Below are 57,671 nucleotides of genomic sequence, written 5' to 3'. Positions count from 1 at the left end.
CCCGCCCATGGCAAAAACTGCTAAAATAGAGATAGAAACAATTTGCAAATCGAATTAGCCTTTGTTGCTAAGACATAAATGATGAGCTGGAAAAGGACGGACAATTATGGAAAAAGTAAGATTGATTCTTGATTCAAGTTCCAATACCCTCAGCGACCCAGCCCGCAACCTGGTCGTGGTGCCGCTGACTTTGACTTTTGGCGAGGAGAACATGCTTGATGACGAGAAGCTGGATATCAGCGAGTTCCTGGCCAAGATGGAAGCCAACAATGAGGCGGGAAAGACCGCGGCGCCAAGCATTCAGCGCTGGCTGGACGCCTTGGAGGGGAGCGAGAACGCGATAATCGTCACGTTGACCAGTGGCTTGTCAGGTACCTATTCTTCAGCTCTGCAAGCCAAAGACATCTATCTGGAGCAGCATCCTCACGCCAATGTGATCGTGGTTGACTCCCGGTCAGCCGGCCCGGAGCTGGAGGTCGTTCTGGAAGGAGTTGAGGCGCTGATTAAAGACGACAAGCTGCGCTTTGCCGATTTGGAGGCCAAGATTGCTGAGTTCAGGACGCGGACTCACCTGCTGTTCGTGCTGCAGTCATTGCGGAACCTTTCATTAAATGGGCGGGTTTCGCCAGCGGTAGCCAAGATCGCGGGCGTCTTGAAGATCAATTTGATCGGCACGGCCAGCGTTGACGGGGAGCTGCAGCCTTTGACCAATGCCAGAGGCATGAAGAAGGCCTTAAGAGAAATCGTCAAGCAAATGGAAGGGATGAAGTACCAGGGTGGCCGGGTCGTCATTGATGAGTGTGAGAACGCGACCGACGCGGAAAAGCTGAAAGAGGCAATTCTGGCTTCCTACCCAAGCGCCGAGGTGACGATTCGCCCAATGCGTGGCCTGTGTTCTTTCTATGCCGAACGCGGCGGGCTGATGATCGGCTTTCACGAATAGAAGAATGTCAATAAAGAAGAAAAAGGTACGAACCTAGTGGTTCGTACCTTTTGCATTTTCAAGCAGTTAGAGATGTTAGCCTTCCAGGAACAAGGCCGCGTAGATGGTCTGCATCACCGTAAAACAGAAGACGGACAAGGCGACAGCTCCTAAGACATCTGAAGGGTAGTGCGCCCGCAGATTCAAGCGGGAAATAACAACGAAAGCCCAGTAGATAAGCAGGATCAGCGGCAGGTAGCTGGTAGTGATCCGGCGCAAGAGCGTGTAGAGAATAAGGCACATGGTCGTGGCCCCAATCACGTGGCCGCTGGGGAAGGAATAGCCTTCTTCTTCAGACAGGTGCGAGCGCGGCCGGTTGCGCTTGACCAAGTGCTTGATGACGTAGCCGGCTCCATCGGTCACGCCTAGGGTCAATAGGGTCCACAGCCCCAATTTGTAATCGCCCTCGTTGATCAGAATGCCGGCAATCAGGACGTCCCAGACGATGACCAGCTTTGGTTCGTTAATAAAAGCGATGATTTTCCAAAAAATGTTCTTTTGCGTCTTGACCAGCCGCTGGTGCAGGCGCTGATCGAAGCGGTTGAAGGCAGGCGAATAAAGGATGCCCAAGACCAAGAGGATCAGAACGATCCCGGAAATACTCAGTGAAATTACGTCTATTTGCAAATTGCTTGTTCCTTTATATCAAAGTTCGCAAACCAACTGTTTCAGAAAAGTTGGACGATAGATTGTTAACGTACAATAGATTTTAACGAAAGATATTTTACACGACTATTAGGAACAATTCAACAGCTGGAAAGTAAGCGAATACATTGGTGAGATCGAAGCTTCCTAATCCAGTGTTGGATATTTGTTCGAATAACCAGTCGAAGGACACTATGGTGAAGGAACTGAACAAGTTCATGTAACTATCGTAAGAAGCGAGACAGGTCGTGATATTTTGAAGTATAATAGCGATAAAAAAGAAGTGGTATTCGCTAGAAACACAAAGTTTAAAGTGTCGAATATCAATCTAGGCGATGATGGTATATGGATTGGAATGAAATAGTTGAATGATAGTAAAGGAATTCCGCCTTTAAAGGAACTAAGAGGGGAAAACTACGTTCTTTTTTCAGATAAACGCTGGCGAGATACTGATCCAGAAGAAGTACTAAGAGGATTAGAGATTGATAATAGCCACGTAACCGAGGAAGCAGAACGCAAGCATGCAGAATTAATGAAACGTGCTGCTGAAATTAGAAAGGCACAACGTGAAAAAGCAGAAAGAGAACGGAAAGGCGATTAGCGAAAGCTGACCGCTTTTTGTTTGCCCTCAGCATGGCGTAAAAAGGCTCTGTAATCCTGTCGGTGCACTACGATACCTTACAGACCGGATCTGTCACCTCTGGAGACACGCTGGGAGCGTGACCCAAAGACAGGCAAGGGCAGAATTACTAACTACCAAACCTACGATCAGTGGCAGGCAAGACTGGCGCTCCGAAAGTATTCAATCCAGCCAAAGTGTCTACTTTCGCCAAGAAGGATAGTACTGGCGTTTCTGCTGGATTTACGTCTAACGGCTTTGTAGCTGGTCCTGTTCTAGGAGGTGGAGATGGAACCAATGGCACAGATCTGACGTATGATGAGGAAAGAGCTATGAGGGATTATGTGTCTCCTGCCGCCTATGAATTAAATGATAACCTTAGAAATGATTATCCATTAATTGAACAACAGCAAGTAATGGTGGCTAATTTGGACAAAACGTTAAACGAACTGCCATTTTATACTGATGAAGAGCCATTAAATAGATCTTTAACTTTTAGATATCCAGAAGACGAAGACAAATTTCTTGAAGATGCCCAAAGAAACGGTTATATCCAAGAGAAGAGCTATGCATCAGCGACTCAGCATGGTGTGTATGATCCAGACGACCGTGTTAGAATAGTAATAAAGAAGAACCATTCTGCTAGAGATTTAAGTAACTTTACTCTGCCGGGCGAAAATGAAGTACTTTTCAAGCGGAACACTAAATTGATATGTATAAGAAGGACGGAAAATGTTTATCGAGGTTGTAGAAGATGAAGACCAATGAGAACAATGCCAGAGAAAAGATTCCCATTACTGCTGAAAATTTACATGAGTTGGTAGCTAGCATTCCAAAAGAACAGTTTGAGAAAGGTAGGGCTAAACTAGATAAATTGATGGCAGAAAGTCATAAATTCTGGGAAGAAAGAGAGCAAGAAAGCAGAAAGAGCGAAGACACAAGCGATTAGCGAAAGCTGACCGCTTTTTGTTTGCTCTCAGCATGGCGTAAAAAGGCTCTGTAATCATCCTGTCGAGGCCGCACCTCGTAATATCAAGCGTTAGGAGACTGTAAACAATGAAGAGAAATCAACTAAAAGACTTGCAGCTGACCGATGAGCAGATCGAGCAGATCATGAAGCTGAACGGCCATGACATTGAGAAGGCCAAGGGGAACTTTGAAACCTTGCAGGCTGAGAACGAAGCCTTGAAGAAACAGACTGCTGACTATGAAGCATCACTCAAGAGCTTCAAGAAGTCTGCCAAGGATAACGAAGAACTGACAGCTCAGATTGAAGAGTTGCAGAACCAGAGCAAGAAGCAGAAAGATGAGTTCGAAGCCACTGTGCACGGGCTGAAGCTTAACTCTGCCGTCAAGGATGCTCTGGCCAGTGCTCATGTTAAGCAGTCAAATGACTGCTGGACATGGACAAGGTTGGCTGGAAGGTGCGCTTGCTGTCAAAAGACGGCCACTACACTGACGGCTACGTCCCACAGGGGTCAAGCTGAATCAAGGCATGGACTGCTACCTGATTGGCAAAGCCCTTTGGCTTCCGGCCAAATACGTCAAAATCACAAAATAGAAATAAGCCTAGCCCCTATCGAAGGGGGGCAGGCTTATTTTCATCTGTTCGTGACTTATGCGAGTTTTTACTTTTTAAGTGCTGTCATATCGATGGCTGAGCACTATATTTTAAGTAGCGTACAGGCTAGATCTGCCGCCTTTAGAGACACGCTGGGAGCGTGACCCGGGTAGGATTGTCAACTATCAAACCTACGATCAGTGGGCAGGCAAGACTGCTGCTACGAAGACATTCAACCCAGCTAAAAGTGTCTATCTTTGCCAAGAAGGCAAGTGCTGATGTTTCTGCTGGATTTGTGTCTAGCGGCTTTGTTGCTGGACCTATTCCAGGAAGCGGAGACGACTCACAAGAAGAATCGCAAGGTTCAGTATTTCCAGAATTATCAAAGGACGAAGAAATGGCGATCAGTAAATACACTAGCTCTGACTCGTACAAAATCAATGCGGCATTGCGTCACGGAGAAGAGCTTGATGATGACATGAAAAATCTGCAATACTATTTAGACAGTGCACTGACGAAGTTGCCTAAATATGACGGTGATAAGCCGCTACAAAGAGATTACTTCTTCACTCCGGACGGAGCTATGGAATTTATGCAACAGTTTACTGATGGCGACGAATTTATGGATAAAGCGTATATATCTTCGTCTAAGGGACACTATGGGGAAGGAACTGAACAAGTTCATGTAACAATCGTAAAAAGCGAGACTGGGCGTGATATTTCGAAGTATAATAGTGATGAAAAAGAAGTATTGTTCGCCAGAAACACGAAGTTCAGAGTATCAAATATTAAACTAGGTGATGATGACATTTGGTATATGGATTGGAGTGAAATAGTTGAATGACCACAAGAGAGTCCCATCATTAAAGGAATTAAGAGGAAAGGATTACGTTCCTTTTTCCGACAAACGCTGGAGAGAAACTGACCCAAAAGAAGTATTGGCCGGGTTAGTGTTCGATCATAGTCATGTAACCGAAGAAGCTAAACGAAAGCATGATGAATTAATGAAACGTGCCGCTGAAATCAGAAAAGCACAACGTAAAAAAACAGAAAGAGAACGGAAAAGCGATTAGCGAAAGCTGACCGCTTTTTGTTTGCCCTCAGCATGGCGTAAAAAGTCTCTGTAATCATCCTGTCGAGGCCGCACCTCGTAATATCAAGCGTTAGGAGACTGTAAACAATGAAGAGAGATCAACTAAAAGACTTGCAGCTGACCGATGAGCAGATTGAACAGATCATGAAGTTGAACGGCCATGACATTGAGAAGGCCAATGGGAACTTTGAAACCTTGCAGGCTGAGAACGAAGCCTTGAAGAAACAGACTGCTGACTATGAAGCATCGCTCAAGAGCTTCAAGAAGTCTGCCAAGGATAACGAAGAGCTGACAGCTCAGATTGAAGAGCTGCAGAAACAGAGCAAGAAGCAAAAAGACGAGTTTAAAGCCACTGTGCACGGTCTAAAGCTTAACTCTGCCGTCAAGGATGCTCTGGCCAGTGAATGCTAAAGCGGTAAAATGTCTGCTGGGCATAGACAAGGTTGGCTGGAAGGTGCGCTTGTTGTCAAAAAGCGGCTATTACACTGACGGCTACGTCCCACAGGGGTCAAGCTGAAAGACTGCAAAGTCCATGACGATCAAAGGCATGGACTGCTATCTAATCGACAAAGATCTTTGGCTCCCGGCAAAATACGTTGAAATTACGAAATAATCATGCAAAATAAGGGCTCTATAATATTTCTTACTGATGGATGTCAAGTAATACATCAGTCGGTAAGATTTTTTGTTTAAAATAAAAATAAGCCCAGCGAAAAGCTGGGCTATTTGTATGGCTTGGTTCATACCAGCTTTTACTAGGATGAGTTAAATCATGGTAGTATAAAACTATAAACGTTCCTCAATTTGTGTGGGGGTGATCCGGAGGGTCCTGTAACACTACCGGATAATTATGACTGCTCCTCACGTAAGTGGGGGAAGCGGATCCTTCGGGGTTCGCTTTTTTTGATGGGAAAACACACTGGCCCATCTATTAACTAGCTCTTTCTAGTTGTTTTCTAGTTAAAAACAAAAATAATCCCCGAGAATGTTGATTTCTCGGGGATTATTGATTTTATTAAGGAGCGTACAGGATTTGAACCTGCGCGCCAATTCAACATTGGTTCGGCGGATTTCGAGTCCGCTGCATTACCACTCTGCCAACGCTCCATAACAGTAACCATTATACTGAAAAGTTCGATAAAAGTAAAAGGGGTAATCGAAAAAATCTGGCGATAAATTCTTAAAATGCATAAAGAGCAATCAAAACTTCCTATGGTATACTCTAGTTAGCTCCTCATGCAGATGAGGATGACTCTGATGATTCTGTGAGTCGGGTAAAGGGTAATCATACTGAAGAACTGTTCAGAGCGATTGGTGAAAGCTGACCGCTTTTTTGTTTGGTTAAAATCATGTAGCTCTATGCTCGCCATGTAAATGGAGATATCATAAGTTTCGATTAAAAAGCAAGAAAACTTCATGACTCTCTGATACAGTGGAAGTAGAAATGAGGAAAATATATGAGTATTTACGGTAACTACGCATCATATCTGCCACAAATCTTGGAAGATACTTTGGCGCAGATCCGAGAAATCGGTCAAGCATATCAGAAGCAAAATGGTCAGAAGCTCTACGAGCACCTTGAAGGGCGGGTAAAGAGCGAAGCAAGCATGACACAAAAGTGCCAAAAGAAGAACTTGCCGCTCACCCCGGAAAGTGCCCTGCTTGAAAACCGGGATGCAATTGGTCTGAGAATCGTCTGCAATTTTATCGACGACATTTACACCTGTATCGATCTGCTTAAGCAGCAGCCGAATTTCAAGATCGTCAAAGAGAAAGACTACATTACTGATGCCAAGCCCAATGGCTATCGGTCCTACCACTTGATCATGGTGGTGGAAACGCCATTTGAAGACGTACGTGGCAATAAACCAGGCAAGTACTATGTGGAGATTCAGCTGCGGACCATTGCGATGGATACTTGGGCCAGCTTGGAACATGAAATGAAGTATAAGCATGATATCAAGAATCCTGAACGTATCAGCAAGGAGCTCAAGCGCGTTGCTGATGAGCTGGCATCTTGTGATGTCAGTTTGCAGACGATTCGTCAACTAATTAAGGAAGGATAGATTCAATGAAAATTCTTTTAGCTGAAGATGAAGCCCAATTGAACCGGGTCGTGACGGTTGCCATGCAGAAGAGCGGCTATGAAGTCGATTCAGTCTTTAATGGAAAAGAAGCGGTCGACAAGGTTAAAGAAAATGCCTATGACGTGATCATCATGGATATCATGATGCCAGTGATGGACGGACTTGAAGCAGTCAAAGAAATTCGGGCCATGGGCGACAAGACCTTCATCGTGATGCTGACAGCTAAGTCAGAAATCGATGACAAGGTAACTGGCCTGGACGTTGGTGCTGACGACTACTTGACCAAACCCTTTTCTTTAAAGGAGCTTTTAGCTCGTTTGCGGTCTAGAGAGCGCAGAAGCGAAGACTATAATGGCAATCAAGAGCTCAGCTACAACGATCTCAAGCTGGACCTTAGTGCTCAGGAATTGTCGAGCAACAACTCAATCAGCTTGTCCAAGCAGGAAACCAGCTTGATGCGCTACTTTCTGCTTAATCCGGGCAAGGATTTGTCGACTAAGGAACTCTTCAACCACGTCTGGAAGGATGACGATGAAACCGAGGACGTCGTTTGGGTGTACGTGTCGTACTTGCGCTCCAAGCTGCAGTCAATCGGGGCGCACGTGAAGATCGCTGGTGAAAGGGGCGGCAGCTTTAGTTTGACGAGGGGGTAGACCAATGATTAAAACGATCCGCCGCCGCTTCATGTGGCTGGCTACCACGTCGCTTTTCCTGGTCATGATCATCTCTTTTGCCAGCTTGATTGGCATTTCGTATTTCAGGTCCAGCTCAGAAGCCGATGAAATCTTGACGGTCATTGTTAAGAACAATGGTCGTTTGGACATTAAGGAAGCCAAAAATCGCCTTGGCGATCAGTACAGCCGCGAAGGCATGTTCAAGTATCGCTATTTTACGGGGATGCTGGATACTTCTAAAAGAAAGACCTCGGTTATCGATTCTGGCCATATCATCGCTGATTCTTTGAATTCCGTGCTGAGCAAGGATGAGGAAGTGGCGAAGGCCGTTAAGAATGGTGAATTGCGCGGCACCCTGCGTTCCAGCCATATGCGCTTTCGCTATCTAGCCAAGAAAATTGCGAAGAATAAATACTTCATTTGCTATATTGATTTGGCGCCCTTGATGCAGTCAACCATGCTCCTGGCCAAATATGCCATGATTTTTACTCTTGGCGGGATTTTGATCTTTTTGGCAATTATGAGTCTGCTTGCCGGCAAAGCGGTTCAGCCGATCAAAGATGCATATGATAAGCAAAGACGCTTTATTACCAATGCTGGCCATGAGCTTAAGACGCCGCTGGCCGTGATTAGTGCCAATGCGGAAATGGAAGAGCTGCTGGGCAATGACGATGAGTGGAACCAAAGCACGATTGAGCAGGTTCAGAGAATGACGCGCTTGATCGATGAACTGATTACGGTTACCCGAATGAGCGAACCGGAAGAGCTGGTCCTTTCGCCAGTCAACTTCTCTGAGAAAGTCGAAGAAGCAGCCAAGTCATTCAAGTCAGTTCTGGCCAAGGATGGCAAGGACTACGAGGTGAAGGTCGAACCTAATCTCTACGTCAATGCCGAATCCAGAAGCTTGCTGGAAGTAGTCAACATCTTGATCGACAACGCGCAGAAGTACTGTGATGATCACGGCAAGGTCCTGGTAGTCTTGGCCAAGAGCCGCCTTAATCAAAACGCGGTTCTGACCGTTTCAAATTCTTATCAGAATGGAAAGAATGTTGATACCAAGCGTTTCTTTGAAAGATTTTACAGAGAAGATGAATCTCACCATCACGATGAGCAGAAGAAGTCCGGTTTTGGAATTGGCCTTTCCATGGCGCAAGACTTGGTTTATACTTTTGGTGGAAAAATTAGCGCTCATTGGGAAGACGGCGTGATGACCTTTGTGGTTACCTTGAAACGAATTACGCCAAAGAAGCTTGCCGCCAGCGAAAATAATGACTAGCAAAAGGCATACGCTTGGTTGAATATATAATTAAAGATCATAATAGTTAGGAAGAGCCATTACCTAATCCTTACACGTCCTCGTACTTCTTAGAGGGCGTGTTTTTTTATCCAGCTGCCTCGCACTATTTGTGCTATTTATGCTCACACATAGTATTAATTCGTTAATGCTGGCAACCGTATTTTGGGTATTATGGAACTTTCTAATTTCTTTGTAATGAACTCAAGGACAATAGTATAATAAAATGTAAGTGCTATTTTACAAGAAAAAGGGGAAAGAAGGAGAAAAAATGGCGAAACCTAAAAATTATACGATCGGTCTAGATATTGGGACCAATTCTGTCGGTTGGACTGTAACCGATGATCAGAACAACATTTTGCGGATAAAGAGCAGGAAGGCGATTGGCGCCAGACTGTTTGAAGAAGGCAAGGTCGCAGCGGAAAGAAGAAGCTTCAGAACTACCAGACGTCGGCTTTCTAGAAGAAAATGGCGCATCAAGCTGCTTGAAGAACTGTTTGACGAAGAAATTTCCAAGGTGGATCCTAATTTCTTTGCTAGAAGTCATGAATCTTGGATTTCTCCAAAAGACAAGCGGAAGCGCTATTCTGCGATCGTGTTCCCTACTCCTGAAGAAGACAAAAAATTCCATGATGAATATCCAACTATTTACCATCTGCGTGATAGGTTGATGAAGGATGATCAAAAGCATGATATCCGGGAAATCTATGTTGCCATTCATCATATAATGAAGTACCGTGGCAATTTTTTGCATGATGAGTCTATAGAAACCTATCGTTCAGGCATGAGCTCACTGGGCGGCGGCGACGAGAGAACTATCTTGAGCACAAAGATTTTGGACGATTTGAACAATGCATTTGCTGATAACTTGGCAACGCAAGGCATTAGCGTAAATTCTGCCTCTGCTGATCAAATCAATGAGATCGTTATCAGCGGGCACTTGAATGCTGATAGCCAAAAGGCAATTGCAAAATTGCTATTGCCGACCACCCTCTCAAGTGACGACAAGAAGCAGGAAAAGAAAACTAAGAAACTAGTCACAGATGCAGCTAAGAATGTGGCAAGTGCTTGGTTGGGCTACAAGGCTAATTTCGCGGCAATTCTGAATATTCAAGAAGTGGACAAGGACAAGAAGAAAGTCTACAATTTTGCTTTACAAGGTGCAGACGAAGAAGGAAAGGTTGAAACCTTAGAATCAATATTGTCACAGGATCAAATTGAAATCGTTGATCAGATTATTCGCATCCGCCATGCAATTGTCTTGAGCGAAATTATCCCTGTTGGCCTGACTTTGTCTGAAGCAATGATTGAAAAGTATGACCAGCACGCGAAGGATTTGAAGAATTTAAAGACGGTTATTCGAAACCTGAAAGATCGAAAAAATGCGATCAAGCTGCAGGCAATTTATGATCTGTATGTCAATAATCGTCATGCTGACGCGGCTAAAGCAATGAAGTTGGCGGGAGTGAAAAAACGCACTGAATTGCTTGAACCGGAAGAATTTAACAAGTCAATCGAAAAATTATTGGATGATTCTCCTGTGTCAGCTGAAATTAAGAAAAGAATTGCCGAAAAAGATTTTCTGCCTTTGCAAAGATCCAACAGCAATGGCGTAATTCCAAACCAGCTTCATCAGATTGAACTCGATGAAATTATTAAGAAGCAAAGCGAGTACTATCCATTCTTGGCCGAGACCAATGAACACGCATCTGTGGATGTGGCACGAAAGGCTCCAACTAAATTAGATCAGTTGCTGACTTTCCGCGTTCCATATTATGTTGGTCCGCTGATCACCAAGGAAGAGCAGGAAAAACAAAATGGTCATAGTTTTGCTTGGATGATTCGAAAGAATCCAAAAGACCACGAGAAGATCACTCCATGGAACTTTGATGAAAAAGTTGACCGAATGGCATCAGCTACGCAATTCATCAAGAGAATGACGACCAAGGACACCTATCTTCTGGGTGAGGATGTTCTGCCTTCATCCAGCTTGAAGTACCAATTGTTTACGGTGCTGAATGAGCTAAACAATCTACGGATCAACCATAAGAAGCTGACCCGTGATGAGAAGGAGCAAGTAATTGAAGACTTGTTCAAGAAGTACAAGACTGTCAAAACGGACAAGTTTAAGAATTACTGGCAAAAGGGACATGCTGGCTTAGATGTGAAAATTCAGGGGATGGCAGACCCAGAAAAGTTCAATTCCACGATGTCAACGTATATTGACTTGCGGAGGATTTTTGGCGATCAACTCAATGATGATCAGCGCCAGAATGACTTTGAAAAGATTATTGAATACTCAACGATTTTTGAAGATCGTAAGATCCTTGGTGAAAAGTTGCGTGCTGATTTCACTTGGCTGAGCGAAGAGCAGATCAAGCAGCTTTGCCGCCTCCGTTTGCAAGGCTGGGGACGGTTATCCTTAAAGCTGTTGACTCGTTTGACAGATGCTGATGGTCAGAATGTCCTTGAACGACTTTTAAACAGCAATGACAACTTTATGCAGATTGTCAAGGATCCAGTCATTAAAGCCAAGATTGAGCAAAAAAACCAGAAGCTATTGCGTGCTGATCAGTCTGAGAATGCAACCGAGAGCATTCTGGATGAGGCGTATACTTCACCTCAGAACAAGAAAGCGATCCGTCAGGTAATGCGGGTCGTTCACGATATCGTCAAAGCCTGCGGTGGCAATCTTCCAGCAAAATTTGCAATTGAATTTGCCCGGTCACAAGACGATGATCCTAAGCGAACAGTTGCCAGAGCTGACAGATTGCAGAAGATTTATGCTCAAATCAGTGATGAAGTTGTCAGTCAAGGCGTTAAGGATCAGCTGAATGGAATGAAGTCGCTTAAAGACCGTTACTACCTGTACTTCATGCAGGGAGGGAGAGATGCCTACACTGGAGAGCCACTGAACATTGACCGTTTGTCAGACTATGATATTGACCACATCATGCCACAGTCCTTTATCAAAGATGATTCTTTGGACAACAGGGTCTTAGTCACTAGAGCCGTGAATAATCAAAAATCTGACAATGTCCCAGTATTGCTGTATGGCAATCATTTAGTTGCTGACTTGGGGATTACCATTCGTGAGATGTGGGACAGATGGCAGAAGAGCGGCATGATCTCCAAGAGAAAGCTGGCAAATCTGCTTACCGATCCAGCAACGCTCTCGGAGTACCGTGCTGAAGGGTTCATCAATCGTCAGCTGGTGGAAACCAGTCAAGTTATCAAGCTGACGGCTACCATTTTGCAAAGTGAATTCCCAGACAGCAAGATTATCGAAGTTCCAGCAAAATATAATTCGATTCTGCGTAAGCAATTTGATTTGTACAAGAGCCGTGAGGTTAATGACTACCACCATGCAATTGATGCCTACCTGAGTACAATTGTTGGCAACTATCTCTATCAAGTATATCCAAATCTACGCCGGTTATTCGTCTATGGTGAATTCAAGAAGTTTAGTCACGGTGAAGAAGAATCGAGTCACCAGGCAGTTAGACGCGCCAAGTCAATGAACTTCTTGGATGATCTGCTCCGTGGCAAGCATGGTGATGATATCTACTGCAGAAGTACCGGTGAGATCGTATTCAGTCGGAAAGACATCATTTCAAAGCTGAAGCAGGCATACTCTTTCAAGCAGATGCTGGTAACGCAAGAAGTATTTACGAAGAAATCCGCATTGTTTGATCAAACCGTTTACCCATCTCCAGCTAGAGATTCTAAGACTAGATCTGGCTTGATTCCACGAAAGCAGGGAATGGACACTGAATTATATGGTGGGTACAGCGGCAATAAAGATGCTTTCTTTGCTTTGGTGGATGTTGAGAAGAAAAAAGGACATACGTTAAGAATAGTTGGCATTCCTGTCCGTGATTTTGAGTCTTTGAAAAATGCTTCAAATTATTCAGAAAAACTTATGGAAATAATAAAGTCTCAAGTACTGTTCGACAGGAATACAGGGAAATCTATAAGAGGAATATTAAATGTCAAGATTATAATTGACAAAATTTTGTATCGGCAGCCTATTTTGGAAGATGATTCCTATTACATGTTAGGTAGCTCAAAGTATAGATACAGCCTTAAGCAGATTTCTTTGAGTCAAAGGTCTATGAAATATATTCTTGACTATATTGATGATCCTGATTTTAATAAACACGTTGCGGTGCATATTGAACAACAGGATGAAAAGCAATGCTTACTGTCAGTTTATGATGAAATACTGGAAAAGATGGATAAATATCTTCCGTTATTTGATATTAGAAGTTTTAGACAGAAGCTGCACGATGGACGAGAAGCGTTTATTGCACTGTCTTCCACTGAAGAAGCTTTAGCAATTAATAAGATATTGAGAGGTCTTCATGCAAATGCAGAAATTTCGAAACTTCCTGAACTTGGCTTTGGTCAAGCTGCCTTAGGTGCTTTAGTATCTACAAGTGGAATTAAGATCTCAGACGATGCTGTATTTATATATCAATCGCCAACTGGACTATTTGAAAGAAGAGTGAAGGTCTCTGATTTATTAAAATAAGCAGACTATAAAAGTAAAGCAGGGAGCTACATGGTTGATGTAACTCCCTGTTTTATTGCATAAAAAAAGCCCACAATACGTGGGACAAATGTCTAAACTCCGTTCCGAAGAACTTTGCATGATTTTAAATCAGATAGTCTATTCAATAAGGTCTAACGTTGGGAGCTACCCAACAATTAAATTATAACATTGAGATAGAAATAATCAAGGGAGATAAATTATGGGATGGCGAAATGTGATCATTACTCAGCATTCAAAATTGTCATACTCATCTAATATGATGGTTGTTCAGACTAGGGATGGGATAAATCAGATTCCAGTCAGTGATATCAATTTGTTGCTTGTGCTGACGACCCAAGCTGTTATCACTAGTTCTTTGATTGCTGAACTGGCTAAAAAACAAACCAAAGTAATTTTCGTTGATGAAAAACAAGAACCAATTTGCGAGACTGAAAATTACTATTCTACAAACTGTCATACCGAGAAGCTACTTAAGCAGTTTAGTTGGAAAAAAGAACGGAAGGAAATTTTATGGACAAAAATTGTGGCTGCTAAGATTCAGAATCAAATTAATGTATTGCGCTTATATGGCTTGCCAACTGATGAAATTGAAAATGATTTTCTAGAATTGGAATACAATGATGAATCCAATCGCGAGGCGACAACGGCGCGGAAATATTTTGCTGAATTGTTTGGAAAGGAATTCAAACGAAGAGAAGGTTCAGATGCTGTCAATGCTGCTCTCAACTATGGATATTCGATTCTGTTGTCGGCGGTCAACAGAAAGATTACGATGGATGGCAACAGAACCTATATGGGCATACATCACTCATCAGAGAACAATCCTTTCAATTTGGGATCTGACTTGATGGAACCCTTTAGGCCTTTTGTTGATTACTGGATTTATGATCATAAGGATATAAAAGAATTTACGCCTGATATTAAATATGGCCTGGTTGAATTGCTGAGCCTCAAGGTTATCTATAATGGGGATCGAATGATTTTGGGAAATGCCATCAATCAGTATGTTCATGATTGTTTGAGATATTTAGATGGGTATTTGTTTGAAATTGACATTGAGCTGGGGGTTGACAATGAGGTACCAAATGATGCGATTAATGATAATGTTTGATTTGCCTGTTGACACTGCGACGGATAGAAAGCAGTACCGACAATTTAGAAAAGATCTAATAAATGAAGGGTTTGTGATGATTCAATACTCGGTTTACGTGAGAGTATGTGCTTCCAAAAAGGCTGCACAGCTTCTAGAAAAAAGGATCAAAGGTTATGTTCCAGAATATGGTGTTGTTCAAAGCTTGATGCTTACCGAAAAGCAGTACAATGATATGCATTTCTTATTGGGTGAACCAGTTAAAGACGTTAGAAACACCTCAGATAGGACGGTGATCTTGTGATCATAACATATGTGGCGCATAAATCGTTTGAAATTGAAAATGGTAGAATCAATGTCATCGCTACATCCAGTCCAATTGTATATTGTGACCTTATTGAGGGGATGCAACAGAAGAACGAACTTATAGCTTCGATGAGTGAAGACTATGAGACGATTCCTTTGAATAAAGCATTAGACTGGCTTGGTGACCCCGTAATTAGCGAATCCTTGTTTCAAAAGTACATGACTAAAGTAACTAACTATGTGGTAGAAGACCTTAGTGAAGATGGACGAAATAGAATTATTACGCTCTATCGTGACCTGCTGAATGCAGTTCAGGACGAACTCTTTATGGAGGATCTTCCATTGGCAATAAATTTTGATACAGACTTGAAGAAACTGATCAAATTTGGAGGAATTCATTTTGATAAATCTCTGGCTACAAATCCATATGGTATAATTGAAACGGTACTTAGGATACATGATAGATTAGGTCTTAAGTCCATAGTTGCTTTTAGTAATGTAGCTCATTACTTGGATAAGCAACAGTTGAATGAACTTTCTAAATTATGTCAAGAATTAAATAAAGCAGTCATTTTGATCGAATTTTGTAGCCAGCATGATCAATCAGTATATCGGGATGCAAAGTTCAATTATATTGACGAGGACCTTGTTGACTGGTATTAACTCAGATTAAAACCTTGTTAAAAAATAACGGTTTTAGAAGGTAGTCTATTCAATAAGGTTTAACGCTGCAACTGGTCGCTTTGTGCGGCCACTTTTGTTTTAGAAGGTAGTCTATTCAATAAGGTTTAACGCATTTCCGGATCGTACATGATGGGGGAAGAGGTTTTAGAAGGTAGTCTATTCAATAAGGTTTAACGCTGGTGATCGGTCATTTTCTTCTATCCTTCCGTTTTAGAAGGTAGTCTATTCAATAAGGTTTAACGCAACCAAGCGGCACCCGTTGGCACACCGTTCGTTTTAGAAGGTAGTCTATTCAATAAGGTTTAACGCAATCCGAAGTCCAAGCTTTACAGACACACGGTTTTAGAAGGTAGTCTATTCAATAAGGTTTAACGCAAAGAGCATGACGACGTAATGGACGCTGTTGTTTTAGAAGGTAGTCTATTCAATAAGGTTTAACGCCGCATATCCTTCAGCGTCAATGGTTCACGTGTTTTAGAAGGTAGTCTATTCAATAAGGTTTAACGCAATGGCCGCTTGTGTAGCACTGCCAGTCTTGGTTTTAGAAGGTAGTCTATTCAATAAGGTTTAACGCCGTGTCTGATGGCAAAGGCGGTCTCACGGTTGTTTTAGAAGGTAGTCTATTCAATAAGGTTTAACGCCTGTAATTGGCTGATCTGCACGGATTGGCTGTTTTAGAAGGTAGTCTATTCAATAAGGTTTAACGCATGGCCCTATGTGAGTTTGCGGACCGGTTTGTTTTAGAAGGTAGTCTATTCAATAAGGTTTAACGCTTTTCACCTGTCCCGTTGGTCCAAACGGTCGTTTTAGAAGGTAGTCTATTCAATAAGGTTTAACGCGCAGATAGCAGATGAATGCTAGCAGATAGCGTTTTAGAAGGTAGTCTATTCAATAAGGTTTAACGCGTCCAGTCCTGCCCGAAAGCTTCGCTTTCAGTTTTAGAAGGTAGTCTATTCAATAAGGTTTAACGCGGCCAGTCAAATTGCCCTTGCTGTCGAAGCGTTTTAGAAGGTAGTCTATTCAATAAGGTTTAACGCAGGACCCGCTCAGCTTACTTAGTTATCGTTGTTTTAGAAGGTAGTCTATTCAATAAGGTTTAACGCAAGGAAGACGACCACACGGTTGACGCGTTTGTTTTAGAAGGTAGTCTATTCAATAAGGTTTAACGCAGACAAGCGCTTGAACACACTGCGGCAAGAGTTTTAGAAGGTAGTCTATTCAATAAGGTTTAACGCGTTTTGCTGTTCTTATTGGCCAGGTCTTGGGTTTTAGAAGGTAGTCTATTCAATAAGGTTTAACGCTACGGCCCTCAACGGCACCAGTCATAGACAGTTTTAGAAGGTAGTCTATTCAATAAGGTTTAACGCTTCGCCAACACGGCTTCCATCACAAAACCAGTTTTAGAAGGTAGTCTATTCAATAAGGTTTAACGCTTAAAAGAGTAATAACAAAGGCTTGCTATTGTTTTAGAAGGTAGTCTATTCAATAAGGTTTAACGCGAAGGCGCTTTGGACAATCAGTATTACTCGGTTTTAGAAGGTAGTCTATTCAATAAGGTTTAACGCCAAGCCATTGCAAGCTCCCCGATGCCTGAGGTTTTAGAAGGTAGTCTATTCAATAAGGTTTAACGCGCGAACTGGGCGTAAGCTCCCAGATCCATAGTTTTAGAAGGTAGTCTATTCAATAAGGTTTAACGCTCATCGGTGGTCAGGCCGCCGTGCGCTACGGTTTTAGAAGGTAGTCTATTCAATAAGGTTTAACGCAACAGTCTCTTGTAGTTCTGCATCCACGAAGTTTTAGAAGGTAGTCTATTCAATAAGGTTTAACGCGGAGTCGACGACATTTGCAAAGGCACTTGAGTTTTAGAAGGTAGTCTATTCAATAAGGTTTAACGCTGGTGTTGAGTTCAAAAAGATCTTCCCGTTGTTTTAGAAGGTAGTCTATTCAATAAGGTTTAACGCACTGCTCGTGTTACTGTTTACATGCGGATTGTTTTAGAAGGTAGTCTATTCAATAAGGTTTAACGCTTAACCCACATTTCGCCGTGGATTTCGTCGGTTTTAGAAGGTAGTCTATTCAATAAGGTTTAACGCAGTCCATCTTGTCATCTGAGCTGATCAGGTGTTTTAGAAGGTAGTCTATTCAATAAGGTTTAACGCTGAAATTGTTAAAAAGATTGCCCAGCCCAAAGTTTTAGAAGGTAGTCTATTCAATAAGGTTTAACGCAGACTAAGGAGGCTACTAATGGCAAGTAAGGTTTTAGAAGGTAGTCTATTCAATAAGGTTTAACGCGTCCCCGTCAGCGCACTGACAAAGCTTGCAGTTTTAGAAGGTGGTCTATTCAATAAGGTTTAACGCCTTCTTCTTTGCCTACCAGAGCTGGGATGCGTTTTAGAAGGTAGTCTATTCAATAAAATCTAGTTTGTTGTTCAGTGTGTCGTGGATGTTACCTGATTCACTTTTGAGTTCTCCCACCTGAGTGGGGGTGATCGTTTTAGAAGGTAGTCTATTTAAAACGTCAAGTACTTTTCACAATGTGAGAAGTACTTTTTTACTTGTTTAATTTTTGCTAAAGCAATCGCTATCGCGCGCATCAGGAAAAAGATTATAGTAAACTATAATAGTTTAAAACAGATATTAACTATTGCTGTTTTGATTATTATTTAAAAAAAATCCCCAAAATGGATGACTTATTGAGGAGAGTTAGTTAATAATGCAAGAGATATATGTTGTTGCCGCAAAGAGAACCCCATTTGGCCGCTACCACAAGCAGCTGGCCGACTTTTCCGCCGTTGAACTTGGCGAAATCGCTCTAGAAGGGGCACTGCAAGAAGCAGGTCTGGATGCCGAGGCTCTGGATGCCCTCTTTATGGGCAATGTCCTGTCAGCTGGCCTGGGTCAAAACATGGCCCGGCAAGTGGCCTTGAACACTGGAATGTGTCAGGATTCTGTAGCAACCAGCATCAATGAAGTTTGTGGATCAAGCTTGAAGGCCGTTCGCCTGGCTCAAGCCCAAATGGCCATTGGCGACCTTGGCTTGGTCGCGGTCGGTGGCAGCGAATCCATGACCAACCTGCCTAAAGACTTGATGATGAAAGACGGTTTGATTGATGCTTTCAGCAAGAAGCCAATGGGCATCACTGCCGAAAACGTGGCTAAGCGCGATCACATTACCCGCCATGACCAGGACGCCTTCAGCCTGGCTTCGCACCAGAAGGCCACCAAGGCTTGGCAGGAAGGCAAGTTTGCTGATGAAGTGATTACGATCATGGATGATGAACATGAAATCACCCATGACGAAAGCGTCCGCCCAGACACCAGCATGGAAGCCTTGGCCAACTTGAAGACCAGCTTCATGGAAGATGGCACGGTCACGGCGGGCAATGCATCCCCCGTTACCGATGGCGCCAGCATGATCATCCTGGCTACGGGTGACAAGGTTAAGGAGTATGATCTCAAGCCTTTGGCCAAGCTGGGTGCCTACTCAGAAATCGGCTATGACCCGGAATTCATGGGTTATGGGCCATACTATGCAATTCGCCGTTTGTTTGAAAAGACTGGCCGCGGTCAAGCTGACTATGACTTCTTCGAAATCAACGAAGCGTTCGCGGCAACTACTTTGGCCGTGATCCGCGACTTGGACCTGCCAATGGACAAGGTCAACCCACAAGGCGGCGCGATCGCGCTGGGTCACCCGCTTGGCGCTTCTGGCACCAGATTGTTGGGTACGGCGGTGCGCCAGCTGCAAAGAGGCGGCGAGCGGGCAGTTGTTTCCCTGTGCATTGGCGGGGGCTTGGCCATCGCCTTTGAGGTTGAGAAAGCATAAATGAAGTTTTACCAAATGTCGCCCCAGGAGCGCCGGGAGGAACTGGATAAGCAGGGTGCTTCTCTTGAGCCTGTTGCCGCTGATAAGCTGGACCGGCTCAATGACCTGAGCGAAAACGTGATCGGGGAGCTGGAGCTGCCTCTAAGCTGCTTGACCGGCGTCTTGGTCAACAATCAGGAATGGCGAATCCCGATGTCCACGGAAGAGGCTTCAGTAGTAGCGGCGGCCAATCACGGCTTCTCCGTTTTCGCCAAGAATGGCGGCGTCATTGCCCAAAGCCGCCGTGACGGGATTTACGGGCAGATCGTCTTGCAGGTTGGCAGTGACTTTGACCTGCCTTCTTTTACCGAGCAGATGCCAGCTTACATTGATTTGGCCAATGAGGAATTCTCCTCGCTGGTCAGACATGGCGGCGGGGTGCGGCAGATAGCCGCTCGCCAAGAAGATGACCTGGTCTACCTGCTGGCCTTGATTGACCCGGCTGAAGCGATGGGGGCCAACAAAGCCAATGCCATCTTGGAATTTCTGGCTGGCAAGATGCAGAATGAGCCTGGAGTTAAGGATCAGCTGTTCGCCATCCTGTCCAACTATCCCAGTCAGTTGACCCGAGCTGAAGTCACGATCGACTTTGCTACGCTGACTAAGGACCATGATTCAGTCAAGGGCGAAGCGATCGCCAAGAAGATGGCCCTCTTAAGCCGGATCGGGCAGAAGGACGTCTACCGCGCGGTGACCAATAACAAGGGGATCATGAACGGGGTAGACGCGGTCTTGGCGGCAACGGGAAATGATACCCGGGCAGTTGAGGCGGCCAGTCATGCCTATGCCGTAAGAGATGGCAGATACCAGAGCCTTAGCTCATGGGAGATCAAAGACGGGGCCTTAAAGGGCAAAGTGGTCCTGCCTTTGGCCTTGGGGGTGGTTGGCGGATCCATTTCCAGCCGGCCGGATATTAGACAAAGCTACTCAATATTAGGTAAAATAAAAGCCAGAGACTTGGCGAACCTGGTAGCGAGCGTGGCTTTGGCCAATAATTTCGCGGCCATCAACGCCATCTCGACCAAGGGGATTCAAGAAGGCCACATGCGCCTGCAGACCAGGAACGTGGTGGACCTGCTTGAAGCCACGCCAGCAGAAAAGAAGGCGGTCTTTGAAATGATGACCAGCCAGCATCAATATGGCGAAACTGCCGCCAAAGTTTTTTTGAAAGAATTGCGAGGACGATAATTACATGGAAATTGGTATTGATCAGATAGGTTTTTTCACGCCGAACAAGTTTGTCGACATGGTTGACTTGGCCCACGCTAGAGGCGAGGATCCCAACAAGTTCCTGATTGGGATCGGCCAAGACAGAATGGCTGTTGCCGACCAAACCCAAGATGCGGTTTCTATGGGGATCAACGCCACGGCAGAGTACCTGGACCAGGTTGACCTGGACCATCTGGGTCTGCTCATCTTTGCGACGGAAAGCGGGATCGACCAGTCCAAGTCGGCTTCTCTCTTTGTTAAGGAAGCCTTGGGGCTGCCTGCTAAAATCCGGACTTTTGAAATTAAAGAGGCCTGCTTTGCTTTGACGGCCAGCTTGCAGGTTGCCCGCGACTACGTTCGGGCTCACCCGCACCACAGCGCCATGATCATCGGCAGCGATATCGCCAGATATGGCCTGTCAACGCCGGGCGAAGTCACCCAAGGGGCCGGCGCAATCAGCATGCTGATCAAGGAAGACCCGGCCATCATCGCTTTGGAAGATGGCCACACTTCTTATTCCGAGAACATCAATGATTTCTGGCGGCCAAACAACTTCCAGACGGCCTTGGTGGACGGCCACTACAGCCGGGATGTCTACTTGGACTTCTTCAGACATACTTTCGCTCCTTATTTGGAAGAAAAGGGGCTGGAAGTCAAGGACTTCGCCGGCATCTGCTACCACCTGCCATATACCAAGATGGGCTTCAAGGCTCACAGCATTGCCATTGAAGGGCAAGATGACGCGGTCAAGCAGCGCTTGAGCGACAACTTCCAGCTGTCAGCCAAATACAGCCGTGAGGTCGGCAATATCTACACGGCCAGCCTCTATATGTCAGTCTTGAGCCTGCTGGAAAAGGGCAACTTGCAACCTGGCGACCGCGTGGGCTTCTTCTCCTACGGGTCAGGGGCCATGGCAGAATTCTTCTCGGGCAAGATTGTGGAGGGCTATGAAAGACGCCTGCGACCAGCCATGCACAAGCGGATGCTGCAGGAAAGAATCCGCCTGGGCGTTGGCCAATACGAGGAGACCTTTACTGAAGCCATGCAGACTTTGCCAGAAAACGTCGAATTCACCAGCGATGCCAACCGGGGCACCTGGTATTTGGCTGGGCAGAAGGGCTACGTGCGTCAGTACCGGCAAAAATAACGCGAGCAACAAAAGAGAGCAGGAGCTCTCTTTTTTTATGCCGTTTTGGAATAGCAGGGAGAAGAAAACCAAGGCAAGGACGTTGACTTCTTTCTGCCTTGGGGCATCCCTCACGCGGGCGGCTATGACCTGCCGGAGCTTTTTGCCTGGATTGACCGCATTGCTAAATAAGCCATATTTAAAGCATGGCCCTGCACGCTGCAGGGCCTTTTCGTCGACTGTTACAAAAAGGGCTTCTGCCTTTACCAAGCCGGGTATCAGCGGGTAGAATAGGTTAGTAAAGAAAGATTGGGAGAGATAAAATGAAGACAAGAATCAGCAATATTCTGAAAATCATCCCCCTCCTCCTGGCTGCCTTGCTTTTGACCAGTTGCCAGAAGCCGCTGCCGAAAAGTGTCAAGACCCGCCAGTCCAAAGAAACGGTGACTTTTTTCTTCCACGGCTACGGGTCCAGCATCAATGCGGAAAAGCACATGGCTGAGGCGGCGAGAAAGGCGGGCAAGACCAATGAAGTCTTGACGGCGACGGTTGGCTGGGGCGGAAGCGTCAAATTGCGGGGAAAGATCCAAGACAAGCCCAAGAATCCGGTCATCCTGGTCGGTTTTCAAGACAACGATAACCCCGACTACCACCGGGACGGCTGGTATGCCTACAAGGCGGTCAAGACCGTCCAGAAGAAGCTGGGCTTCGAAAAGATGAACCTAGTGGGCCACTCCATGGGCAACATGGCGATCTGTTACATGATCATGGATGACGGGGGCAAAAAGAACTTCCCGGTCATCGAGAAGCAGGTCAGCATCGCCGGCCACTACAACGGGATCAAGGGCTACAGCGCGAATTCTGATTCGCCGCTGACCGCGTCTGGCAAGCCAGAGCACATGGACGCGACCTATAAAGACCTCCTGTATTTGCGGCAAGTCTATCCTAAGGGAGTCGCGGTGCTCAATATTTACGGCGATACCGGCAATGGCTCAGATGAGCGCGTCTACAACAACTCTTCCAGGTCTTTGAAATACCTGCTGGTCAACGCCAAGAGCTATCAGGAATTGCGTATCAAGGGCCAGGGCGGCCAGCACAGCCAGCTGCATGAAAACGCGCGCGTTGACCGGGCCCTGCAGAAGTTTTTGTGGAATTAAGAATTAGCAGCGGAAATCGAGGATTAAAGCATGATTAGAAAATTTCAAGCAGCTGATTTGGACGCAGTCGCGCGGATTTGGCTGCAGACGAACCGGGAGGCCCACGGCTTCGTGCCTGACCACTTCTGGCAGGACCAGCTTGCGGACGTGAAGAGGGAATTCTTGGCAGCTGACCTTTACGTGGCCGAAGAAGACGGGAAGATTGCCGGCTTCATTGGCCTTGAAGGGGACGAAGTCGCCGGCCTGTTCGTCGCGGCATCCTGCCAGTCGCGCGGTCTTGGCAAGCAGCTGCTGGACCAGGCCAAAAGCGAGCGCCCACAGCTGTACCTGCGGGTTTATGAGCAGAATCCACGGGCTTTGGAATTCTATGAACGGGAAGACTTCAAGTTTCAAGGCGAAGAAACGGACCCTTATACCGGGGAGCCGGAATACGCCCTTTTTTGGCAGCGGGACTGCTAAAGAGGATACGGAAAAGACAAGCGAAAACGTTCCTGGAGTGATCCGGCCTCAGGAACGTTTTTGAATTTGAAATTTGAAAAGGAGCAATTATGGAACAAAGACCAGCCTGCATTAAGGTCCGCGGCGGCCGCGTGCACAACTTGAAAAATATCGACGTCGATCTGCCCTTAAACAAGATCGTGGCGATTGCCGGCGTCTCGGGCTCTGGCAAGTCCAGCCTGGCCTTGGGCATCCTGTATGCCGAAGGGTCAAGGCGCTACTTGGAATCGCTGTCGGCTTACACCAGGCGGCGGATGACCCAGGCAGAGAAGCCGCTGGTCGATGAGGTCTTATACGTGCCAGCGGCCTTGGCTTTGCGCCAGCGCCCTGGCGTGCCTGGCATCCGCAGCACTTTTGGCACGGGAACGGAGCTGCTCAACAGCCTGCGCCTGATGTTTTCCCGCCTTTCCAGCCACCGTTGCCCGAATGGCCACTATTTGGCCCCGTCTTTAAGAACCGCGGCCGGTCTGCCCTTGAAGTGCCCGGAATGCGGGTGTGAATTCTATGCTCCTTCAGCCGAGCAGCTGTCTTTTAACAGCCAAGGGGCCTGCCCAGACTGCCAAGGGACTGGCATTGCCCGCACGGTTGATGAATCGACGCTGATTCCGGATAAGGACCTGACCATTGATGAAGGGGCGGTTTTGCCTTGGAAGACGCTGATGTGGTCCTTGATGAAGGACGTTGCCCGGGAGATGGGCGTGCGCACCGATGTGCCTTACAAAGACCTGACGGACCAGGAAAAGGAAATCGTCCTGCATGGTCCGGCCGAAAAAAAGCATATTCTCTACCTTGACAAGAAGGGTCAGTCGACTGAGCTGGACTTTACCTACTATTCAGCCGTCCGGACGGTTGAAAATGCCCTGGCCAAGGTCAAGAATGAAAAGGGAATGAAACGGGTGGCGCGTTTTCTGAAAGAAGGCACCTGCCCGCGCTGCCACGGCAGCCGCTTGAGCGAAGAAGCCCGGGCGCCCCGGCTGTGCGGGCGCTCATTGGCTGACGTCTGCCGGCTGACTTTGGCTGAATGCCAAAAGTGGGTGGATGAGGTGCCAGCGGCCTTGCCCAAGGAGATGCGGCCAATGGCCGAGAGCATCGCGGCTTCTTTTGACCTGTCGGCCAAGCGCCTGCTTGACTTGGGCTTGTCCTACTTGACCCTGGACCGGCCAGCCGCCACCTTGTCCAATGGCGAGCGCCAGCGGATGCAGCTGGCCCGGGCGGTCCGCAACCGGACGACCGGGGTCTTGTACGTCTTGGATGAGCCGTCAATCGGCCTGCATCCTGCCAACATCGAGGGCTTGAAAGGCGTCATGAAGGATCTGTTCGCGGATGGCAATTCCGTGATCCTGGTTGACCATGACACCCAGGTCTTGAAGGAAGCAGACTGGATGATAGAAATGGGGCCAGCAGCCGGGGAAAAGGGCGGTGCAGTGGTTGCCCAGGGAACGCTGGCGCAGATCGCGCGGAATCCGGCCTCCAAGATTGGGCCTTTTTTGTCTGGCAAGGAGCTGATCGACAAGCGGTCAAAGATTGCCGAGCAGGATTTGTTCAAGCTAGGCCGCATTCATTTGGAAAGCCGGCAGATCCACACGGTCAAGCCACTGAGCGTTGATTTTCCTAAGAGCCGCCTGTCCGTGATCACCGGCGTCTCAGGCTCGGGCAAGACGACCATGCTGCTGGAGACTTTGCTGCCAGGGCTGGTCAGCCAGATGAAGGGCGAGCCGTTGCCAAAAGCCGTCAAGGCCCTGGAAGCGGATGGAATCAAGCAGGCCAAGCTGATCGACGCGACCCCGATTGGGATCAACGTCCGCTCAACCGTCGCGACTTATGCCGGAATTCATGATGAGCTGCGCAAGGTCTATGCCCGGACCCCTGACGCCAAGCGCTTGGGCTATAAAGCCGGAGACTTTTCTTACAATACCGGCCGCTTGCGCTGCCCGACTTGTGACGGGACCGGCGCGATCGTCTTGGACGTCCAGTTTTTGCCGGACGTGGAAGTTGCCTGCCCGGACTGCGGCGGCTCGCGCTACCGCAAAGAAGCTGACTTTGTACGCCGCCAGCCGAAGGCCAAGCAGGGGGAAAAGGCCGTCAAGGCCTATACCCTGCCTGAACTGATGGACATGTCGGTTGACCAGGCACTCGCGGCCACCCGCGACCTGCCGCTGGTGCAAAGACGGCTGCGGGTCTTGCAGGATCTGGGCCTGGGCTACCTGACCCTGGGGGAGGCCACGCCATCTTTGTCAGGCGGTGAAGCCCAGCGGCTGAAGCTGGCCAGCGAGATGGGCAAGGGCCAAGACGATACGGTCTTTATCTTTGACGAGCCAACGATTGGCCTGCATCCCCTGGATGTCGCTTCCCTGCTTGACGTCTTCCAGGGCTTGATCGGGCAAGGGGCCACGGTCTTGGTGATTGAGCACGACCAGGACGTGATTGCCAACGCGGACTACGTGGTCGACCTGGGCCCAGGCGGGGGCAAGGAAGGCGGGCGGATTGTCGTCTCCGGCACGCCCGAAGCCGTCATGGCCTGCCCAAGCAGCCTGACCGGCAAGTACTTGCGCTTAAACCGGAAGAAATAACAAAAAGCGCTGCATGACTCATGCAGCGCTTTTTATATTACTTGTTGACCCGGGCCTTGACCTTGACCCGCGGCGTCCAGTTCAGGGCGATAACCGCGAAGATGATCATGACTGAGGCAACGTAGTCCATCATTTGCGGGTGAAAGTGAAAAACAATGATGGAGCCGATCATGGAGGCCAATGGCTCAAAGGCATCCATAAAGGCGACGGTCATCCCCGAAATATGTCCTAAGGCGTGGTTTTGCCAAAGGGTCGGGATGATCGTCCCCATTACGATCACCACCGTCAAGTTGATGTAGACGGCCGGCACGTTTGGGACGCTGGGCCAGACTGGGTGAATGGCCGTCAGGATCAGGCCGGAGATGAAGAGCCCCCAGCCCGTGACCGAAATCGTCGAGTGTCTGCTCACCAGCGCCTGGGGGATGAGACTGTTGGCGGCCGCCCCGACCGCTGACAAGATCCCGAACAGCAGGGTGATTGGCGCGATCCGCAGGTCATGAACGTTGCCATGGGTTGACAGCAGAAAGACCCCGCCAAAGGCCATCAGGCTGGCAATGACGTCAATGGGCCGCAGAATTTCCTGCTTGGTCAAGGTCAAATAGGCAAGGACGAAAAAAGGACCAATGAACTGAATGACCGTGGCAATTGCCGCGTTGGCCTGGGCCACGACTAAAAAGAAGCAGTACTGAAAAGGCAAAACCCCGATGACGGCATAGGCCAGAAGCTTAAGGGCGCTGCCCTTGTCTTTCCAGACCTGCAAGGGCTGCTGGCCGGTCAGCTGGGCGACGACCAGCAAGATCAAGCCTGAACAGATCTGCCGCATTTGGGTGACCCACATCGGCGTGATGCGGGGGTCCAAGTTGAACAGGCCCTTGGCAAACAGGCCCGAAATGCCCCACAAGATGCAGGCCGCGGCAGCCACGCCCGCCCATTTGGTACTTGACTTCATTCTCTCCCAGATCCTCTCTATTTTTTGCTGAGCTATTTTTAATTAAAACAATCCTTTCCATTCTAACATAAGGGTCGGCAGAATAGCTTAAAAGACCAGCTGTTATCTTTTGCAAATTGAAAATAATTGCTTGATAAATTGAAAAAGATGAAGAAAAAACGTCGGGATCTATGCTAAAATGTGAAAAGTTGCATTGAAAATGATAACCAAAGATTGAAAGAGGGCTTCTCAGGCAGATGAAAACTGAAACGACCGAGCAGGAATACCAGCACCACTTGTCCCAGCACCACCACATGCGGGTTCAGTGGGAGGAATTCTTCAAGAGCGAGGACACGACCAAGATTATGGACGCGACTTTGATTGAAAAGAGTTCCATCATCACCAGGGTCGGGATGATGATCTTGAGCTGCGGAACTGGGGCATGGCGGGTGCGCGATGCCATGGACACGATGGCGCGGACTTTGGACTTGACCTGCAGCACGGACATTGGCTTGGTTTCCTTGGAATGTACCTACTTTGACGTCAACAACCAGTCATACTCCCAAAACATGGCTTTGCCGGCAACTGGCGTCAACATGGCCAAGCTGGACGCGCTGGAGCGGTTCGTGCGGCAGTTTGAAGCCGGCGAAGGCGACTTCACGATCAAGGACGTCCGCCACCGCTTGGGTGAAATCGAGCACATCAAGGGCCAGTACAAGCTCTGGCAGGTCGGCCTGGCAGCTGCTTTAGCCTGCGGCGGCTTCATTTTCCTCCTTGGCGGGGGGATTCCGGAAGTTATCTGTGCCTTCCTGGGCGCGGGCGTGGGCCAATTATGCCGGGGCGAGCTTGGCAAGCGCGGGATCACTTTCTCAGCGACGACCGCGGTTGGGGTCTTGGCCGCGTGCTTGACCTACTTCCTGGCTTTTTCGATCGGCTCGCACCTGTTTGCCTGGCCAGGGGCCCACATTCATGGCTACATCGGGGCCATGCTCTTCGTGATTCCGGGCTTTCCATTTATTACTTCCGGTTTGGACATGGCCAAGCTGGACCTGCGCTCTGGCCTTGAGCGCCTGGCCTACGCCTTGCTGATCATCTGCATCGCGACCGCGGTCGGCTGGATTTCGGCCACGGTTTTGGGCATTCGGCCCGGGACCATGCCGGACTTGAGTCTGGAAGTCTGGCAGATGGCGCTTTTGCGGCTTTTGGCCAGCTTCTGCGGGGTCTTTGGCTTCTCAATCATGTTCAACTCCCACGTGAAGATGGCCGCGATTGCCGGCTGCGTTGGGGCGATCGCCAATACGCTGCGCTTGTCCATGGTTGACTACGGGCATGTGCCGGGACCGCTGGCAGCTTACCTGGCGGCTTTGTTGGCTGGGATTCTGGCCAGCTATGTTCGCGAGCGAGTTGGCTACCCGAGAATTTCTTTGACGGTGCCATCTATCGTCATCATGGTTCCAGGCCTTTACATGTACCGGGCCATCTACCTGTTGGCCAATGTTCATGTTGGTGCTGGGGCAACCTGGATGACTGAGGCCTTGATGCTGGTTTTTGCCTTGCCAATGGGCCTGCTCACCGCGAGAATTCTGACCGACAAGAAGTGGCGGCACGTCGGCTAGCATATGATATGAAAAAGAACGGATCACCCGATCCGTTCTTTTTGCTTGTATTGGATTATTGTTTTGCTTGCAGTGCTGCCTTATTCCTGCAGGTCAGCCACGGTGGCTTTGACCAGCTTGATCAGGTCGCTTGGGGCGATCAAGACGCTGCGGCCGACTTCCCCGCTTGAAACCCAGATAGCCTCTGAATCATTGACGCTTTGATCAAGGTAGACTGGGTACTTCTTGGCGTGGTAGATCCCGATTGGGGTATTGGCCCCGTGCACGTAGCCGGTGGTCTTTTCCAGCTTCTTTAAAGGAATCATTTCACACTTCTTGTTGCCGGAAGCCTTGGCGATCTTCTTCATGTCCAAGTGGCCTGAAAGGGGGATGACGCCGACCAATGGGCCGGTCTTGTTGCCTTCCATGGCCAAAGTCTTGTAGACTGGATAGCCGTCCAAAATCGGGTCGCCTTTGGAGACCTGGGCCACCCCGTGGTCTTCTTCAATCTGGCTGGCATGCTGCTTATATGAAATTTTATGTTGGTCGAGAATCTTCTCAACCAGGGTCTTATCTAATGAATCTTTGTTCTTTTTCTTTTTTGACATTTGTTATCACCGCTTAACATGATAACATTCTAAGTGGAGATACAAAAGGAGGAACACATAGTTCATGAAACTACTTGAAGTCAAGATTGAAACTAGCTATGACGTCGAGGACGCCTTGTCCTATTTTGCCCAGGAAGACCTGCAAGCTTTGGGGATTGAGGCCAGACGCCGCAGCGACTTTGAACAGGCCGGCTGGCTGCACGACTCTACTGTCGTTGAAATGGACGACATCAAGGACTTGCCGGCAGAAGTCGAATTTATCGCCTACTTTGACGAAGAGCGCGACCGGGATGAGGTAGTCAAGGCCTTTGAGGACAAGCTCAAGGAATTGGCTGGCTACGGCCTGCGGACTGGCGAAGGGACAATCTCCACCAGCTATATTGCCGACCAGGACTGGAATACCGTCTGGCAAAAGTACTACCACGTCATCAACCTGTCCCGCCACCTGGCTATCGTGCCGGAATGGGAATCATACAAGCCAGCCTTTCCTGACCAGCAGATCATTACCATGGATCCTGGTCTGGCTTTTGGGACAGGGAACCATCAGACGACCCAATTGGCCATGCTGGGCATTGAGCGGGCAATGGTCAAGCCTTTAAGCGTCGTTGACGTGGGGACGGGCTCAGGCATTTTGGCAATTGCCGCCCACAAATTGGGGGCCAAGTCAGTTCTGGGGACTGACATTTCCGACGAGTCAATGACGGCTGCCAAGGAAAATGCCGGCTTGAACGATTTCGCTGATCTTAAGCTGCAAAAGACCAGCCTGCTGGCTGACGTTGAAGGCAAGTTCGACTTGATCGTGGCCAACATCCTGGCTGAAATCCTGCTGGACTTGATTCCTCAGCTGGACAGCCACCTCAATGAAGACGGACAAGTTATCTTCTCAGGGATTGACTACCTGCAGCTGCCAAAGATCGAGCAGGCCTTGAGCGAAAATGGCTTCAAGATTGACATGAAGATGCGGGCCGGCCGCTGGATCGGGCTCTGCATCAGCCGCAAGGAAGATTAGCCAGTAAAACTAGAGACGACTTTCGACACTCATCTGACTTGGATGAGTGTTTTTGCTTTTTTGTTTAATCTGTGCCTGACTGATGATAGAATAACTTGAGATATTTTCTAAAAAAGTTAAAAAGCCTTTGAAAAGATGTAAAATAAGGGCAAGAGAAATTTTCATTTTTTCTTAAAATAGGCATTTGCGGTAGAATAGATGTTACTGGCTAGAATTAAATAGAAATCGGTGATCTGTATGTCAAAATATGTTGAAATGACCCATGAGCAGGTAATGGATGCCTGCAAGAAATACATGACCAAGGACCAGCTGGACTTCGTGGAAAGCGCCTATGAATTTGCGGCCCGGGCCCATGAAGGGCAAACCAGAGCTTCTGGTCAGCCTTACATCGTTCACCCGACCCAGGTAGCGGGGACGCTGGCAACTTTAGGCCTGGACCCAGACACGGTGGCTGCCGGCTTTTTGCATGACACGGTGGAAGATACTCCCGTTACCAACGACGATATCAAGGAAAAGTTTGGTCCAGACGTGGCCTTTATCGTTGACGGGGTCACCAAGCTGAACAAGTACGAATACAAGTCCCACAAAGAATTCCTGGCGGAAAACCACCGCAAGATGCTGATTGCCATGGCCAAGGACCTGCGGGTCATCCTGGTCAAGCTGGCCGACCGCTTGCACAACATGCACACCTTGGAGCACTTGCGCCCAGACAAGCAGCGGCGGATCGCGGCCGAAACCTTGGATATCTATGCCCCACTGGCTGACCGGCTTGGTATCGGGACCATCAAGTGGGAACTGGAAGACATGTCCTTCCGCTACACCAATCCAGATGAATACTATAAGATCGTTTCTTTGATGGATGCCAAGCGTTCAGAGCGTGAAGGCTACATCAGCGACGCGATCGACTACCTGCGCGGAACTCTGGACTCATTAGGCATCAAGTATGAGATCTCCGGACGTCCCAAGCACATTTATTCCATCTACAAGAAGATGGTCAACAAGCACAAGGATTTCAACGAAATCTATGACCTGCTGGCTGTCCGGGTAATCGTGCCGACGGTCAAGGACTGCTACGCGGTCCTGGGCGCGGTCCACACCAAGTGGAAGCCAATGCCAGGGCGCTTTAAGGACTACATTGCCATGCCTAAGGCCAACGGCTACCAGTCCTTGCACACCACCATTATCGGGCCTGGCGGCAAGCCGCTGGAAATCCAGATCCGGACCAAGGCCATGCACCAAGTGGCCGAATACGGTGTCGCTGCCCACTGGGCTTACAAGCGCGGCAACTTTGACGGGGTCAATGCTAAAGACGGCGGGGCCTTGGATATTGGCCGCGAGATTCTGGATCTGCAAAAGGATTCCAAAAACGCGGATGAATTCATGGAAGCCGTCCATACGGACATCTTCTCGGACAAGGTCTACGTCTTCACCCCCCGCGGCGAGGTCTATGAGCTTCCTAAGGGGTCGGTAACCTTGGACTTTGCCTACGCCATCCACACCCAGGTCGGCGACCACGCGATCGGCGCCAAGGTCAACGACAAATTGGTGCCGCTGGACTACAAGCTGAAAAACGGCGACGTGGTCGATATCCTGACCCAAAGCAATGCCAAGCCGTCCAGAGACTGGTCAGACATGGTCAAGACTTCCAGAGCCCGCAACAAGATCCGCCGCTACTTCCGGGAAATCGACCGGGATGAGTCGGTTGAGCGCGGGCGCGAGGAAATCTTGAACCTGCTCCGGGAAAATGAGCTCAAGCCGGCCGAATACCTGACCAAGGACAAGATCGACGAAGTCCTGCGCCACTACAGCTTCAAGACTGAAGACGACATGTGCGCGGCGATTGGCTTTGGCAACATGTCAGCCTTGACGGTCTACAACCGGTTGACTGCCGACCTGCGCCACCAGCAAGAGCAGGCCAAGCAGAAAGAGCTGGAGGAGAAGATCATGACGGCTGGCCAGCAGACCGCGGCCGCGACCGTCATCAAGAAGACCAGCGATGCTGACGACAAGAGCAAGAACAAGAGCAAAAAGGGCAAGGGCAAGAAGTCTGACAGTCTGGTCGTCGTTCAAGGTCTGGAAGACCTGGACCTGCACTTTGCCAAGTGCTGCAACCCGGTTCCCGGCGACCCGATCGTGGGCTACGTAACCAAGGGCCGGGGCGTGACCGTCCACCGGGCGGACTGCCGCAACGTTGCAAGCAGCGATCCCGTCAACCAAGGCCGCCTGATCGACGTGGCCTGGAACAAGATCAGCGATGACAAGCAGGCTGGCTTCAATGCCAACTTCGAGCTTTTTGGCTACAACCGCCAGAAGCTGCTCAGCGATGTCATCAACCGCTTGAACTCCATGACCAAGAACATTACCAACGTTTCGGCCAGCGTCAACGATGACAACATCGCCCACTTCTACATCACGGTTGAAGTCAAGAACGCCGAGCAGCTCAATGACATCATGGCCAAGCTGCGCGACATTCCAGACGTTTACGATACTAAGAGAACGGACAACTAATATGCGAGTAGTAATTCAAAGAGTCAACCATGCCGCCGTAAGAATTGACGGGCAAGTCGTTGGCCAGATCAAGCAGGGGCTTTTGCTCCTGGTCGGCCTGGCTGAAGGGGACGGCTTGGACCAAGTGGTCAAAGCCGCCGACAAGATCGCCAAGATGCGGATTTTTGAAGATGAGCAGGGCAAGACCAACCTGGGCATCAAGGACGTTGGCGGAGAAATCCTGTCCGTCAGCCAGTTTACTCTGCTGGCTGACACCAAGAAGGGCAACCGGCCCAGCTTCGTCCATGCCATGCGGCCGCCAAAGTCCAAGGACTTGTGGGAAGATTTCAACCAGGAACTGGTCAAGCAGGGCCTGCACGTTGAAAAAGGGGAGTTTGGCGCCGACATGAAGGTCGAGCTGGAAAACGACGGCCCCTTCACCATCGTCCTTGACCTGTAAAATGGCTTACAAAGCCTTGATTTATCAAGCAAAACAAGCTACACTAGTAAAGAATTATCAATGACAAAGAATGAAGATAGCAGGGCCTTTTTCAGAGACTGCTCGCCTGGTGAAAGAGCAGAAGGTCGCTAACTGTGACCCTTTAACAGATAATGGTTCGTTTCGTCAGCGTTAATGACAGCAAGCAAAAGGTGGTACCGTGCTATTTTCAAGCGCCCTTGATTCGATTCAAGGGCGCTTTTTATATGTTTTTCTTTGCGTGATGAAAATAAATTTTAGACAAAGGTGATCCAATGAGAGTTCAAAAGCCAAAAGGGACTGTTGACATCCTCCCAGAAACTTCCGGTCAATGGGAAAAGGTGGAGCAGACCGCGCGCGACTTGTTCAAGCGTGCCAACTACCGGGAAATCAGAACCCCAAGTTTTGAAAATTATGAAATCTTCTCCCGCTCATCCGGCGAGACCAGCGACGTCGTGGAAAAGGAAATGTACGACTTCTACGACAAGGGCCAGCGGCACATCGCCCTGCGGCCTGAAGGCACGGCCGGCGTCGTCCGCGCCTACGTTGAAAACAAGCTTTACGGGCCTGAAACCGTCAAGCCGTTCAATGTCTACTACATTGCCCCAATGTACCGCTATGAAAGACCGCAGGCTGGCCGCCAGCGCGAATTCCACCAAATCGGGGTGGAGAGCTTTGGCTCAAACAGCTACCTGGCTGACGTGGAAACCATCATGCTGGGGCATGACCTCTTAGGCGAGCTGGGCGTCAAGAACTACGAGCTGCACATCAACACCTTGGGTGACAGCCAAGTCCGCCAGGCCTACCACGAAGCCCTGGTCAACTATTTCACTCCAGTCAAGGACCAGCTCAGCGAAGACTCAAAGCGGCGCCTGGAAAAGAACCCCCTGCGGATTCTGGACTCTAAGGCTGAAGAAGACAAGCAGTTCTTGCCAGACGCGCCAAAGATCCGCGACTACCTTGACGATGAATCCAAGGAGAACTTCAAGAACATCCTGGCGGCTCTGGACGAACTGGGCGTCAAGTACGTCATTGACGACGACCTGGTTCGCGGCCTTGACTACTACACCGGGGTCATCTTCGAATTCATGGTGGACGATAAGTCCCTCTGGGCCAGCCCTTCAACGGTCTTGGGCGGGGGCCGCTACAACCACCTGGTTGAAGAATTCGATGGGCCGGAAACCCCAGCCGTTGGCTTTGGGATCGGCGAAGAGCGCTTGATGCTGGTTCTGTCCAAGCAAAACCCGGCGCTGTTCGCGGACCAGGGCATCGACTTCTTCATCACCAACATCGGTGAAGGCAGCGCCATGTATGCCGTCAAGACCGCCCGCAAGCTCCGCGGCCTTGGCTTCAGCGCCCAATACGACGTTGACCAGAAGAAGCTGAAGAACCAGTTCAAGAAGGCTGATCGCGTCGGCGCCAGCTACGTCGTGACCCTGGGGGCCAAGGAAATTGCCGCCGGCAAGCTGACCATCAAGCGCTTGAGCGACGGGGAGCAGTTCAGCTTGGAATTCAGTGACTTGGAAGACCGGGAAAAGCTGCTTTCCAAGATCGAAAAATAGGAGATTTTTTGCAAAATGATGAAAATGGATAAAAGAACAGATTATTGTGGCAATATTACCAGCAAGTATCTTGGCCAAGACGTTTTGCTCTACGGCTGGGTACAGCGCGTCCGCAACCTGGGCCAGCTGATCTTCATCGACCTGCGCGACCGGGAAGGGATCGTCCAAGTCGTCGTAAACCATGACTCCGGCAAGGAGCTGATGGACGCGGCTGCTTCCTTAGGCCAGGAATACGTGATTGAAGTCAAGGGCCAGGTTAACGAGCGGGCAAGCAAGAACCCGGACATGAAGACTGGCGACGTGGAAGTGATTGCCAGCGAGATCGATGTCTTGAACAAGGCCAAGACTCCTCCATTTGAAATCAAGGACGACTTGGTAGCCAGCGAACAGACCCGCTTGAAGTACCGCTACCTTGACCTGCGCCGGCCAACCCTGCAAAACGCCTTGATTCTGCGCGCCAAGATCATGACGGCAACCAACGCCTACCTGTCAGGCGAAGGCTTCATCAACATTGAAACTCCTGACCTGGGCAAGTCAACGCCAGAAGGGGCCCGCGACTACCTGGTCCCATCCCGGGTCTACCCAGGCTCCTTCTACGCCTTGCCGCAGTCACCGCAAATTTTCAAACAGCTTTTGATGGGGGCTGGCTTTGACAAGTACTACCAGATCGCCCGCTGCTTCAGAGACGAAGACCTGCGTGGGGACCGGCAGCCAGAATTCACCCAGATCGACCTGGAAACCTCATTCATGGACGAGCAAGGGGTGCAGGACGTGACTGAAGGCCTGTTGGCTAAGGTGATGAAGGACGTCAAGGGCATTGACCTGAAATTGCCGCTGCCACGGATTACCTGGCAAGAGTCAATGGACAAGTACGGCTGCGACAAGCCAGACGTCCGCTACGAAATGCTGATCCATGACCTGGGCGCCATTTTTGCCAACTCCGGCTTCAAGGTCTTCAGCTCTGCTTTGGCAAACGGCGGCTTCGTCCGCGGGATTGCCGTTAAGGGCGGGGCCAAGTTCTACTCCCGCAAGAAGATCGACGCCATGCAGGACTACATCAAGCGCTACCACGCTAAGGGCCTGGCTTGGACCAAGTACGAAGACGGCGAATTCTCAGGCCCAGTTGCCCGCTTCTTGAGCGAGGATGAAAAGCAGGGCTTGATCAAGGAATTCGGCCTTGAAGGCGGGGAACTCCTCCTCTTCATCGCTGACCAATGGAAGGTCTGCTGCGACTCCTTGAACTACCTGCGCCGGCACACGGCCAAGGAAACCGGCATCATTCCTAAGGACACTTACAAGTACCTGTGGGTTGTCGACTGGCCGCTCTTTGAATACGATGAAGGCGACCAGCGCTGGATCGCGGCCCACCACCCATTCACCATGCCAGACGACAAGGGGATTGAGCTCCTGGAAACTGATCCGCACAAGGCCCACGCCCGCAGCTACGACATCGTTTTGAACGGCTACGAACTGGGCGGCGGCTCAATCCGGATCCACAAGCGCGAAATTCAAGAGAAGATGTTCAAGGCCTTGGGCTTCACCAAGGAACGGGCCTACGAGCAATTCGGCTTCTTGATGGATGCCTTGGACATGGGCTTCCCGCCACATGCCGGCTTGGCGATCGGCCTTGACCGCTTCGCCATGCTGCTGGCTGGCAAGGACAACATCCGTGACGTCATTGCTTTCCCTAAGAACGCCAGCGCCAGCGAGCCAATGATGCACGCTCCAAGTCCAGTTGCCGACCAGCAATTGCGCGAGCTGGGCATTGAAGTGGCTGAAGACGCCAAGGAAGGCGTTGAAAAGTACGAAGCTTCATTGGAAAAGGAAGCGGCTGAAGACGTGAAGAGTCACGAAGAATAGCAAGCAAAATAAAAATAGTTCAAGATCTGCTGACAGATCTTGAACTATTTTTTTGCGCTGCATTTTGGTGAATTGCTGCAGGTGGCTTCAATAAAACTTAGTTGTCTTGATCGACGTCCTGGTCATCAACCGTATCAGCTTGGGTGTCATCGGTATCAGCTTGATTGTCGTCATTCTTGTCGCCAGTATCGTAGTCTGCATCCGTATTGTCGCTGTCGTTATCCGTGTCATAGCTGTCATCGTCATTGGTGCTTGAGCTGGACGACTTGGTCGTCGACTTCTTGGAGCTGCTTGGACTGGAGTAGCTGTGCTGGTAGTAAGAGTATGAATAGGAGCTGCCGCTGGAATTGGACCCAGTTGAAGTTGACTTCTTCTTTTTGGAAGCCGACTCAGCTTGGCTGTAGTCTTCGCTGCTTGCGGAGCTGCTTTGGTCATCTTTGCTTGACTGGCTGCTTGACGAAGAGGATTGGCTCATGTCTTCTGAGCTGCTTGAGGAGCTCGCGGATTCTTTCTTGCTCTTCTTCTTGGATTTGGGCTTGGCTTTAGCCTTGTCCTTGTCAGTCTTGTCATCTTTGGCAGAGCTCTTCTCGGCTTTCGGGTAGACCTTGTAGGTTTTGCTGCCGCTTTCGCTCGCCTGGCTGCTCTTGTCTGCCTGACTCTGATGATAGAAAAACGCGGCTCCGACTAAGGCCAGTTCCACGGCAAGGATGCCGGCCAGCATTGGTTTGCGCATCTTGTTTCCTCCCAACGTAATGCAATTCGCCTTCATGTTAATCCATGATAGGTCAGTATAAACATAGTTTACCACGCTTATGCGGGAAAGGCATGATAAAAGCAGGCATTTTGCCAATGAAAGCCGCTTCTTTTTGCATTGCCAGGCAGAAGATTGCTGAATTATAATTAATTTAAGAAAGAATAGCGATTGCATCAGTCCGGAAAGAGGAGGGGATAAAAATGAAGCGCAAGCATTTAGCGCTCCTGGTCTTGCTTTTGGTCACCGGTCTGGCCTGCCTGCTGCCTGAGCGGGTTCTGGCCGACTATGACTTGAAACGCATGCAGGTGACGGCCGAAGTCAACGCCGACGGCTCCTTGTCAATGACGAGAAAGATCGACTACGACTTTGACGATTCCGCCAACGGGGTCTATTACACCCAAAGCCTGGAGCAAGGGCAGAAAGTCAGCCAGCAGCGCGTTGAAATCAAGGACCTGGAAAGCGGGAAGAGCTTCCATCCGGTCTTGAACAACCAGGCTGAAAGCGGCAATGTCTACCACTTCAGCAAGGAGGGCAACTCCTACAAGTTCAAGGTCTACCACCGGGTTGAAGAGGGCAAGGTCCAGGTCGTCTACCGCTACCGGATTTCCGGCGCGGTGGACAGCTACCAGGACGCGTCTGAACTGAACTTCAAGATCATTGGGGCCGGCTGGAAGAAAGAAATCGCCAACGTTACGGCCTCGGTCCGCTTCAAGGGCCAGAATCTGTCCTTTTTAAAGGGCTGGGTTCATGTCAATGCCCCAGGCCACTTGACGGTTGACCCAAAGCGCGGCCTGGTTCAAGCCAAAGTGGCTGCTCTGCCGGAAGCAACTTTCTTGGAGCTGCACCTGCTGTTTCCAAACAGCCTGGTGGTCAAGAACCCCAAGCGCCATTCCGGTAAGATCGCGGCCAAGGTGGTGGCTCAGGAAAAAAGCCTGGCTGAAGCCAGCCAGGCCAAGCAGGCTCGCAAGCGGGTCTATGAGCGAATTGGCCTGGTCCTCTTTGCCTTGGCCCCGCTCCTTTATCTGCCGGTCTTTTTCAAGACCCGCCAGTCTGGCAGCAAAGTCCGCTCGAAGAAGGAATTGGGGCACAATTTCGCCTTGCCGGACTTCAGTCCGACCGTGGCCCAGATGCTGGTCAACAAGAAAGCGCCAGACAGCACGGCCTTGTCCGCGGAAATCGCCATGCGGGCCGGGCAGGGCGAATTGACGATCAAGCCGGAACAGGAAGGGCAGAACTTCCGCTGCGTCAAGACCAGCAAGTACCGGGGCGATCTGCCGCTTTTAAACAAGATCTTCAAAAAGGTGGGAGATGGCAAGAGCTTTACCAGCCAAGAACTGACCAAGTACGGCGACAGCAAGGGAATTACGTCCAGCTACAAGCAGTGGCAGGAAGACAGCCAGGAAGCCCTGATCAAAGAGGGCTACGTCGACAAGCAGCTGCAAGAGCGGGCAGACAAACTGACCTTCTACGCGTACGCGATCATGTTTGTCAGCGTTGCTGCCGGGCTGGCCTGCTTCTTCTTGTATGAAGAAAGCGAGCAGAACTTCTTCTGCCTCTTCTTGACCATGGCCTGGAATCTGGCATTTTTTGCCTTGTCAGTGCTGCGCTTGCACCGCTTCTCATCTTTGACGGAGAAAGGGACCAAGGCAACTGAGCACGCGCTTGCTTTCAAGCAGATGCTGAACGACATTGGCCAGTTCAAGATGCGCGATATCGGCGAGCTGATCCTGTGGGAGCAGATCATGCCTTACGCGATTGCCTTTGGCCTGGCCAAGAAGGTGCTCAAGCAGCTGAAGCTGGAATTCCCAGCGGAAATTGCCGCTGATCCTTACTGGGCCTGCTACTACGTGGGCAGCAGCGGGGGGTTCGCGACCAGCTTTGATGAGGCGATTTCTTCCTCAGCTGGCTCGGGCGGCTCCTTCTCAGGCAGCGATGTCTCAAGCGGCGGCTTTGGCGGCGGCAGCGGCGGCGGAGCCTTTTGATAAGTGAATTTTATAATTGGCCTGGACTTAAGGAAATTGTAAGAGACGGCCTTGTGAAAAAGTGCTTTAATTAAAGGCAAGAGCAGCTAGCAAAAGTAAGGAGAAAAGGATATATTTATGGAAGGCAGTCTTTGGCAAAAATTTATTAAGAATGTCCACTTGCGCCGGACGGTCGTGCTGGTCCTGACCGTCTTGGCTCTTTATTACGTCCGGGCCATGATGAACACGATCCTGCTGACTTTTATTTTTACCTACCTGATCGTCCACCTGGTCCGCTTTGTCCAGGCCCGCTTTAACAAAGTCCATGTCTCAGAGAAGCTGGTCGTCATCTTGACCTACGTCATCCTGCTGGCCCTGCTGTACCTAGGCCTGCGCTACTACGTGCCGGTCCTGATCCGCCAGATCTACAAGATGACCAATTCCGTCATCACCTTCTACCAGTCTGATGACATGGGCTGGCTGATGAGTCAGGTGCACAAGTACGTCCCGCAAAAGGACATGACCACCCAGCTAAAGAACAGCCTGGGCGCCATTACCGGGGCGCTCAAGGGCTTTGGGTCAGTCGCCGTGTCCTTCTTGTTGGCCCTGGTCTTGAGCTTCTTCTACACGATCGAGCTCAAGGAGATGCGGAATTTCTCCAAGTCTTTTCTGACCAGCGAGCTCTTTGGCTGCTTTTTTGAAGATATCTACTATTTTGGCAAGAAATTTACCAACACCTTTGGGGTGGTCCTGGAAGCCCAATTTATGATTGCCCTGTGCAACACGGCCTTGACCATGGTCTGCCTGGCCATCATGAAGATGCCGCAGGTCTTTGCCCTGGGGCTCTTGGTCTTCATCTGCAGCCTGGTGCCGGTGGCCGGGGTGATCATCTCAATGATTCCTTTGTCTATCGTGGCTTATTCCGTCGGGGGCTATCGCTATATCTTGTACATTTTGATCATGATTCTGGTCCTGCACACCCTGGAAACCTATGTGCTCAACCCGAAGTTCATGTCGTCCAAGACTGAGCTGCCCATTTTCTACACCTTCGTGGTCCTGCTATTGGGCGAGCACTTCTTCGGCACCTGGGGGCTAATCGTCTCCGTGCCGATCTTTACCTTCTTCCTGGATATTTTAGGGGTCAAGACGATTGGCAATGATTCTGCCGAAAAAGGCAAGCAGGCGAAGGCAAGAATCCGCGAAATCGCTAAAAATAGAAAAAACTAATAAAGCTGTCGATGAATAGCAAACGATGACTGAAGCCAGGAGCTCGCTCCTGGCTTTTTTCTTTGGCTATTTTTCAGGTGCTTTTTCTAGTCAAAGAAAAAATAAAATGGTCGTGACCACCAGCCGCGGGCACAATCTGGAAGAGCGCCTGGCCAAGCACTTTGGCCAGCCCCAGCCAGGGGGCTACCGCAAGGCCGTAGCCAGTGGCGAAGTTACGAAGGTTGACTTGTGATCTTATCGAAAAAAAGAAGCAATTTTGCCTCTTTTTTACTTTTCTGGGACTTCTGTAAAGAAAATTGAAAAAAGTTGCGAAAAAAGCTTTACTTTCTGAAAAATCTCCGGTAATATAATAAGCGTGATCGGGAACGAGTCACTAAAAAAGAAAGCCCACTTGGCGGAATTGGCAGACGCGCAGCGTTCAGGTCGCTGTTCTGGCAACAGAGTGAAGGTTCGACTCCTTTAGTGGGCATCAGAGTACGAACGAAGCAGGTCTTTGACCTGCTTTTTTCTTTTTGAATTAATCTTTACAAGAAGCAAACAAGAGTCTGGGGAAAAAGGCGTCAGTTGGATACTTTTGAGCTCCAGCAGCTCTCTGCTGTGATTTGAGACACATAAAAAGGCTTCCAGAATTTTTTCCACTTCTAGAAGCCTTTTTTATTTCCAGCCTCTTGATGCTTTATTCCAAGTCGCTTTGCTGCTTGCTGAGCAGCTTGCCGTTTTGGAAGGTGACGTAGAGGCTTGGCCGGCCTTCGCCTTTGAGGCCACTGGTATAGATCCAGAGGATGGTGACCTTGTTGTCATAATCAGATTCTGAGTAGCCGTTGGGCTGGCCCAACAGGGTCTTGACTGCGGCCTGGCTTTGGCCCTTTTTCAGCTTTTGGTAGTCTTTCAGGGTGATGTCCTTTTGCCGGTTCACTTTGAAGCCGCTGATCTGCTTGACCAGGGCCACGCCTTTGGCAAATTCAACCGTCAGGTTGGAGCCGGCCATTCCGCCAGCCACGCCTTGCCAGGTGTAGACCTTGACTTTGACGCCGTTGTTGCTGCTTTTGGAAATCGCGTCCGCCTTGCGCCCCAGGAGCTGGTTGACGTCCTGGAGGGTGCTGCCGGTCTTTTCCACGACCTTGATCTTTTGGTAGTTTTGGTAGTTGATCCGGTTGCTGGTCTGGGTGACCACGTTGGAGCTGGCCAGGGAACTGGCCGCCTTGTTGACGTCCGTGTGCTTGCCAGCGCTTTTTTTGGAGCAGCCAGTCAAGGCTGCCGCGGCCAGGATGGCCGCTAAAATCTTAATGCTTCTCTTCATGAATATGTGGCGCGCGGAAACCTTCGATTTCAATCGAGGGGGGAACACGCCTTTCTCCTTTCTAAATTCTCTAGATAATTAGTATTCCATTGGTCATTGTTCTTGCTGCTTGTCGCTTTCTTTTTGAAAAATGAGGGCTAATCTTCCTTTAAGACTTCGCCGTAGACTTGAACCTGGCCGTCTTCGTCTTCTTGGTAGACGCCCTGGATTTCCGGGTCAAAGCCCGGGAACTTGTGGGCGCAGCCAATCAAGATCTTGAAGTAGTCAATATCGCCCTTTTGCCACTTTTCCCCAGGCGCCACGACGAAGACGCCTGGCGGGTAAGGAAGGGCACCTTCAAGGGCGGTGCGGCCCTCCAAGTCATCCAGCTTGACCAATTCGGATCTTGACTCATTAAAAGCCAGGTCCGCTTGGCTTGGCAGCATTTGGTAGTCCTGGAAGCTTGGCTTTAAGAAGAGCTCTTGCTGGTACTTGAAGATCTGGCTTTGCTTGTAGTATTCATGAATTTCCTGGCAGAGCTGGTCCAAAGTGTAGCCCTGGTAGCGGTCCGCGTGCTGGCGGTAAAGGCGCGGCATGACTTCGCTGAGGGGAGCATGATTTTCATATGCCTTTTCAAAGTCAAGCAGGGCGTCCAGGACGGTCCGCAGGTCCGCTTCGCTTTCGCCTGGGGTGAGCAGGTAGAGGGTGGAGTAGGAGTCGGACTTTTCCGGAATGATCCCGCGCTCGTGGAGGAATTCTTCCACGACTGAGCCCGGGATCCCTTGGTCGGTGAATTCCTCATGCTCCAGGTCGATCCCCGGATTCATGACCGTGACTTTTTCCGGACTGATCAGGGCTTCGCCGTCAGCGATTTTTCTAAAGCCATGCCAAGCGTCATCTGGATGCAGCTGCCAGGCTTCAGGATCGTTGGCCAAAACTTCGGTTGGGACCTCTTCCCACTTTTGCCCATGGAAATACTTAGGAATGAGCGGCTTAAACAGCTTGCTCTCCTTCAGCAAGGCCTTGCGGAACTCAATTCCCAGGCGGGTGGTCTCATCCCACCAGGACCGGCAGGCCGGGCTGGCCGCCATGGCCGCGTTGACGACCAGTGAGGCATAGAGCGGATAAGAATATGAGGTTGTCACGTACTTAAGATAGGCATGGTTGAAGTGCTTGTGGTCGACGTAGCGGGCCTGGCCCTTGATGTGGCGGTCTTTTTTCAAGATTTGGGAGACCTGGGTCATCCCCGCCTGCTGCTTGTGGATGGACTGGGTGACCAGGATGCCGGGATCATCTGGTCCGTATTCCTGGGCCAATGGAGAGGTGCCGTCAAGGACTTTGACGAACTGCTCATAGCCGCCCCAGGCACAGTCAAAGAGAATGTAGTCGCAGAGCTTGCCAAGCTTCTTGAGCAGGAGTCGGGCATCATAGAAGATCCCGTCATAGGTTTCCAGCTGCAGGACGGCCATTCTGAAGGGCCGCTTGGCTTGAGCCCGTGCCGGGTCGACCTTGGCGATTTCCCGGCGGATCCGGTCTTCATCCAAGGCTTCCTTGGTCAAGGGACCGATCAGCCCATCGGCATTGCGGTCGGTTGGCAGGTAGACCGGCTTGGCCCCGGTCATGATCAAGGCACTGTTGTAAAGGGACTTGTGGTTGTTGCGGTCAAACAGGACCAAGTCGCCCTGTTTCAGGAGGGCTTGGGCACAGATGGTGTTGGAACTGGTGGTCCCGTTGGTGCAGAAGTAGACCTTGTCGGCGTTGAAGGCCTTGGCCGCCTGCTTTTGGGCGGTCAGGGGCGTGCCTTCGTGGGTCATCATGTCGCCCAGTTCCGGCAGGGTGTCTGAAACGTCAAACTTGAAGAAGTTGTCGCCCAGGAAGTTGTACAAGGCTGCTCCAGCTGGGTGGCGCTGGTAAAAGTGTCCGTTGTGGTGGCCTGGCGTGGCCAGCATCAAGGCATCCCGCTGGGCAAAGTCGATCAGGTCGGTCAAAAATGGCGGCAAGACCTGATCCGCGTAGCTTTTGGCCTTGGCGACGATCTCAGCGGCAACGGCCTTTTGGTCAGCTTCAGGGTCGATGACGATCAAAGGCAGGGGCAATTGCAGCTGCTTTGCAAAGAGGTGCCACATGCCCTCAGCCCGGCTGTCGCCGCGCTTGATGACGACCGCGGCCAAGTCCGCCGGGTTCATGTTTTCCGTGAGTTCCATAAATGGCCAGTCGTAGGGAATAAAGTTCTTGACTTCAACGCGGCCAGCGATGGCTAAATAGTGCATAATCTCTAAACCTTTCTATCAGCATGTTCTTGTTTCTTTATAAATTCTAGCTCATGTTGGCAAATATTCATATCTCTTATGAAAATTATTAAGATTTTAACGCTTTTTAGCAAATAGGAAATTTCCCTTTGCCTTGAAGCGCTTTACGCGGCTATACTGGAAACATTGCTTTTAGAAAGCAAAGACGAAATAGCAAGCGGTATTGCGCGGAAAGGGGATGCCTGTGTCTTATCAAAAGAACGACCCTCCGCTGGTGATTGGGAGAAAACGAAATGCTTAATCACTAAAGAGGTAATAAATTGATCGAAGAAAAAAAGAACAAAAACTACATGAGCTGGCTGACCCTGGCCATGCTGGACTATGTGACCATCATCGGGTTTGAAGACATCTTCTTCCCCTTCCAGAACCAAGGGCTGTCAGTCGTAATTTCCTGGCTGTTCCTGCTGGCGACCTACATCATTCCTTACGAAATGATCGTAACCCAGCTGGGCTTGACTTTTAAGGAAAATGAGGCCGGCGGTCTGGCCTCCTGGATTCGCCGGGGGACCGGCTCTGATGCCTTGGGCTACGCGACCAGTTGGATGTACTGGGCCCAGACCATTCCATATTTGGTTGACGTTTCCAACTCAGTCATCGTGGCCATCTCCTGGCTGATCCTGGGCAACAACACCTTGAGCCAGCACATGTCGACCTTTACTTTCGGCCTGCTGACCTTCGTGATCATCCTGCTCTTCCTGGTCTTTGAAAATTCCTACCGGAAGGCCCTGGACATCATGTCCTTGATCGGCGGGATCGCCATGTTCAGCATGTCTTTCATCTTTGTCCTGCTGGTTGCCTGGGCTTTGACCCACGGTGCCCACATGGCCACGCCTTTGACCTGGTCAAACCTGAAGCCATCCTTTAGCCTGCACTACTTCTCAACGACCGGTCTGCTGATCTTTGCCATGTCCGGGGCGGAACTGGCCGCGCCGTACGTTTCCCGCCTGAAGCACCCAGTCCGCGACTTCCCTAAGTCAATGTGGGCCCTGGTCTTCATGACGGCCTTTATGACCATCTTCCAGACTTTGGGCCTGGCTGCCTTGTTTGACACCCACAACATTCCAAAGGACTTCAAGATGAACGGGTCCTACTATGCCTTCCAGATCCTGGGCCGGGAAGCCGGCATGGGCAACACCCTGATGTACGTCTTCGCTGCCGTCCAGCTCTTCTTCATGCTGGCTCAGCTGGCAGCCTTGGTTGACGCGGCCAGCCGGGTCTTCGCGTCCGACACGGCCAGTGAGTACATGCCAAAGTGGATCTTGAAGAAGAACAAGTCGGGCCGTCCGGTTCACAGCTACATGCTGACGGCGGGCATTGCCCTCTTCCTGCTGCTTTTGTCAGGGACTTTGCCAGAAATCAACGATATCTTCAACTGGCTGCTGAACTTGAACGGGATCGTTTCCCCATACAAGACTTCCGTAGTCTTTATTGCCTTCCTGGCCATCCGCTACCAGCAGGACAAGTTCAAGTCAGACTTTGTCTTCATCAAGAACAAGAAGGGGGCCCTGGCTGTCGGCTGGTGGTGCTTCCTGTTTACTTTTGCCTGCGCGACGATGGGCTTCTTGCCGCAAGAAGCGCAATTTGGCACCCAAGCCTGGACCAACCAGCTGTGGATGAACATCTTCTCCGTGCTGGTCTTGTTCGGGACTGGCTTCCTGCTGCCATGGCTGCGCAAGCTTGAAATGAAGCGCGAAGCCGACGAAGAGGTCTTGTCTAACTAAGCCAAGGCACGAATTCAAAATCAGCAAAAAAGGCGATCCGTCTGTTGACGGACCGCCTTTTTGCATGCCTGAAATTGCGTGAGTGCCTTTAAGCGTTAAAGACGTACTTGTCCATGCGCTCGAAGGCTTTTTTGATTTGACTGTGCGGGGAGGCCAGGTTGACGCGCAGGCTGCTGGCATCTTGAAAGAGGCGGCCGTCCTGCCAGCCGATCCCGTAGTCCCAGCCCTTCTTCAAAAGTTCTTGCTGGCTCAGGCCGCGCTCTTGCAGCCACTTTGAGCAGTCAAGGAAGAGCATGTAGGTGCCTTCGGCCTTGAAGGCCGTTACGCCGGCAAATTTATGGTCGATATAGTCGCAGGCCAGGTTGACGTTGGCAGACAGGACCGGCAGCAATTGCCCCAGCCAGTTGCTGCCTTCTGGTGAATAAGCGCCAATCAGGGCATGCTCTGAGAAGACGTTCATGGAATTGTAGATCGTCTTGGCACCGATGGCCTCGACCCGCTCTCTGATTGGCTGATTGTAGATGACGTGGTAGCTGCCGATGAGCCCGGCCAGGTTGAAGGTCTTGGATGGCGCGTAGAAGGCCAGGACATGGTCATGAGCCCAGGCGCTGACTGATTGGGCTGGGGTATACTGGTGCCCGTTCAGCAGCAGGTCCGACCAAATCTCATCAGAAATCACCCAGACGTGGTTGCGCTCATAAACCGCCATGGCTTGGGCAATTTCCTCCTTGGTCCAGACGCGCCCGCACGGATTGTGGGGGGTGCAGAAGACGGCCACGTGAATGTGGTTCTCCTGAATTTTCCGCTCCATGTCCTCATAGTCCATCCGCCAAGTGCCGGCGGCATCTCTTTTCAAAGGACTGTGGACGATGTGGAAGCCGTTGTCTTCAAGAGCGTGGGTGAAGCCCATATAGGTTGGCGAGTGCAGCAGGACCGGGTCGCCAGCTGAAGCGAAGACTTTCAAGGCAGAAACGACGCCCCCAAGAACGCCATTTTCATAGCCAATATCTTCTTTCTTAAGGTCCGCGACTCCCTTATGCTCCTTGTGCCAGTTGATGATGGCGTCAAAGTACTTATCGCTGGGCAAAAAGTAGCCAAAGGCTGGATGCTTGGCCCGCGCGATAATTGCATCTTGGATCGACGATGCGGTTGGAAAGTTCATGTCGGCCACCCACATTGGAATGGTGTCAAAGCCTTCCTTGGCCTTGTCCGGGGCGAAGCCGCCCATGCCAATCGCGTCGACTGCCAGGGCATCATGGCCGCGGCGGTCCAGGAGGGTCTCAAAATCGTATTTTTTCATCTGGTTTACCTCGATAATCTGAATTAGTGACTTGGTTTAATAGTACCTTTTTTGATTGGTCTTGTCCTGGCACGCGTCTTGGCCATTTTTTGCTATATGAGAAAGAAAAATAAGTTATACCAAGTTTATTATTAAAAAAGTTCTTTGAAAGCTATCAAAAAGGTTGCTTCTTATTATGAAACCGTCTTGAAAAGCGCTTACATCTGTGCTAATAATATTATTAAGGAATTAAGTTTCAGGAAAATAGGGAGAGAATCAAAATGAACAAGAATACCGCAGAAAAAGCCCTGCCGGTAGTTTGCCTGGTAGGCTTGGGCTATGTGGGGATGCCCCTGGCCCTTGAATTTGCCAAGCAGCTGCCAGTGATCGGCTTTGACATCAACCAGCAGAAGATTGCCAACTATCAAAAAGGGGTGGACCCAACTGGGGAAGTGGGCTCAGCCCGCCTTAAGGCCAGCAAGGTCCATTTTACCAGCGATGAGCGGGAGATCAGCAAGGGCGACTTCGTGATCGTGGCCGTGCCGACCCCGGTCTACCAGGACCACATGCCCGATTTGCGCCCGCTTCGGTCAGCCAGTGAGATCATTGGCCGCAATCTCAAGCCTGGCGCCATCGTGGTCTATGAATCCACCGTTTCGCCAGGCATTACTGAGAACGTCTGCGCGCCCATCCTGGAGAAAAACAGTGGGCTCAAGTGCGGCAGCGGCTTTAAGGTCGGCTATTCGCCTGAGCGGATCAATCCTGGCGATCCGGTCCACAAGGTCGCGTCCATCAAAAAGGTCGTTTCCGGCATGGACGAGGATTCATTGATGAAGATCAAGGGCTTGTATGACCTGATCATCAAAGCGGGGACCTATCCGGTTTCTTCAATTAAAGTAGCTGAGGCGATCAAAGTCACTGAAAACAGTCAAAGAGACGTCAATATTGCCTTTATCAACGAAATGGCGGTAATTTTTGAAAAATTGGGCATCAGCACCAAAGAAGTGGTCGATGGGATGAATACCAAGTGGAACGCCCTCGGCTTTCAGCCTGGGCTGGTCGGCGGCCACTGCATTGGCGTTGATCCTTACTACATTATTGAAGAGGCGGAAGGCTTGGGCTACCATCCCCGGGTCTTGACGGCGACGCGGCAGGTCAACAACCAGGTGGCAGCGTTCATCGGCGGCCGCGTGATCAAGCGCCTGGCCTTGCTGGGCAAGCGGCTCAAGGGGTGCAAGGTGGCGGTTTTGGGCATCACCTTCAAAGAAGACTGCCCGGACATCCGCAACAGCAAGGTGGTTGACATTATTCACAAGCTGCAGGACTACGGCATCGTGGTCGAAGTAGCTGACCCCTGGGCTGACCCGGCCTTGGTCAAGCGGGTTTATGGCCTTGACTTGAAGCCTCTGGCTGAAATTCAGGATGCCGACTGCCTCCTGGTGGCTGTCGCCCACCAGCAATACAAGGACCTGTCAATGGCCGAGCTTGACCAGCACTTCAAGGATATCCCTGAAAAAGATAAGCTGCTGATCGACGTCAAGAGCATCTATGACCCAGCCTTGGTTAAGCAGGCCGGCTTTTCTTACTGGTCTTTGTAAGATTTTGCAAGCGAAGGGATGAGAAAAATGAAGGAGCAAGGAAAAAAGAGTTCAGCCCAAAAATCAGACCACAAGCGCTACCTGCTCCGGCACGGCGAAAAGACCAGCACCGGCATGGGCGTCTTGATCCTGGTGATCGCGGCAGCCATTTGCCTCTTGGGCTGGACCGCCTACCGGGGCGTGCAGATTGCCAGGCTCAGCCGCAAGATCGACGTTCATGTCGATGGAACGACCAGCCTGAAAAAGCAGCCGGTCTCTGGCAAGCTGCTGGCCAAATACGGCAAGAGCGCGCCCAGCGACTTGATCACCAGCAAGCAGGCGACCAAGACGGTCAAAGTTTCCCTGGTATTTGCCGGCATCAATGAAGATGAGGAAATCGATGAACACATCCTCCGCCTGCTCAAGCAATACCGGATTAAGGCGACTTTTGCCGTTCCCGCGGCCCATGCCCGGGAAAACGACGTCCTGCTCAGGGAAATTGCCAAAAATGGGCAAAGGGTGATCGGCAATGGGATTACCGGCAAGGAAAATCTTGGCGCCATGCCGCTGAAAAAAGCCCTCTCTACCCTACAATTGGCCAAACAAACCCTGGAGTCAGAGAGCGAGCGAAAAATCAGCAAAAACTACCTGATGGGGACCAGCTGGGATTCCAGCCTCTTGCAGGCCGCCAAAGCAACTGGCTTTGACCAGGTGGTGGTTCCGGATGAAAGCGACCTGATCGACAGCAAAACCTTCACCAGCCAGCAGGAAGCCCAAAACTACGTCAAGCACCTTGATGGTCACCGGATCGTGGTCGTCAAGCTGGATGGCCTGGCTGACAAGACCCATCAAGAGCCGGCAATCGTGGCCGCGACGCCGGCGTTGGACAAGCAGGCCGATCTGCGCGACCAGGCAGCCAGGAAGCGCAAGAAAGAAGTGGAGATCGACCAGGTCACCAAGTGGCTCTTGGCTGCCTTAGCCAAGCAGAAGATTGCCAATGTCAAGCTGGATGATTTAGGCGTGGAAAAATCCGCGTCCTACATCAAGGCCATGCTGGCTGATCCAAGCCAAGAAGCCGTGATCTACCGCTATTCTTTGACCAATAAAAAGCAGCTGGCCCTCTTGGTCAAGGGAGTCGATACGACCAGTGAATACGAGGCCGTTAAGCATGAACTGACGGCCCACCAGGCCAGCGCTTCCTTCGTCGTCAACGGCACCACGCCCAGCCAGCTGGTCAAGCGAATGACTGCTGACGGCTATGGGATTGAAACTGGCGGCTTAGCCGACAAGGCCAGCTTGACCATTGCCGGGGCATATCAAAACATCGAAAAGGGCAAGGAAGCCCTGACGAAGAATGGCTATCAGCCTATCGCCTACGTCATGCACCAGGGCGACAATGAGACCGCCGTCAAGCGCTCCTGCTGGCAAGTCAGCCTGATCCCGGTCCAGGCCCAAAATCCCGCCAAACTTAGCCGGGGAGCCTACTACCTGTACCAAGCGGACCAGACCAAGGAGATTGGCGAGCTTTTGGCCAAGGCGGACAAGGGCAAGTACAAAGTGGTCAAGTTCAGCACCATCTTAAAGGACTCAGGCACGATTCCCCAGCTGTCACGGTCGAAGATCGCCCAGCTGAAAAAGCAAAATCAAGGCCGGCAGGCTAACTTCTTGAAGTACGTGCCAACTACTGAACAAGCGGTGGTCTTTACTTTCGGCAACCTGTCCAATCAAGCCGTTGACTTGGACGTGGCCCAGCGCTTGAACAAGCGGGGCTACCAAGGCACCTTTTTTGCCAGCTTTGATGAGCTGCGGACCGCTGGGCCGGCAATTAGCCAGTTGCGCCAGCAAGGCCATGAAATCGGCTTGGTCTATGCTCCAAACAACCAGTACAAGGCCGACTTTACCGGGACCTGCGAATATCTGCATGATTCCTTGGCCTACTGCAAGTGGCGCTATGACGATCAGCCTAAGCTGGTCTACCTGACCGGCAAAAATGCCAAGAAGGCCGTTCTGCAGGCCATCCATGCCTATGGGATGCAGGCGGTCGGGACAACGCGGTCGATGATTGCCAGCAAGACCGCGGCAACTGACCAAAGCAGCCTGGGAAAAGCCGCGCGGAAAGTTGCCAAGGTCCGCTTCAGCCGCGGGAGCCTAGACTACTTCAACTTGGGCTATTACCGGCATGACCAGGGGAGCCGGGCGGGGCAGAAGACCATCATGGGCGATATGGTGATGGCCATGATCCGCGAGCACTTGGATTCAATTGCTTACAAGGCTCACGGCTCCAAGGTCACGGCACCAAAAAGCCGCTATCAAATCAAGACGGTCAGCCATTTGCTGGCTTCGCCTTTGGTCTACCGGCTTAATCCGCCAAAGCAGGATAAAGTCACGATGAACAAGGACTTTTTGGCCAATCTGAAAACGCCGGCTGAACGCTTTGGCTATCTGAAGCGGCACTACGTGGGCTCGAATTTCGTGGTTAGCCGCAAGAAGCTGCCCGGCTTTAATGACTCTGAAATTGCCCAGCTTAACAAAATTGGCCGGCTGACCGACAAGAAAGTCCTGTTTTTGACTTTTGACGACTGGGGAAGCGACAACTCGATCAACAAGATCCTGTATGTCTTAAAGAAGCACCACGTCAAGGCAACCTTCTTCATTTTGACCCAGAACGTCCAGTACAACCCGAATCTGTTGCGGGCAATCGCGCTAGACGGGCATGAGATTGCCAGCCACTCCAATTCGCACGATCAGCTGGCCGTTGCCAACAAAAAGCATACGGCCTACCGCAATCTGACCAAGGCTGAGCGGCTAAAGCTGCGCAAGGACCTGGTCAAGTCCTATGAGAAATTGAACAAGTACGTCGGCGACGTCAAGGTTGCCGGCAAGCCGGCTTTGCAGCCGGACTTCCGGCCGCCGACCCTGGAAGTCAGCAAGGCCGGTCTGTTCGAAGCCTTCGACGTGGGCTTTCGCTACGTCATTTCCGGCAACGTCTCAACTGATGACTATGCCCGCAAAGACTATGACAAGTACGTCAAGGAGATGCGTTATGGCTCACCGAAATCCGCAGGTGATTTCAACGTTGCAAGCGGAAGCGTGATTGTTATGCACAGCTTGGAGAATGCCTATCTGACGCCGCAGATGCTCGACAAGATGATTCCAATCTGGAAAAAGGAGGGCTACAAGTTCGCGCGCGTTGATGAATATACCAGCGACTTCTCCGGCAGGGTGATGGGAGGCAGATAAAAATGACAGGGAAAGAATTCAAAGTCAATGGCGAAGTTCTCCTTGATGAGAAAAAGGACCGCCGCCTTTTGCCCAACGTTCCTGATCCAAGCCGCCAGCGCTCCAAAATGGACCGGCGCGGGGACATTACCGCAGACGAGAACCTTTCATCGGTGATGAGCGACTACCGGCTGGGGATCCGCTACGTGAGCGACTTTAAGGTCAAATTGAGCGCCCGCCATCACGCGCATCTGGTTAAGGCTGCCGGAACCTGCGCGGACATCTCTGATACGGGGATGCTGATCAAGTTCAAGGACCAGGATGACTATGAGAAATTTAAGGACGCGGAAAAGCTGCGCCTGAAGTTCAAGGTGCCGGCTGGCGCCATGCCGGAAGGCCATGAGATGCGCTTTCGGACTTCTGCCAAGCTTATCCGCTGCAACGATGCCCAGCAGGCAATCGGGGTCCAGTTTTCTGCCAATCTGGCCAGCTACATGAAGCGGCACAAGGACCGCTTTATCTTGGTTGGCGCTTCCTGGTGCCTGGCATTAGTCGCCTTTTGCGTCGTCTTGATGCGGGCTGAGTCGGTGATCTACTACAAGTACAATGCCATTTTGTATACCTACTCGCTGATCGCGGCCGCCTTCTTGCTGACGCGCTACCTGTTTGGCGCTCTTTACAAGCCAGTCCCGGTCAACCCCGACTTTACCCCGTCGGTGACGATCATTATTCCCTGCTTTAACGAAGAGACCTGGATTCAGACGACCATCTTGTCCTGTCTGGACCAGTACTACCCAGTCGACAAGCTGAAAGTGATCGTCGTTGATGACTGCTCGACTGACCGTTCAGTCGAAAAAATCGAGGAATTGTACCAAAAGCTGCTCAAAAGCGAAGATAAGCGCTACCGGATCAAAGACCGCTTCAAGTACTTCGTTCAGGAAAAGAATGCCGGCAAGCGCGATGCCTTGGTCCGGGGGGTGGAGAATACCGACACTGACCTGGTCATGTTCGTTGACTCGGACTCCTTCTTGGAGCCGGATGCCGTGGTCAACCTGGTTCAGCCTTTCCAAGACCCGAAGATGGGCGGCTGCGCTGGTCGCTGCGACGTGGCCAACACTTACACCAATGCCTTGACAGAGATGCAGTCAGTCCGCTACTACATTGCCTTCCGGATCATGAAGGCAGCCGAAGGAATTTTTGACGCGGTGACCTGCTTAAGCGGGCCTTTGTCCTGCTACCGGCGGGATCTGGTGCTCAAGTACAAGGATGACTGGATCAACCAGCGCTTTTTGGGGCATAAGGCCACTTTTGGCGATGACCGCTCCATGACCAATTTCATCCTCCGCCACAACCGCTGCGGCTACCAGGACACGGCTGTCTGCTCAACCATTGTGCCGCGCAAGCACAAGGTCTTCTTAAAGCAGCAGATGCGCTGGAAGCGGTCATGGCTGCGCGAGTCGCTGCGGGCTGGCCTTTTCATGTGGCGCAAGGAGCCATACGCGGCGATCAACTTCTATATTGGCCTGATCGTGCCGATGCTGGCGCCGGTCGTCGTGGTTTACAACCTGATGTGGGTGCCGCTGACCCAGCACATTTTCCCAACGACTTTCCTGGTTGGGTTGATGCTGATGAGCCTGATGATGACTTTTGCCCAGCTCTTGCTGAGAAAGAGCAGCACCTGGGCCTTTGGCTTCCTCTTCTGCCTCTACTATGAAGTCGTGCTGTTGTGGCAGATGCCGATTGCCTGGTTCACCTTCTGGAAGTCAACCTGGGGCACGCGGATGACGCCAAGCGACGTCAAGGAAAAAGCTAAGAAAGAGGCCAAGAAAGAGGCTAAAGCAGGCAAAATATCCATGAAAGGAGGGGAGAGCAATGGCTGAAGACAAGCAGGAAAAGCGCGCTTCTGCCTTGGCAAAAAAGCGACCGCTTTTTCAAACAAAGAAGGACGTGATCAAATTCGTCCGCGGCATTCTTGAATTAGTCAGCATTATCGTGATTGCCTATGTTGCCATTCACTCCCTTTTCGTCATGAAGAGCTACCAGCATTACGATGAAAATGATCCAAAGATCATGTCGACTCGCAAGAGCGACCATGGTTTCGTGGCCTTGTCCTATTTTGGGGTGGACCGCCAGGGGACAGACAGCTTGATCGCCATCAAGCGCCTTGATGAGGAATTGTCCGACCTCAAGCGTCTGGGCTACGTGACGGTCAGCCAGAAAGATCTTGAGGATTACTACTATCATGACAAGCCTCTGCCTAAGAAAGCCGTCTTTATCATGTTTGAAGATGGGCGCAAGGACACGCTGCTGTTTACGGAAAAGCTGCTGGAAAAAATGAACTACCAGGCCAGTATTTTGACTTACGGGGAAAAGTTCAAGAACAATGACCAGAAATTCGTCTCGCCCAAAGACTTGCAGAATTTGCAAAAGCAGGGCTTCTGGGAACTGGGGACCAATGGCTACCGCCTCTCCTACATCAATGCCTATGACCGCTACGGCCGCTTCCTAGGCGAGCTGGATTCGCGGGAATTCGTCGAGGTCAACCAGTTCATCGGCAGAAACTACAACCACTACCTGATGGACTACATTCGCGACAAGAACCACATTCCCGTGGAGAGCACGCGGGAGATGGACAAGCGCCTGAGCAAAGACTACCAGCTGATGAAGCAGGTCTATGGCCAGCGGGTTGGCCAGCTGCCTGATCTGTATTGCCTGATGCACTCCAACACCAGCCGCTACGGGAACAATGCCAATGTTTCCGCGGTCAACGCCCGCAATTTAGAGGGCATGTTCAAGCTGAACGTCAACCGGGAGGGCTATTCCTGGAACAGCCGCAAGTCATCGCCTTATGACCTGACCCGGCTTGAGCCGCAGGCCTGGTGGTACAGGAACCACCTCCTGATGCGGATCAGGGATGACTTGCCGAAAAAAGACAAGGGCAATATCAAGTTCGTCAAGGGCAACAAGCGGAAGTTCAACCAATGGAAACTGGTCAAAGGAGCGGCGGAATTCAAGAATGACCTGGTTGCCGTAACCTCAGAGTCTGAATCAAATGGCTTGATTGCCCTAAAAAATAAGCAGTTCCGGGACTGCCACCTGCAGTGCGAGCTCTTGGGCAATAAGATCGGCCAGCAGACCATCTACCTGCGCACCCAGGGGACTGCGACCAAGAAAAAGGACTATACGGACTACCTGGCGGTGTCCGTTGAAAACAACGTCTTGTATGTCCGCCAGAAGACGGCTGGACACGTCAGGACCTTGGTCAAGCAGGACATGTTCAAGCTCCATGATGACCATCCGGTTTCAATTCCCCAGGACAAGCAGGCTGCCCTGACGGCTGAGCTGAAAGTCCGGGCAAAATTTGCCAGAAACAATACCACTGCGGGCCTTTACCGGCTCAAAGCTGCTAAAGCAGCCCGCAAGAAGCCAAAGACGGTCAAGCAGGGGGCTAAAGAGTACGTGCCGGCCATCCAGATTCAGGATCCAGGCGACGTGAAGCTGGACCTGACCGTGGCCGGCGACCGGCTGGACTTGAAAGTCGATGGCATCCGCGTGGCCAAGCAGGTCAAATTGGCCGGCCAGCCAGCGGGCGGCTTGGCTCTAGAGAGCATTTTTGGCGGCTTCGGGGCCAGTCAGCGCAATATTGCCGATGACGTTTACGATGGCGTCTTCAAGAACCTGGTCGTCACTTCGCCGGATGATCAGCGGACCTACTATGATGAGCGCTTGCATGGCTGGGACTTGTTCAAGGACAAGTGGAGCAAATTCTGGAACGCGGTCATCAATTGGTTTATTGTCAATTTGTAGGAGGCAAAGATGAATCACCCACTCAAAAGCTTGGCTCTAGTCGTTTGTCTCGCCTTGCTTAGCGGGGGATGCGAGCAAAGGGCAGAGCAGGACAAGCCGCGCCAAAAAACGGACTTAAGTCAGGACCAGCAGATCAGTGCCTTGCTCAAGGGAAAGCGCCAGCTGTACCTGTGGTCAGTCTACTGGGACAATGAGTCCAGTCTGACCAGCGTCTATCAGCACGCGGGAAAGATTGCCGCGTTAGGCGATTTTGCGGCGAGCTACACGAAAAAGAACCGGCTCTTTTTGCCAGCTGCCAGCCAGGAATTGGCGAAAAGAGTCCGCCAATCTTCGGTGGCTAAGCTGCCTGTCTATTTGACTGTGGTCAATGACCGGCCAAACGATCTAAAAAGCCTGGAGCTTCTGCAAAGCCTGCTAGAAACGCCAGAGTCTAGAAAGCAGGCCGTGCAGGAAATCGTTTCGCTGGCCAAAAGCCAGCATTTTTCCGGAGTTGAGCTGGATTTTGAAAAAATCCGCGGCGACTTGTCCTTGTGGCGGAAATTTATTTCCTTTGAGGAGGAGCTGCAGACGCGATGCCAAAAAGGCGGCTTGCAGCTGCGGGTAGTCTTGGAGAGCTCAACGCCCAAGACAGTCAAGCTTCCAAAAGGACCAGACTATGTCGTGATGTGCTACAACCTGCACTATAGCGGAACCAAGCCTGGCCCAAAGGCTGACAAGGCATTCTTGAAGCAGGTGGCCAGAAAATTCAAGCAGCTGCCTAACGTCTCCTACGCTTTGGCCAATGGCGGCTTTGACTTTAAGGGCAAGAGCGCGGCGGCTTTAACAAGCAGCCAGGTCGCGGCCCTGCTTGACCAGAAGAAAGTCATTCCCAAGCGGGATGCCGAAAGTGGGGCAATGCACTTTAAGTATGGCCTGCATGAAGTGTGGTATGCCGATAGTACGACCTTGGCTGAATGGGCCAAGACGCTGGATCAGGTTTCCGGCCGCCAAGTTGCGATCAGCCTCTGGCGGATTGAATAAGCAGACAGCAAGCCAAAACGAAAAAATAAAAGCAAGAAACCGTTAAGTTCAGCACATGTTGACTTAACGGTTTTCGCTTTCTGTCAGGAAAGAAGTCTAAAAAAAGCAAATAAACAAAAAATTTGTAAAAAGTTTTTGCTGAAAAAAGAGCAGAACGCGAACTATTGAAGCAGTCTGTAGGTGGTAAGCGGAAATTAGCGGGCAGATAATCCGGAGCGAAAAATCTAATTTGTTACAACACGTCCCCGTGTTCACCATGTAAAACGAATGAAAAAGTAAATTTGACGAACCAATTAAAAGAAGGTAAAGTATTATTCGTTCGCGAGGGAAAACCGAAGCGCTTTTCTAAGGAAACAAAATCTAAAAAAGATGTTGACAAGGATTCATCATCTTGCTAAGATATAAAGCGTTGCGTCGCCGAGAGGCAAGCAACAAGTTGGTACTTTGAAAACTGAACAAAGTTTCGCAGTGTGCGGGTTCAAGTTTACTTGAATCCAAACAAATAAGCGAAGTCAATTCGCAAGCAATAATCTGGAGCAGATTAAAAAGAGCTCATTTTCAAAATGAGAGTTTGATCCTGGCTCAGGACGAACGCTGGCGGCGTGCCTAATACATGCAAGTCGAGCGAGCTGAATTCAAGGATCCCTTCGGGGTGACTTGTTGGACGCGAGCGGCGGATGGGTGAGTAACACGTGGGCAACCTGCCCTAAAGACTGGGATACCACTTGGAAACAGGTGCTAATACCGGATAACAACGACTTTCACATGAAAGACGCTTGAAAGGCGGCTTTAAGCTGTCACTTTAGGATGGGCCCGCGGTGCATTAGCTAGTTGGTGGGGTAACGGCCTACCAAGGCAATGATGCATAGCCGAGTTGAGAGACTGATCGGCCACATTGGGACTGAGACACGGCCCAAACTCCTACGGGAGGCAGCAGTAGGGAATCTTCCACAATGGACGCAAGTCTGATGGAGCA

42 protein-coding genes, 2 tRNA genes, 1 rRNA gene, 1 pseudogene and 1 CRISPR repeat array are annotated in these 57,671 nt (G+C 50.3%); of the genes and pseudogenes, 38 read left to right on the top strand and 8 right to left on the bottom strand.

Annotated features, from left to right (window positions below; translation table 11 throughout):
- Positions 1 to 106: 106 nt before the first annotated feature.
- Entirely contained in the window at positions 107 to 943 is an 837-nt protein-coding gene (locus tag FYJ62_RS06200; RefSeq protein WP_154548826.1) for a DegV family protein, read from the top strand.
- A 75-nt stretch (positions 944 to 1,018) separates the two neighbouring features.
- Here FYJ62_RS06200 and FYJ62_RS06195 read toward each other — a convergent pair whose 3' ends face one another.
- On the bottom strand, positions 1,019 to 1,609 hold the full coding sequence (locus FYJ62_RS06195) for a phosphatase PAP2 family protein (RefSeq protein ID WP_154548824.1): 591 nt from the start codon (positions 1,607 to 1,609) through the stop codon (positions 1,019 to 1,021).
- Positions 1,610 to 1,991: 382 nt separating this feature from the next.
- Between FYJ62_RS06195 and FYJ62_RS06190 the strand changes: the two genes are divergently transcribed.
- The 7 genes from FYJ62_RS06190 (at position 1,992) to FYJ62_RS06160 (ending at position 5,311) form a co-directional block, all read left to right on the top strand.
- Positions 1,992 to 2,228, top strand: coding sequence for a hypothetical protein (locus FYJ62_RS06190; protein WP_154548822.1), 237 nt, complete (start codon positions 1,992 to 1,994; stop codon positions 2,226 to 2,228).
- A gap of 170 nt (positions 2,229 to 2,398) precedes the next feature.
- A complete protein-coding gene (locus FYJ62_RS06185; RefSeq protein ID WP_154548820.1) occupies positions 2,399 to 3,004 on the top strand; it encodes an ADP-ribosyltransferase in 606 nt (201 codons plus the stop codon).
- Complete coding sequence (locus FYJ62_RS06180) at positions 3,001 to 3,195, top strand: hypothetical protein (protein ID WP_154548818.1); 195 nt, start codon at positions 3,001 to 3,003, stop codon at positions 3,193 to 3,195. Before FYJ62_RS06185 ends, FYJ62_RS06180 begins: the two co-directional genes overlap by 4 nt.
- Positions 3,196 to 3,302: 107 nt before the next feature.
- On the top strand, positions 3,303 to 3,971 hold the full coding sequence (locus FYJ62_RS06175; RefSeq protein ID WP_154548816.1) for a phage scaffolding protein: 669 nt from the start codon (positions 3,303 to 3,305) through the stop codon (positions 3,969 to 3,971).
- The gene (locus tag FYJ62_RS06170; protein ID WP_326832003.1) at positions 3,968 to 4,651 is read left to right on the top strand and encodes an ADP-ribosyltransferase; all 684 of its coding nucleotides are present in this window, start codon (positions 3,968 to 3,970) and stop codon (positions 4,649 to 4,651) included. The genes FYJ62_RS06175 and FYJ62_RS06170 overlap by 4 nt, the downstream gene beginning before the upstream one ends.
- Positions 4,644 to 4,880, top strand: coding sequence for a hypothetical protein (locus FYJ62_RS06165; RefSeq protein ID WP_154548814.1), 237 nt, complete (start codon positions 4,644 to 4,646; stop codon positions 4,878 to 4,880). The genes FYJ62_RS06170 and FYJ62_RS06165 overlap by 8 nt, the downstream gene beginning before the upstream one ends.
- 107 nt (positions 4,881 to 4,987) lie before the next feature.
- Complete coding sequence (locus tag FYJ62_RS06160; RefSeq protein WP_154548812.1) at positions 4,988 to 5,311, top strand: phage scaffolding protein; 324 nt, start codon at positions 4,988 to 4,990, stop codon at positions 5,309 to 5,311.
- A 607-nt stretch (positions 5,312 to 5,918) separates the two neighbouring features.
- Here the strand turns inward: FYJ62_RS06160 and FYJ62_RS06155 are convergent.
- A tRNA-Ser gene (locus FYJ62_RS06155) sits at positions 5,919 to 6,007 on the bottom strand.
- A 350-nt stretch (positions 6,008 to 6,357) separates the two neighbouring features.
- Between FYJ62_RS06155 and FYJ62_RS06150 the strand changes: the two genes are divergently transcribed.
- From FYJ62_RS06150 to FYJ62_RS06090, 13 genes are all read left to right on the top strand, one after another.
- A complete protein-coding gene (locus FYJ62_RS06150) occupies positions 6,358 to 6,966 on the top strand; it encodes a GTP pyrophosphokinase (protein ID WP_154548810.1) in 609 nt (202 codons plus the stop codon).
- Positions 6,967 to 6,971: 5 nt separating this feature from the next.
- On the top strand, positions 6,972 to 7,640 hold the full coding sequence (locus tag FYJ62_RS06145; protein ID WP_154548808.1) for a response regulator transcription factor: 669 nt from the start codon (positions 6,972 to 6,974) through the stop codon (positions 7,638 to 7,640).
- Positions 7,641 to 7,644: 4 nt separating this feature from the next.
- The gene (locus FYJ62_RS06140; RefSeq protein WP_154548806.1) at positions 7,645 to 8,937 is read left to right on the top strand and encodes a sensor histidine kinase; all 1,293 of its coding nucleotides are present in this window, start codon (positions 7,645 to 7,647) and stop codon (positions 8,935 to 8,937) included.
- Between the two features lie 289 nt (positions 8,938 to 9,226).
- Positions 9,227 to 13,489: a type II CRISPR RNA-guided endonuclease Cas9 gene (cas9, locus tag FYJ62_RS06135; protein ID WP_154548804.1), complete on the top strand. Its 4,263-nt coding sequence runs from the start codon at positions 9,227 to 9,229 to the stop codon at positions 13,487 to 13,489.
- Between the two features lie 220 nt (positions 13,490 to 13,709).
- Complete coding sequence (gene cas1 / locus FYJ62_RS06130; RefSeq protein WP_154548802.1) at positions 13,710 to 14,621, top strand: type II CRISPR-associated endonuclease Cas1; 912 nt, start codon at positions 13,710 to 13,712, stop codon at positions 14,619 to 14,621.
- Positions 14,599 to 14,904: a CRISPR-associated endonuclease Cas2 gene (gene cas2, locus FYJ62_RS06125; RefSeq protein WP_154548834.1), complete on the top strand. Its 306-nt coding sequence runs from the start codon at positions 14,599 to 14,601 to the stop codon at positions 14,902 to 14,904. Before cas1 ends, cas2 begins: the two co-directional genes overlap by 23 nt.
- Positions 14,901 to 15,569, top strand: coding sequence for a type II-A CRISPR-associated protein Csn2 (gene csn2 / locus FYJ62_RS06120; RefSeq protein ID WP_326832002.1), 669 nt, complete (start codon positions 14,901 to 14,903; stop codon positions 15,567 to 15,569). The genes cas2 and csn2 overlap by 4 nt, the downstream gene beginning before the upstream one ends.
- A gap of 30 nt (positions 15,570 to 15,599) precedes the next feature.
- A CRISPR array of direct repeats spans positions 15,600 to 18,014; the repeat unit is 36 nt; unit sequence GTTTTAGAAGGTAGTCTATTCAATAAGGTTTAACGC.
- Positions 18,015 to 18,303: 289 nt separating this feature from the next.
- On the top strand, positions 18,304 to 19,416 hold the full coding sequence (locus FYJ62_RS06115) for a thiolase family protein (RefSeq protein ID WP_154548800.1): 1,113 nt from the start codon (positions 18,304 to 18,306) through the stop codon (positions 19,414 to 19,416).
- Positions 19,417 to 20,643 (top strand): hydroxymethylglutaryl-CoA reductase, encoded by a 1,227-nt coding sequence (locus FYJ62_RS06110; RefSeq protein ID WP_154548798.1) that lies wholly within the window; start codon positions 19,417 to 19,419, stop codon positions 20,641 to 20,643.
- Positions 20,644 to 20,647: 4 nt separating this feature from the next.
- The gene (locus tag FYJ62_RS06105; RefSeq protein ID WP_154548796.1) at positions 20,648 to 21,811 is read left to right on the top strand and encodes a hydroxymethylglutaryl-CoA synthase; all 1,164 of its coding nucleotides are present in this window, start codon (positions 20,648 to 20,650) and stop codon (positions 21,809 to 21,811) included.
- Between the two features lie 302 nt (positions 21,812 to 22,113).
- Positions 22,114 to 22,947, top strand: a complete 834-nt coding sequence (locus FYJ62_RS06100) for an alpha/beta hydrolase (protein ID WP_154548794.1) — start codon at positions 22,114 to 22,116, stop codon at positions 22,945 to 22,947.
- Between the two features lie 30 nt (positions 22,948 to 22,977).
- A complete protein-coding gene (locus FYJ62_RS06095; RefSeq protein WP_154548792.1) occupies positions 22,978 to 23,406 on the top strand; it encodes a GNAT family N-acetyltransferase in 429 nt (142 codons plus the stop codon).
- 89 nt (positions 23,407 to 23,495) lie between these two features.
- Entirely contained in the window at positions 23,496 to 26,015 is a 2,520-nt protein-coding gene (locus FYJ62_RS06090) for an excinuclease ABC subunit UvrA (RefSeq protein WP_154548790.1), read from the top strand.
- Between the two features lie 37 nt (positions 26,016 to 26,052).
- Here FYJ62_RS06090 and FYJ62_RS06085 read toward each other — a convergent pair whose 3' ends face one another.
- Positions 26,053 to 26,964, bottom strand: coding sequence for an EamA family transporter (locus FYJ62_RS06085; protein WP_154548788.1), 912 nt, complete (start codon positions 26,962 to 26,964; stop codon positions 26,053 to 26,055).
- Positions 26,965 to 27,200: 236 nt separating this feature from the next.
- Between FYJ62_RS06085 and FYJ62_RS06080 the strand changes: the two genes are divergently transcribed.
- Entirely contained in the window at positions 27,201 to 28,559 is a 1,359-nt protein-coding gene (locus tag FYJ62_RS06080) for a threonine/serine exporter family protein (RefSeq protein ID WP_154548786.1), read from the top strand.
- An 80-nt stretch (positions 28,560 to 28,639) separates the two neighbouring features.
- Here the strand turns inward: FYJ62_RS06080 and FYJ62_RS06075 are convergent, their stop codons facing one another.
- Positions 28,640 to 29,146 (bottom strand): aminoacyl-tRNA deacylase, encoded by a 507-nt coding sequence (locus FYJ62_RS06075; protein WP_154548784.1) that lies wholly within the window; start codon positions 29,144 to 29,146, stop codon positions 28,640 to 28,642.
- 64 nt (positions 29,147 to 29,210) lie between these two features.
- Here FYJ62_RS06075 and prmA point away from each other — a divergent pair, with 64 nt between their 5' ends.
- The 5 genes from prmA (at position 29,211) to aspS (ending at position 36,542) form a co-directional block, all read left to right on the top strand.
- Positions 29,211 to 30,155, top strand: coding sequence for a 50S ribosomal protein L11 methyltransferase (gene prmA, locus FYJ62_RS06070; RefSeq protein ID WP_154548782.1), 945 nt, complete (start codon positions 29,211 to 29,213; stop codon positions 30,153 to 30,155).
- 237 nt (positions 30,156 to 30,392) lie between these two features.
- A complete protein-coding gene (locus FYJ62_RS06065; protein WP_154548780.1) occupies positions 30,393 to 32,663 on the top strand; it encodes a RelA/SpoT family protein in 2,271 nt (756 codons plus the stop codon).
- Between the two features lies 1 nt (position 32,664).
- Positions 32,665 to 33,102, top strand: coding sequence for a D-aminoacyl-tRNA deacylase (dtd, locus tag FYJ62_RS06060; RefSeq protein WP_154548779.1), 438 nt, complete (start codon positions 32,665 to 32,667; stop codon positions 33,100 to 33,102).
- A 293-nt stretch (positions 33,103 to 33,395) separates the two neighbouring features.
- Positions 33,396 to 34,682 (top strand): histidine--tRNA ligase, encoded by a 1,287-nt coding sequence (hisS, locus tag FYJ62_RS06055; RefSeq protein WP_154548777.1) that lies wholly within the window; start codon positions 33,396 to 33,398, stop codon positions 34,680 to 34,682.
- A gap of 15 nt (positions 34,683 to 34,697) precedes the next feature.
- A complete protein-coding gene (gene aspS / locus FYJ62_RS06050; RefSeq protein WP_154548775.1) occupies positions 34,698 to 36,542 on the top strand; it encodes an aspartate--tRNA ligase in 1,845 nt (614 codons plus the stop codon).
- Positions 36,543 to 36,639: 97 nt separating this feature from the next.
- Here aspS and FYJ62_RS06045 read toward each other — a convergent pair whose 3' ends face one another.
- Complete coding sequence (locus FYJ62_RS06045) at positions 36,640 to 37,275, bottom strand: hypothetical protein (protein WP_154548773.1); 636 nt, start codon at positions 37,273 to 37,275, stop codon at positions 36,640 to 36,642.
- Between the two features lie 221 nt (positions 37,276 to 37,496).
- Between FYJ62_RS06045 and FYJ62_RS06040 the strand changes: the two genes are divergently transcribed.
- The 4 genes and pseudogenes from FYJ62_RS06040 to FYJ62_RS06025 all read left to right on the top strand — a co-directional run bounded on the left by FYJ62_RS06040 (position 37,497) and on the right by FYJ62_RS06025 (position 40,953).
- Positions 37,497 to 39,278, top strand: a complete 1,782-nt coding sequence (locus FYJ62_RS06040; protein WP_154548771.1) for a DUF2207 domain-containing protein — start codon at positions 37,497 to 37,499, stop codon at positions 39,276 to 39,278.
- A gap of 117 nt (positions 39,279 to 39,395) precedes the next feature.
- Positions 39,396 to 40,484 (top strand): AI-2E family transporter, encoded by a 1,089-nt coding sequence (locus FYJ62_RS06035; protein WP_154548769.1) that lies wholly within the window; start codon positions 39,396 to 39,398, stop codon positions 40,482 to 40,484.
- Between the two features lie 25 nt (positions 40,485 to 40,509).
- Positions 40,510 to 40,680 (top strand): annotated as a pseudogene (locus FYJ62_RS10915) (hypothetical protein); the annotation flags it as partial.
- Between the two features lie 189 nt (positions 40,681 to 40,869).
- Positions 40,870 to 40,953, top strand: a tRNA-Leu gene (locus tag FYJ62_RS06025).
- A 207-nt stretch (positions 40,954 to 41,160) separates the two neighbouring features.
- On the opposite strand, the gene FYJ62_RS06020 is transcribed toward FYJ62_RS06025, so the two are convergent.
- Together FYJ62_RS06020 and FYJ62_RS06015 are read right to left on the bottom strand one after the other, a co-directional pair.
- Positions 41,161 to 41,784, bottom strand: a complete 624-nt coding sequence (locus tag FYJ62_RS06020; RefSeq protein ID WP_154548767.1) for a DUF3862 domain-containing protein — start codon at positions 41,782 to 41,784, stop codon at positions 41,161 to 41,163.
- A gap of 137 nt (positions 41,785 to 41,921) precedes the next feature.
- Entirely contained in the window at positions 41,922 to 44,033 is a 2,112-nt protein-coding gene (locus tag FYJ62_RS06015) for a putative ornithine decarboxylase (RefSeq protein WP_154548765.1), read from the bottom strand.
- Positions 44,034 to 44,362: 329 nt separating this feature from the next.
- Between FYJ62_RS06015 and FYJ62_RS06010 the strand changes: the two genes are divergently transcribed.
- A complete protein-coding gene (locus FYJ62_RS06010) occupies positions 44,363 to 45,793 on the top strand; it encodes an APC family permease (RefSeq protein WP_407657300.1) in 1,431 nt (476 codons plus the stop codon).
- 88 nt (positions 45,794 to 45,881) lie between these two features.
- Here the strand turns inward: FYJ62_RS06010 and FYJ62_RS06005 are convergent, their stop codons facing one another.
- Complete coding sequence (locus FYJ62_RS06005; RefSeq protein WP_154548761.1) at positions 45,882 to 47,093, bottom strand: MalY/PatB family protein; 1,212 nt, start codon at positions 47,091 to 47,093, stop codon at positions 45,882 to 45,884.
- Positions 47,094 to 47,353: 260 nt separating this feature from the next.
- Here FYJ62_RS06005 and FYJ62_RS06000 point away from each other — a divergent pair, with 260 nt between their 5' ends.
- The 6 genes from FYJ62_RS06000 to FYJ62_RS05975 all read left to right on the top strand — a co-directional run.
- On the top strand, positions 47,354 to 48,670 hold the full coding sequence (locus FYJ62_RS06000; protein WP_154548759.1) for a nucleotide sugar dehydrogenase: 1,317 nt from the start codon (positions 47,354 to 47,356) through the stop codon (positions 48,668 to 48,670).
- A 27-nt stretch (positions 48,671 to 48,697) separates the two neighbouring features.
- Positions 48,698 to 51,889 (top strand): polysaccharide deacetylase family protein, encoded by a 3,192-nt coding sequence (locus tag FYJ62_RS05995; RefSeq protein WP_195837404.1) that lies wholly within the window; start codon positions 48,698 to 48,700, stop codon positions 51,887 to 51,889.
- Between the two features lie 2 nt (positions 51,890 to 51,891).
- Positions 51,892 to 53,748: a glycosyltransferase gene (locus FYJ62_RS05990; RefSeq protein WP_154548755.1), complete on the top strand. Its 1,857-nt coding sequence runs from the start codon at positions 51,892 to 51,894 to the stop codon at positions 53,746 to 53,748.
- A complete protein-coding gene (locus tag FYJ62_RS05985; RefSeq protein WP_154548753.1) occupies positions 53,741 to 55,675 on the top strand; it encodes a hypothetical protein in 1,935 nt (644 codons plus the stop codon). The genes FYJ62_RS05990 and FYJ62_RS05985 overlap by 8 nt, the downstream gene beginning before the upstream one ends.
- Positions 55,676 to 55,684: 9 nt before the next feature.
- On the top strand, positions 55,685 to 56,695 hold the full coding sequence (locus FYJ62_RS05980; RefSeq protein WP_154548751.1) for a glycoside hydrolase family 18 protein: 1,011 nt from the start codon (positions 55,685 to 55,687) through the stop codon (positions 56,693 to 56,695).
- Positions 56,696 to 57,254: 559 nt separating this feature from the next.
- A 16S ribosomal RNA gene (locus FYJ62_RS05975) occupies positions 57,255 to 57,671 on the top strand; the annotation flags it as partial.

The sequence above is a fragment of the Lactobacillus porci genome, assembly GCF_009695985.1.
Taxonomy (GTDB): domain Bacteria; phylum Bacillota; class Bacilli; order Lactobacillales; family Lactobacillaceae; genus Lactobacillus; species Lactobacillus absianus.
The sequence above is the reverse complement of the archived record's forward strand: the minus strand, read 5'-3'. Positions and strand labels throughout refer to the sequence as shown.

Bases quoted from the DNA above. Each gene is read 5' to 3' on its own strand.
- FYJ62_RS06115 (WP_154548800.1), top strand. From the start codon at position 18,304: ATGCAAGAGATATATGTTGTTGCCGCAAAGAGAACCCCATTTGGCCGC.
- cas9 (WP_154548804.1), top strand. From the start codon at position 9,227: ATGGCGAAACCTAAAAATTATACGATCGGTCTAGATATTGGGACCAAT.
- FYJ62_RS06160 (WP_154548812.1), top strand. From the start codon at position 4,988: ATGAAGAGAGATCAACTAAAAGACTTGCAGCTGACCGATGAGCAGATT.
- FYJ62_RS06095 (WP_154548792.1), top strand. From the start codon at position 22,978: ATGATTAGAAAATTTCAAGCAGCTGATTTGGACGCAGTCGCGCGGATT.
- FYJ62_RS06090 (WP_154548790.1), top strand. From the start codon at position 23,496: ATGGAACAAAGACCAGCCTGCATTAAGGTCCGCGGCGGCCGCGTGCAC.
- FYJ62_RS05990 (WP_154548755.1), top strand. From the start codon at position 51,892: ATGACAGGGAAAGAATTCAAAGTCAATGGCGAAGTTCTCCTTGATGAG.
- FYJ62_RS06110 (WP_154548798.1), top strand. From the start codon at position 19,417: ATGAAGTTTTACCAAATGTCGCCCCAGGAGCGCCGGGAGGAACTGGAT.
- FYJ62_RS06015 (WP_154548765.1), bottom strand. From the start codon at position 44,033: ATGCACTATTTAGCCATCGCTGGCCGCGTTGAAGTCAAGAACTTTATT.
- hisS (WP_154548777.1), top strand. From the start codon at position 33,396: ATGAGAGTTCAAAAGCCAAAAGGGACTGTTGACATCCTCCCAGAAACT.
- FYJ62_RS06005 (WP_154548761.1), bottom strand. From the start codon at position 47,093: ATGAAAAAATACGATTTTGAGACCCTCCTGGACCGCCGCGGCCATGAT.
- FYJ62_RS06100 (WP_154548794.1), top strand. From the start codon at position 22,114: ATGAAGACAAGAATCAGCAATATTCTGAAAATCATCCCCCTCCTCCTG.
- FYJ62_RS06140 (WP_154548806.1), top strand. From the start codon at position 7,645: ATGATTAAAACGATCCGCCGCCGCTTCATGTGGCTGGCTACCACGTCG.
- FYJ62_RS06145 (WP_154548808.1), top strand. From the start codon at position 6,972: ATGAAAATTCTTTTAGCTGAAGATGAAGCCCAATTGAACCGGGTCGTG.
- aspS (WP_154548775.1), top strand. From the start codon at position 34,698: ATGATGAAAATGGATAAAAGAACAGATTATTGTGGCAATATTACCAGC.
- cas1 (WP_154548802.1), top strand. From the start codon at position 13,710: ATGGGATGGCGAAATGTGATCATTACTCAGCATTCAAAATTGTCATAC.
- FYJ62_RS06045 (WP_154548773.1), bottom strand. From the start codon at position 37,275: ATGCGCAAACCAATGCTGGCCGGCATCCTTGCCGTGGAACTGGCCTTA.
- FYJ62_RS05985 (WP_154548753.1), top strand. From the start codon at position 53,741: ATGGCTGAAGACAAGCAGGAAAAGCGCGCTTCTGCCTTGGCAAAAAAG.
- prmA (WP_154548782.1), top strand. From the start codon at position 29,211: ATGAAACTACTTGAAGTCAAGATTGAAACTAGCTATGACGTCGAGGAC.
- FYJ62_RS06065 (WP_154548780.1), top strand. From the start codon at position 30,393: ATGTCAAAATATGTTGAAATGACCCATGAGCAGGTAATGGATGCCTGC.
- FYJ62_RS06200 (WP_154548826.1), top strand. From the start codon at position 107: ATGGAAAAAGTAAGATTGATTCTTGATTCAAGTTCCAATACCCTCAGC.
- FYJ62_RS06040 (WP_154548771.1), top strand. From the start codon at position 37,497: ATGAAGCGCAAGCATTTAGCGCTCCTGGTCTTGCTTTTGGTCACCGGT.
- FYJ62_RS06085 (WP_154548788.1), bottom strand. From the start codon at position 26,964: ATGAAGTCAAGTACCAAATGGGCGGGCGTGGCTGCCGCGGCCTGCATC.
- FYJ62_RS06175 (WP_154548816.1), top strand. From the start codon at position 3,303: ATGAAGAGAAATCAACTAAAAGACTTGCAGCTGACCGATGAGCAGATC.
- FYJ62_RS06180 (WP_154548818.1), top strand. From the start codon at position 3,001: ATGAAGACCAATGAGAACAATGCCAGAGAAAAGATTCCCATTACTGCT.
- FYJ62_RS05980 (WP_154548751.1), top strand. From the start codon at position 55,685: ATGAATCACCCACTCAAAAGCTTGGCTCTAGTCGTTTGTCTCGCCTTG.
- FYJ62_RS06010 (WP_407657300.1), top strand. From the start codon at position 44,363: ATGAGCTGGCTGACCCTGGCCATGCTGGACTATGTGACCATCATCGGG.
- FYJ62_RS05995 (WP_195837404.1), top strand. From the start codon at position 48,698: ATGAAGGAGCAAGGAAAAAAGAGTTCAGCCCAAAAATCAGACCACAAG.
- dtd (WP_154548779.1), top strand. From the start codon at position 32,665: ATGCGAGTAGTAATTCAAAGAGTCAACCATGCCGCCGTAAGAATTGAC.
- cas2 (WP_154548834.1), top strand. From the start codon at position 14,599: ATGCGATTAATGATAATGTTTGATTTGCCTGTTGACACTGCGACGGAT.
- FYJ62_RS06075 (WP_154548784.1), bottom strand. From the start codon at position 29,146: ATGTCAAAAAAGAAAAAGAACAAAGATTCATTAGATAAGACCCTGGTT.
- FYJ62_RS06000 (WP_154548759.1), top strand. From the start codon at position 47,354: ATGAACAAGAATACCGCAGAAAAAGCCCTGCCGGTAGTTTGCCTGGTA.
- FYJ62_RS06035 (WP_154548769.1), top strand. From the start codon at position 39,396: ATGGAAGGCAGTCTTTGGCAAAAATTTATTAAGAATGTCCACTTGCGC.
- FYJ62_RS06080 (WP_154548786.1), top strand. From the start codon at position 27,201: ATGAAAACTGAAACGACCGAGCAGGAATACCAGCACCACTTGTCCCAG.
- FYJ62_RS06150 (WP_154548810.1), top strand. From the start codon at position 6,358: ATGAGTATTTACGGTAACTACGCATCATATCTGCCACAAATCTTGGAA.
- FYJ62_RS06105 (WP_154548796.1), top strand. From the start codon at position 20,648: ATGGAAATTGGTATTGATCAGATAGGTTTTTTCACGCCGAACAAGTTT.
- FYJ62_RS06020 (WP_154548767.1), bottom strand. From the start codon at position 41,784: ATGAAGAGAAGCATTAAGATTTTAGCGGCCATCCTGGCCGCGGCAGCC.